This is a genomic window from Parasphingorhabdus sp. (assembly GCF_048267785.1).
In the GTDB taxonomy this organism is placed as follows: Bacteria; Pseudomonadota; Alphaproteobacteria; order Sphingomonadales; family Sphingomonadaceae; genus Parasphingorhabdus.
The window spans coordinates 1-54,805 of the sequence record NZ_JBLWWU010000020.1 but is presented as its reverse complement, the minus strand read 5'-3'; the positions used below and the strand labels follow the sequence as shown (position 1 = coordinate 54,805).

Here is a 54,805-nt window from a genome sequence, read left to right as displayed (position 1 = left end):
CGACAGATAGACCGCCATATCCTCATTGACGCCGCCGGAAGTCACTGCGCTGTCTGCGGCATTTACCGCCGCGTCACTCATGATTGCCGGAGAACCAGGAATACTGGCACCGCTCAACGAGGCCGAAGCCAATTGCAGCGGCTTACCGGTCACTGCGATCGTACCACCATTTGTGGAACGGTCGGCAAAGCTCATACGACTGTCATAGAAACGACCGATGTTAGTCAAAGAACCACGGGCCATATTCTGAACACCGGCCTCTGTCGTCGGCGCCCAACTGTCGAATGTAGCCTGAACTGTTTCTGCATCTGCAAAGTCAAGAAAATCGAACAGTCCGGAAACCGCTGCGTTTCCGCGATTGCGGTCCATTAAAGCTGCATAGCTGAACTGGAGAGGATTGTTTCCGTCAACAGCTGTTTGGTAGCTTTGAACGCTGACCGTCATGTCCACAGCATTTGCACTATACACAAACTCGGAAGTCAAAATCGCAGAAATCTGGGATGCGCTATCAAACTCATTGGTTACACCGCCGGTCGCCGTGAGAATGCGATAGGTGCTTTCGGTCGTTTCAAAACCGCCAACGGGCGAGAACACAACGTTGCCGCCGATGTCCGCAACACCATTGACCGCCAGCAGATCCGAGTCACCCGAAGCGCCGATATCGACCATCAATGTGGAACCCGAAGAGAGGATGACATTGCCGTTTACCGTCAATGTTCCAATCGTTCCAACCGTGCCCGGAACGATTCCGCCGGCAATGTTGGTCAGGAACGGAGCGTTGATTGTGCCCGAGCCCGAAAGCAGTCCTGAAAACAGGGAATAATCACCAACGCTGTTCAATGTACCATCGACAGCAATCCGACCTGCAGTCTGATTGACGTCAATCTGAGCCGAAAGGCTTGATCCGGAATTGATCATCAATCCAGCAGCACCGCCAACATTGAGGCGGTCGATCGTAACATCGCTGTTCAGCGACGTTGTACCTGACTGATCGAGTGTCACTTCGAAATAGCGAGCCTTTATGCCACCAGCTACATCCGCGTCTATATTGTCGGGTACGAAATCACTTGCGCCAGCCAATCCATTGCCGAGAGTCGGAGCCGGGAATGGGTCGCCTTCGGCCTGCGGCGCTTCTTCAGCGCCTTCCGGTGCCCCAGTGGCTTCCGCAACGAGGTCACCAACCGGGGTGGCGCCGTCAGAGATTGCAATATTTTCCACCAAAGTCGCGCTGCCGTTAATGGCAATATTTTCTACGATCATCGCTTCGCCACCGGCGGTGATATCTGATGAGACTTGTGCATCCAGAACGTCCGCAACGCCTATCGCGGATGTTGCCACGGCCGCAGGTGCAGGGCGTGATGGAGGTGTATCCGTTCCGGTTGCAAAATCAAAGCAGCCATCATCCACATTGTCGCCTTCTGGATCAAAGCAAACTTCACCGAATTGCGGTGTAGACTGGTCGACACCATCGGATTGCGCATCCGGGAACCCGTTCACGACATTTCCGTCGGCATCAATGATACGATAGGCCGGATCGAGATCAGTCTGCCAATGGGTTGCATCTTCCCATGCGCCGTCACCCGCTTTTGCACTGACATAACGATAGGGATTCACGGCCGCGATATAATCGGCGAAAAGGAACAACGGCTGATAAAAGCTTTCCGTGCCATAAGAACTGAAAACCTGTCCGCCGAAAAAGCGCGAACCGCCAGAAAGAACGCCGATCTGCAGATCTTCTGTCGACAGGCTGTTGTTCGCGGCATCAAGGATCAAAGGACCGCCAGAGTCACCGCCAGCCGTCGTGCCTTCAACTTCGAGCGGCTCATCTTTGTAAAGATTGAAATCGAACGGATTGGTTTTGTCAGGATCGTCAAAATCGAGCCGGTACAATACCTGCGGCAAATCACCGAACGGATCACCAAACAGGAAAATGTTTCTGTCGTCAAATGAGGTTAGCGCACCCAGCATGTTTTCCGCAGATTTCCGGCGCCAGTCAACGCCTGCGGTATCGCCTGCTGTACCACTGCCACTACGGCCATAGCCGGAAATTTTAACATGATAGCCGGTGCCATCGACATCATCAATTTCGCCCGGATCGGGGAGCGGGGAAAATAGCAGCGCCCAAGTGGGGATATTCGCGGCCGGATCGGATAGCGTTGCGACCGCAATGTCACCCTCGAGAAAACCAAACGATGCAGGATCTACCAAGGAATCCGGGTTATACGCAATCTGGCTGATATTATAGACAAACAGGTCTGGATTGGATGCAAATCCATTGTTGATCCAGTCCACGAAACCCGGGAGCGCATTACCGTTGAACGAGAAAGCGGATTGGATCACGCCATCGGTAGCATAATCACTTTCCGGGCGATCATTGACGCAGTGCGCAGCAAACAGAACGGCACGCGGATTGATCAGGGTACCCGTACAGACGAAACCGTCATTCCGGAAAAACTGACCGATACCGTTCACGCTGTCTTCCGGGTCAGTGATATCTGCAGGCGTATAATTGTCATTCGGTACAATCGCCTGAGCGGGTGTTGTCAGTGCGAGGGTAACAATGGCGCCGGCAGCTGCGCTGCGCAGAAGTACTGATCGCGTGGAATGTCCGAAATGCTGGATCATGAAAGAAAGTCCCCTTTAATATTCAGTCAGAATAGACTTAAACCATTGCCTTGCTTGATTTTTCTGTTCAAATCAAAGTGAAACTAGTTCACCGCACCAACGATTGGCGAATAGATGGCGGTTTTCGGGGATTTTCGTGAACGATAAAGTTACAATTTTGGCATATCTGTGGTGATATGGTCACAGATTTTGGCTGATTTCCGGCAAAATTATCCGGCGCCTGGTTCCATATACCTCCGGGCGACGGCAATTTGCGTGGGCTGGCCAATTCTACCCAATCCAGCAGAGATAGTTTAATCTTTCTGCGCAATCTCCAGCAAGAACCAGGCACGTTCTTCCGCCTGATCTGTCCAGTCATCGAGCATGCCATCGGTCGCATTGTCACCGGCCTCGGCGGCAAGCTCTTTCGTCTCCCGCAGTTTTGCCACGAGTTTCAGATTGTCCGAACGCAATTCGTCCAGCATATCCACCGCTGCAACCTTGGCGTCATCATTGTCCGAGATACTCTGCCGTCTGGAGATATCACCGATCGACGTCAGCGTGCGGTGACCATTTTTGCGCACACGTTCAGCAATCTGGTCAGTGATGGCGAGAATCTGGGCCGCATGCTCATCAAACATGAGATGATAATCGCGGAAATGGGGGCCCGATACATGCCAATGGAAGTTTTTGGTTTTTAGATAAAGCGCGAAACTGTCGGCCAACACCTCGTTGAGTGCTTCAGCTACGGCTTTTTTTGCATTGTCCCCAGTCGTCATTACCTTGCTCCTTTTCATTTTCTGATGCGATGAAAATATGATCATCGGGGAGATTCCGCCAATGGAAAAACTGGTTGTCACAGATCGATAACGTCGATCAATTCGGCCTGATTCGCGAATTTTCCGAATTAGTTAAATGATGCCCCACGCGCTGATCGCCAACAGGCTTCCGATCAGCAGAAAACCGGCAGCACCGAAAAACCGGACGGCACGCATCGGAATGTCATCCGCCAGCCGCTGTCGCAATAAAATGGCAGGTATACAGGCGATCATTATCCCTATCCATCCCCCGGCAGCGGCGAATATCCCCATATCCGTCCGCGCCGCCGTGGCCGCAAGGATGAATTGACCCTTGTCGCCAAACTGCAGGATGAAAAGACCCAGAAAAGATGTCCAGAAAGGCCCGAGACTCCAGCCTTCCAGCAAATCGGTCGGGCGGCGCCAAATAACCATGCCGATTCCGGCAAATATCAGGGACAGGGCATAAAAAAGCTGTAAAGGCTCTTCGCTGATCCACTGGTTGAGCGCAGACCCCGCCATCACGGAAATCGCGCAATTGCAAAGCGTTGCGAGGCTCAGTCCCCAGATGATTGGCGAAATGCGACCGTATCTCATGGCCAGAGCGGCACAAAGAATCTGCGGACGGTCGCCAAATTCTGCGAGCGCCAGGGCAAAAAGAGAAGTTAGAAACGCATCCACCGAGTTGTTCAGTTACGGCTGACCGCCAAGGCGCAACGCGACATTGGCCATTAGCGCTTCTGTCATGGATCCATTGATCTCGTGACAGTCCAGAGTCGCCCGCATCGCTTCAAGATAGTAACGTACGACAGTAGTGGCGCCGCCCTTTTCGATGACTGGTTGCAAGGCGGTTTCGAATGCGCAGCTGAGATCGTGAAGCGCGGACAGGTGATGCTGGGCAGCCTTTTGCCGGATATGATCGAGATGCATCAGAAACTGGACGGGGTGCCGGGTAACCAATTCTGCCGACAAATTGTCAAGCAAGGCCTGCATTTCCACCTGCACAAATAGATTCTGATCATGGTCCATTGCAATTGCCCTTGTTTCAGGACGACCATGCAAAAACATGGTTAACATGCCGTAAATTTCCCGAAATAATTGAACAGGTCGTGCATGCAGGCTTTTCCTTGACATTCCCCGGCACTTTCACCATTAGCGCGGAGAACGAATGCGGCGCCGGATAGCGTCGCTGTTTTTATTTCAGCTTCTGCCTTAAGGAATGCACCATGGCGAAACCAGCCAATGTAAAGATCAAACTCGTCAGCACGGCGGATACCGGCTTTTTCTATGTAACCCGCAAGAACCCCCGGAATCTCACCGAAAAAATGGTGCAGCGCAAATATGATCCGGTTGTCCGCAAGCATGTCGAATTCAAAGAAGCCAAAATCAAATAAGCAGCTTTTGGTAAAGCTTAACGGTGCAGAACTGTCTGCACCGATTCGATAAATTTCGCGACCGATATCGGCTTTGAAACATAGGCCTCTGCTCCGGCACTCAATATCCGGTCTTCATCACCTTTGCCGGCATAAGCGGTCACGGCCATGATCGGTATGATCTTGAGTTGAACATCTTTCTTGATCTGCTCGATCAGTTCCAGACCGCTGACATGAGGCAGCTGGATATCCATCACGATCAGATTCGGTACAAAGCTGCGCGCTTTTTCAAGAACCTCGCGACCGTCGCTGACCGGCTCGACCACAAAACCGTGGGCCCGCAGCAGGTCGCAAAATAGCTTGAGGTTCAATTCATTGTCCTCAACCACTAATACTCTTTTTGCCACGACCGGATTTGCCCTTTCAAACTTGCTGCCGACCCATTAGGCGAAAGCGGCAATGGAAACAAATCCCAATCTCGGGCAGGATGCCGATATCATCGCTTTGCAGGCGCTTGGATGGGTGCTGCAAGACAAAGACCGGGCAGAGCGGCTGCTCGCTCTAACCGGGCTGGATCCGCACGAACTAAGATCCGGCCTGGAAGATCCCGCCATGCTTGCCTCGCTGCTCGGATTTCTCGCCAATCACGAACCCGATCTTATCGCCTGTGCAGAGGCCATAGGTATTGCTCCAGCCAATCTGGCTGCTGCCGCAAATCATCTTAACACTCCCGGAGATTTTCATGAGTAACAAGCCGCTTCTGATCAGCGACTGCGACGAAGTTCTGCTCCATATGGTGGTGCCCTTCCAGCAATGGCTGGATAGCGACAAGCACGTCCATTTCGATCTCGAAAATGGCAGTGATTTTGCCAATGCCTTACGCCACAAACATGATGGCACCCAAGTGCTGCCAGAGCAAATCTGGCCGATGCTGAAAGAATTTTTCGACACGGAGATGCACCGACAGGGGGCGATTAAAGACGCGGTACAATCTATAAACAAGCTCAGTGAAGTTGCCGATGTCGTGATTTTGACCAACCTGCTGGATGATCGCCGCGAAGCGCGGGCAGATCAGCTCAAGGCTGTCGGCATCGACTTTCCCGTCTATACCAATCAGGGTGGCAAGGGCGAACTGCTCAACAATATCATCACCGAATTCGAACCGACCGTTACTGTTTTTGTCGACGATCTCGGCCACCAGCATGGCAGCGTCGCCAAACACGCTCCGGAGGCATGGCGACTACAACTGGTCGGAGAGCCGATTCTGGCAAAACATATCAAGACCAACCCTGCTGCCCACGCCCGTATTGATGTATGGAGCGAAGCACTGGTCTGGATATCAGACAAGTTTGACAATGCCGAACCGGCTCCGGCAATGGAACTGCCATCTCAGGAACTTGACCCTGCCAACCATGCGTGAGAGATTCGCCCTATGACCCATGATATTGAAACCGCCCTGACAGCCAAGGGCATAGAACTGCCCACACCCGCTGCTCCGGTGGCCTCTTACGTTCCTGCCGTGGAAATAAACGGCTTACTCCATATCAGCGGACAGGTCTCGATGCAGGACGGTAAGCTGATCACCGGGCGGCTGGGTGACGATATGTCGCTGGAAGACGGGCAACAGGCTGCCAAGGCCTGCGCCCTGATGATCGCGGCGCAGATCAAGAAAGCCGCGGGATCGCTCGACCGGGTAGACCGGATCGTGAAGCTCGGCGTATTCGTCAACAGCACGGCGGACTATAGCGATCATCCCAAGGTCGCAAACGGCTGTTCCGACATGATGGAAGTGATTTTCGGCGCCGCCGGGCAGCATGCCCGAAGCGCGGTCGGCGTGGCCTCGCTGCCGCTTGGTGTGGCGGTCGAGGTTGACGCCATCATCGCCCTGAAGCCCGAGTGATCGCGAAGCTGCTAGACAATGCGCTGGCACCGGCACCGGCGGCCGGTCGCGTAGCATTTCTGAAAGGCCAGCCCTATGCACATCGCGGTCTGCACGGCAGGGGCGTATTGGAAAATAGTCCCGCCGCCTTCGAAGCCGCGATCAAGCTGGGCCACGGAATTGAATGCGACGTCCAGGCCGCCGAAGATGGCCGCGCCTTTGTCTTTCATGACTATGAGCTGGACCGTCTGACGGATAAAACTGGCCCGATTGGCAAATTGCGCGCCGAGGATATCGACCAAATCCAGTTGAATGGCGGACATGGGAAGATTCCCCGCTTGCGCGAAACCCTGGCTCAGGTGGCCGGACGAGTACCGATCCTGATTGAAATCAAATCGCGCAACCTGCGGGTCGGACCGCTTTGTCTGTCAGTGCGCCGCGCGCTCGAAGGCTATGGCGGCAAGGCGGCGGTCATGTCCTTCAATCCGCTCGTCGGAGCCTGGTTTCGCAAGAATGCAGACCATGTCGTTCGCGGTTTGGTGGTCACCGAAGAGGACAGCAAGAACTGGCGCGGCCGGATCGCCCGCCACCGTAACCTGTGGACAGCACAGCCCGATTTTCTGGCTTACGACATCCGTGATCTTCCTTCACGTTTCGCCGCAGCCCAACGTGCGCGCGGCCTGCCGATCGTCACCTGGACGGTCCGCTCGGCCGATCAGGAGCAAATTGCCGCCCGATTTGCCGACGAACCGGTTTATGAGTTGCCGCAGAGCTGATAGCATTGATCCCGATGCCCGATTCCTCTGCTACCCCAACCGAAATACTCGCTCGCGTTGCCGATGATATTGCCAGCCTGCCCGCCAACCAGTGGGACGCCTGTGCCGGCTCGGCCAACCCCTTTGTCTCGCACGCCTTTCTTTCGGCGATGGAGTTATCAGGGAGCGTGGGCCCCGGAACCGGCTGGAAATCACTGCCGATCATCATTGAAGACAAGGCCGGGAAAATCGCTGCCTGCCTGCCCAGCTATCTCAAATCGCACAGCCAGGGCGAATATATTTTCGATCAGCAATGGGCGCACGCTTTTGAGAATGCGGGTGGCCAATATTATCCCAAAATCCAGATCGCATCACCCTTCTCGCCAGTGCCCGGTCCACGATTGCTGTTTCAGGACGAGTCCCTGGCCGTGCCGTTGCTGCAGGCAGCAGAACAATTGGCGCAGAATAATCAGATTTCGTCAGTTCACGCGACATTTGTCAGCGAAGATCAGCTCGACCATTTTCGCAATGCGGGCTGGCTGATCCGCACCGATAGCCAGTTCCACTGGCGTAATGATGACTATGACAGCTTCGAAAATTTTCTCGCAGCGCTGTCTTCCCGGAAACGCAAGGCAATCCGCCGCGAACGGGCGAAAGCGCAGGAAGCCGTCGATATCGTTCACTTGTCGGGAGATGAGATACAGCCCCATCATTGGGACTATTTCTGGGAATTTTATCAGGATACCGGAACACGAAAATGGGGACAGCCTTATCTGACCCGTAGCGCCTTTGATCTATTGCACCAAAAAATGGCCAGCCAGTTGCTGCTAATATTTGCGATGCAGGATGATATTCCGGTGGCAGGCGCGCTCAACGTCATCGGTAGCGAAACATTATACGGACGCTATTGGGGATGCACGCAGAATATCCCGTTTCTGCATTTCGAAATTTGCTATTATCAGGCTATCGAGGCCGCCATTGCGCGGGGATTGAAGACGGTCGAGGCTGGGGCGCAAGGGAGCCACAAGCTGGCGCGAGGCTATCAGCCGGTGCCGACCTGGTCAGCACATTATATCGTCGATCCGGGGTTTCGTGCGGCGATTGCCGACTATCTCGAACGCGAACGGCAGGCGGTCGCCGCCGATATTGAATTTCTGGCCGATATGGGGCCGTTTAAAAAGTCGGATTCTCTTTAGGCGGCGCGACGGGAATTTTCCTGCAGCCAGTTGCGTGCTTCCCGCTGTGCTTCGGCAATTTCACGGGCCGTCATTTCAAGCGAGATTTCCGCCCGGCAGACCTTGCTTTCGTCATGACCTGACAAGGCTGCCAGATTAAACCATTTATGGGCCTCGATCAAATCGACATCGATGCCCTCCGATCCGGTGGAATAGATTACACCCAGATCAAAATATGCATTGCTGCTACCCTGTCCCGCCTCGGCGAGGCGACTTTCGATCAGAAAGGCGGCGCTTTTCATGCTGTTGCCCATATTGTCAGTCCCTGTTTTTGTTGCCGCAATCATTGGCGACGGGACGACTTTCAACGCAATTTCATAAAGGAATGGTTAACGCGAATCTCGGAAAATGGATTCCATGGTGGAAAATTGCCCAGAATTCGGGCCATGTTACTGCACAACATAGTTAACAATAGAGCGGCGTAGCCTCAGGAAACGGGGATATTGTCGATGAGACGGGTGCGGCCAATATGCGCGGCAGCAAAAAGACGAGCCGGTTCTGTAAAATCGTTCAAAACCGCGAGCGTATTGGCATCGCGGAGTTCCAGATAATCAATTTTGTGGAAACCTGACGCCAGCAATCCCGTTGTGGCATCCGCCAATATGGCTGAAACTGCTTTGCCAGCCGCAATCGCCGTGGCCGCCTCTCGCATGATTTCGGGGAGCGCTGCGGCATTCTTTCTTTGCTCTGCTGTCAGATAGGCATTGCGGGACGATAAAGCGAGGCCATCGGGATCGCGAACCGTCGGAACCCCGACGATTTCATGGGTGAAATCGAGATCACGCGCCATCCTGCGGATGACGGCAAGCTGCTGATAGTCTTTTTCCCCAAAAAAGGCGGCGTCGGGGCGGATCTGATTAAAAAGCTTCGCTACCACGGTGGCGACACCATCAAAATGGCCGGGCCGCGCCGCGCCACATAGACCGTCGCTAATCCCGCTCACGCTGACATTGGTGGCAAAGCCTTCCGGATAGATCTCATCCGCCGTTGGTGCCCACAGCAATTGCACGCCTGCCTGCTCCAGCAGAGCCGCATCGGCAGCCTCCTGACGCGGATAGGCATCAAGATCCTCACCTTCGCCAAACTGGGTCGGATTGACGAAAATAGACGCAACCACCGCGTCACATTGTTCATTCGCCACTTCCACCAGCCGCATATGGCCGGCGTGCAACGCCCCCATGGTCGGGACAAGACCAATTTTCGATCCGGTCTTGCGAAATGCCGTCAAAGCGTCCCGCAACGGATCAAGCTGTCGAACAATTTGCATGGATCACTCTTTGCGTTTAGATTTTGCTGTAAAGCTCTTGTAAGCTATGCGACGGTGAACCGTCCTTCGCAAGGGCAAGAACAGGGGTATAGCTCAAAACGTGACAAACAATGCGCATCATATCGTTTTCGCCAATGAAAAGGGCGGGACCGGCAAGTCCACCACGGCAGTCCATGTTGCGGTTGCACTTGCCTATCAGGGGCATAAGGTCGCGATACTCGACCTCGATCCCCGCCAGCGCACGTCCTATCGCTACATGGAAAACCGCGAAGCGACGAGGAAGCGTCTGAATATTGATGTACCGCAACCCCTTTATGACGTCTTCGAAGACGATAATCTCGCAAGGCTTGAGCAGTTGATCGAACGAATGTCGCACGGGGTAGATTTTCTGCTCTATGATACGCCCGGTCGTGACGACAAATTCGCCCGCTTTGTGGCCACCTGGGCAAATACGCTGGTCACACCGATCAACGACAGCTTTGTCGATTTCGACCTGATTGGTCAGGTGGATCCAGAAACGTACAAGGTCCGAAAACTGAGTTTCTACGCCGAATTAATCTGGGAAGCACGCAAGGCGCGCGCCAAGGCAGACGGCGAAACCATAGACTGGGTGTTGCTGAGAAACCGGACGCAATATGTCGAAGCACATAATATGAAGCGGATCGTCGCCGCCTTGGCAGAACTGTCACAGCGTGTGGGATTTCGTATCATTCCCGGACTCAGCGAGCGGGTGATCTACCGCGAGCTTTTCCCGGCAGGTCTTACGATGCTTGACAAAAAATATCTTGGCCGCCTGGCGACAAGCCATCTCGCGGCACGTCAGGAGCTACGCGAACTGATCAAGCATCTGGCGCTGCCCCATTCCGCCCAGCGCACGCCCGACGGCAACAAGCCCGCTCTTGCCAAGCCCAAGCTGGTAGCCTGAACGATGATGCCCTTGCTCATCTTCGGCGGTGCCATTCTGGCCTGGCTGCTGTTGTCGGGCAAGGCAAAGACGATGACTCCCAATCAATGGCTGGCGCTGGTAATGGCGCTGGTAGGCGCGAATTTTCTGCGCGGCGGTGGATGGATCATGGGCGGAGCGATGATTGCCGGCGCGGCTTTTCTGAGCGGTTGGCGGATCTTGATACCGGCCCGTAATCCGGAAGAGCCGAAGCGCAAACCGCGCAATTTCGAACTTGATCGTGCGCGATCCCTGTTGGGGGTGGGCGACGATGCGGATTTTATCGAGATTAACGCCGCCTGGAAAGAACGATTGGCAGAACATCATCCCGACAATGGCGGGGACGAGCAACTGGCGAAGATGATCAACCGGGCACGGGACCTGTTATTGGAAGAGTTGGAAGCATCCCGCCACCGGTAGCCATGCTGTGCCATATCGACAATAATGCTGGATTTACAGGTATTTGGCGCTTACAAACCCGAAAATCCAACAATCCGGGACTTCCATCATGACTTCGCCTTCCTCGCATGATTTTCACCCCTCTACCCTGCGCGAATATGACATTCGCGGGATCATTGGCGAGACGCTGGGTGCGGACGATGCTTATGCGATTGGCCGCGGCTTCGGGACGCTGATCGCGCGCGATGGCGGGACGGCGGTGGCTACTGGCTTTGATGGCCGGACCAGTTCTCCGATGCTCGAGGAAGCGCTTGTTCGCGGTTTGAATGATGCCGGAGTCAATGCCATTTCTGTCGGAATAGGCCCCACTCCGATGCTATATTATGCCGAATCTGTACTAAAAACGGTCCAGGGCGGCATAATGATTACCGGAAGTCACAATCCGGCCCATTATAACGGCTTCAAGATGGTGTTTCAGGGCCGCCCCTTTTTCGGTGCGGACATTCTGAGACTTGGCACCATGGCTGCCAGCGGAGACTGGGACAGCGGAACGGGCACGTTCGAACGGATCGATATCGAGGATGAATATGTCGAGCGCCTGTTGAAGAGTTTCACCGGCAAGGCGTTCAGGATCGGATGGGATTGCGGCAATGGCGCGGCCGGACCGGTGATCGAGAAATTGACCAGGCTGCTCACCGAGCGCGGCGCGGGCGAGCATCATCTTCTCTACACCGATGTCGACGGGTCCTTCCCCAACCACCATCCCGATCCGACCGAGGAGAAGAATCTCGCGGATCTCAAAGCACTGGTTGCGGAGAGAGGCCTCGATTTCGGCGTAGCCTTCGATGGCGACGGCGACCGCATTGGCGCGATTGACGGTGAAGGCCGGGTGATCTGGGGCGACCAGTTGCTGCAAATCTATGCCGAGGATGTGCTGAAAAGCGAGCCCGGCACCACCATCATCGCCGACGTCAAAGCATCACAGGCATTGTACGACCGGATCGCGGAACTCGGCGGCAAGCCTTTGATGTGGAAAACCGGCCACAGTCTGATCAAATCCAAGATGAAGGAAACCGGTTCGCCGCTCGCCGGAGAAATGAGCGGCCATGTGTTTTTCAAACATGATTATTACGGCTTTGATGACGCGCCTTATGCCGCAATCCGGCTGATTCAGGCCGCGACCAATATCGGCAAGAGCGTGACCCGGTTGCGCAGCGATATGGTGGATATGATCAACACGCCGGAAATGCGCTTTCAGGTCGACGAGAGTCGCAAGTTCGCGGTGATCGACGAAATATTGGAGCGGCTTTCGGCCAGCGGCGCCGATGTCAACGATACCGACGGCGCGCGGGTCAATACCGAGGACGGCTGGTGGTTGCTGCGGGCAAGCAATACCCAGGATGTTCTGGTCGCCCGGGCCGAAGCCAAATCACAGGACGGGCTCGACCGGTTGATGGCACAAATTGACGAACAGCTGGCCTTGTCGGGACTGGAGCGCGGCGAGCAGGCGGGGCATTAGCCCCGTACAATCGACCGGCAAGATCGCACCGGTCGACTGCCATCAGATGAAGGTCGCGCCGTTTGTTGCCGGACCGACCGAAGAGATTACGAGAATGGCCGAGCAGAATAGGGCGGCGAAGCCGGCGGCGATTTCCTGACGTAATGTGAAGCGGGGCATGATATTTTCCTTCCTTCTGTATGGGGCTATGCGATCAGGGCAGCGGAATTCTGGACGGCGGGGCCGACGCTGGCGACAACAAAAACGGCTGCGGAGAAAAGAGCGGCAAAAGCGGCGGCTACCTGGTTCTGAATGTTTACGTTGGTCATTTTCAATTTCCTTTTGTTTAAACTGGTGCTTCGCGACTTGTGTTGCGAAGATGAACATAGCTTTGCACAGGGCGTGCCAGTTTAATAAAATCTCTATATATCAATAGTTTGATTGATTTCGGCCTTAGCGCGCAGATTAACCGTTGCTGAATAGTGGGGAAATTTCCCAATGGTTGGTTTCGTGCTTCGGCCTGATCGCCTGGAACGAGGGCCGCCAGGCCGCAAAACCTTCCCGGCACTGGCACCTTATCGAAATGCACTATGGTCAGGTCCGATCCCTTCGTTCAGGACAGTCTGAAAAAAGGATGGGGATTAGGGCATCATGGACCCGTATATTTATGTGGCGACTGTCAGCGCGCTGGCTCTGCTCGCTTATTATTTCACTTTGCTGATGGCCGGCCTGGCGCGCGGCCGGTTCAAGATCGTGCCGCCATCGCACAGCGGGCCGCCGGAATATGAGCGCCATGTCCGTGCGCATCAGAATACGCTGGAACATCTGGTCCTTTTCCTCCCCGGTCTCTGGCTGTTCGCTTATGTCGTCAGCCCCTATTGGGCCGCAGCTATCGGACTGATCTGGCCGTTCATGCGGGTCGGCTATGCGCTGGGCTATCACAGGGCGCCGGAAAAGCGGCTGCTTTGGCTCTACGCCAGCATGCCGCCCATCTATATATTCGTACTTGGCACCTTGATCGGTGGCATCGTTCAGCTTGTGAGAGGGTGAAACCAAATATGACCAAAATATATGATCTGGTAATTCGCGGCGGGACCATTGCCGATGGCAGCGGCGGTGATCTCTTTGACGGCGATATCGCGGTCAGCGACGGGAGGATCGCGGCAATCGGGCAGGTGCCGGGAACCGGCCGAGAAGAAATCGACGCGACGGGCAAGATCGTCACCCCCGGCTTTGTCGACGTCCACACCCATTATGACGGCCAGTGCATCTGGGCGGAAGAGCTCAGTCCCTCCTCCTCGCATGGCGTGACCACGGCGATCATGGGCAATTGCGGCGTCGGTTTCGCGCCCTGCCGCAAGGACGATCACGACATGCTGATCAATGTCATGGAAGGCGTCGAGGATATCCCCGGCGTGGTCATGGCCGATGGCCTGCCCTGGAACTGGGAGACGTTTCCCCAATATCTCGACGTGGTCGAGAAGGGCAAGCGCGACATTGATATCGCGGCCTATCTGCCCCACTCCCCCTTGCGCGTGTACGCCATGGGCGCGCGCGGCGCGTCCCGCGAACCGGCCAATGATGATGATCTGGCAATGATGCGCAGGTTGGCGCGGGAAGCGATGGAAGCCGGCGCGATTGGCTTTGCGACGTCGCGACTGTCGATCCACAAGACGGCCGATGGCGGGTCGATCCCGACATTCGAAGCCGATGTGGCCGAGTTGGAAGCGATCTGCGGCGGCATGAAGGATGCCGGCACCGGAACCTTTCAGGTGGTGCTCGACGCCTTTGTCGGCTGGGACAAGGAATATAAGGTGATCGAACGGGTGGTGGAAAGCTCCGGCCGGCCGGCCACTTTCACGCTGGCATCCGGCAATGATGGCCCGCCGCGCTGGCGCAAGGTCCTCGACATGATCGACCGCACCCATGCCAATGGCGGCAAGGCCACCGCCCAGATCATGCCGCGTCCGATCGGCCTGATCGCCGGGCTGGAACTGACCGTCCACCCCTTCATTCTCTGCCCGAGCTGGGCGAAGATTGCCGACCTGCCCATAGAGGAGCAGGTTGCCGCGATGCGCGATCCGGACTTGCGCGCAGCCTTGCTGAGCGAGGAATTCGAGCCCGGCCATCCGTTCAACGCGCTGGCCCGCGACTGGAACTGGCTGTTCCCGCTCGACAATCCACCGGATTATGCGCCGCCGAAAGAAATGAGCATAGCCGGACAGGCGGCGGCCAAGGGCTGCACGCCGCAGGAGATTGCCTATGACCGGCTGCTCGATACCGACGGCAAAGGCCTGTTCCTCGCCGCACTCGGCAATTACGAAAATGGCACGCTGGCCAGCGCGCACGAGATGCTGAGCCATCCGCACTGCATTCCCGGCCTTGGCGATGGCGGTGCCCATTATGGCGCGATTTGCGACGCCAGCTACTCGACCTATTTGCTCACCCAATATGTCCGCAATCCGGGAGCGGAAAGCTTTGAACTGGCCGAGGCGGTGCATATGCTGTCGCACAAGGCCGCCAAAGCGGTCGGACTGGACCAGCGCGGCCTGCTGAAGACTGGCGCAAAGGCGGATATCAATGTGATCGACCTCGACAAGCTGCAATTGCATCTGCCGGAAATCGTGCGCGATTTGCCTGCAGGTGGTCAAAGGCTGCACCAGCGCGCCACCGGCTATGATGCGACGATCGTGTCGGGCGAGATCATCCGGCGCTTCGACCAGTCCACGGGCGCAAGGCCTGGCCGATTGATACGGGGAGTGTGAACCAAGGCAACGGGCCGGATATGCGGCTGGCCGGCTATTCGATCGCCTTTTCCGGCTCTCCTTCACCCTGTTGCATATCGGAGAATATGCTCCAGAGCGCGATGAACAGCGCCGCCACCAGCGGGCCGATCACGATCCCGTTGATCCCGAACAACTGCAGCCCGCCGAGCGTCGAGATCAGCACGACATAGTCGGGCATCCGCGTGTCCCGGCCGACCAGAGTCGGGCGAACGAGATTGTCGACCATGCTGATCACGAATACGCCGCAGAGAACCAGCACCACGGCCTGCCAGACATCACCCGTAATGAACAGATAGAGGGCGACCGGGACCCAGACGAAACCTGTCCCGATCGCTGGAATCAGCGAGAATACCCCCATCATCACCGCCCATAGCAAGGCGCCGCGAATATCAAGCGCCCAGAACACCAGACCACCGAGACTGCCCTGGATGATCGCGATGATCAGGCTGCCCTTGATCGTCGCCCGGATGACAATCAGAAATTTTTCCCTGAGAATGCGGCGGTTTTTCATGCCCAATGGAACGATCTGTTCGATCCGTTCGGCCAGCGCCCGACCATCGCGTAGCAGGAAAAAGGTCAAATACATCATGACGCCAAGACTGAGTAAAAACTGAAATGCGCCCTGACCGACGCTCAGCGACCGGGTGACCAGAAATTCAAGAATGGCGGAAATAGACTGTTCGATCTCCGCCCTGATGCTGGCAAAATCACTATAACCATAAGCGGCGAGCTGGACCTGCATCCATTGGGGAAGCGATTGTTCAAAGGCCTCGAACACGTCACCAAAGTCTATTTCACCTTCCTGGACCCGGATATAGAGGCTCGCCGCCTCCTGAGCCAGCGCCATGCCGAGCAAGATCGCCGGTACCACGACCAGCAGCAATATCAGAATCAACGTGACCCCCGCGGCCAGATTGATCCGACCGGGCATAAAACCCAGCAAGCCCTTATAGACCGGACGAAACAGGACGGCGACGACAACACCCCAGACGATGGCACCAAAAAATGGCTCGATCAGCACCGCAAATGCGAGCGAGACAATTACCAGAAGCGTAATCAGAAAGCTCCATTCGACGCGTTGTCTCGATTTTTCTTGATTGTCCATTTTGTGTCGCTCTTATTGGGTTCGCTATCGCGACCATGTACCAATTGGTTTGTACCGCAGATACGGCAATATTTCAGGGTCGGCAAGGATTCGGCAAGGATCAGGCGCGCTGCCCCTCCCGCTCGCGTGAAAGATATCCCGCTCCCGCAACCAAAATATCGAGCAGCCTGCCCACGGCCCCTGTTCAAAACTTATCAAAGCTGCAACAATGACCCACCCATGCAATAAAAGGCGGAAGAGACGATGACCAAAGTCCCCTTTGAAAAAGGACTGGTTGAGACCGGCGACGGTCTTTACGCCTATCTGCAACCTGATGGTGGATGGGGCTGGTCCAATGCCGGCCTGATCAGCGATGGCGGGCAATCCCTGCTCGTCGATACATTGTTCGATGCCAGCCTGACCCGCGAGATGCTTGACGTCATGGCAGATGCAGCCGGAGTCGGTGCCGATGACATCGGTGTGATCGTCAACACCCATGCCAATGGTGACCATACCCACGGTAATGGCTGCTGTCACAAGGCCGAGGTGATTGCTTCAAAAGCCAGCGCGCTGGAAATGGCCGAGCTGCCGGCCAGTGCACTAGCCGCGATCATGGAACAAGCGCGCGCCATGGGGCCGGCCGGGCAGTATCTGGTCGATATTTTCGGCAGCTTCGACTTTACTGACGTGGCGGAAAAGGCACCAACCCAGACGTTCAGCGGTCGGCACAGTCTGAAAGTCGGAGACAAGGAGGTCGATCTGATCGAGGTTGGCCCGGCCCATACGGCGGGTGACATATTGGTCCACGTGCCGGGGGATAAGACTGTATTTACCGGCGACATATTGTTCATCGAAGGCACACCGATCATGTGGGCGGGACCGGTCGCCAACTGGATTGCCGCCTGTGACACGATCATCGATCTCAGGGCAGAGACCATCGTGCCCGGCCACGGTCCGATCACCGACGTTCACGGCGTCCGGCAGGTCCAGGACTATCTGCGCTATATCGATCAGGAAGCGCGCAAGCGTTTCGACGCGGGCCTGTCGGTCCGAGACGCGGCGCATGATATCCGGCTCGGCGACTTTTCCAGCTGGGGCGACAGCGAGCGGATCGCGGTCAATGTCGCGACGCTTTACCGGGAATATTCCGGCGATACGTCTGCGCCGGATGTGGTGCAGCTGTTCGGACTGATGGCCGAGTTGAAACAATAGCTTGAGTTTTTCACCAGGGTCGGCCTTTGTGTACCTGCGATGGCAGGTACCCATCTCCTGAAATCGCGTCCAGTAGCCACGGCAGGAGATGGGCTCCTGCCTCCGCAGGAGCACGCTGATCGCAAACAGCATTCCTTCAATCCTGACCGACTGGTTCACTTCGCGCGGCTGGAGCGTGCGGCCGCATCAGCTGGAGATGCTGGAGGCAGCGCAGGCGGGACGCCATGCCTTGCTGACGGCGCCGACGGGGGCGGGCAAGACATTGGCGGGGTTTTTACCGACGCTGGTGGATCTGGTTGAACTGACGGACAGAAAACCCGTTCGCCCTGAGCCTGTCGAACGGCCGGATGCGCCAAGCCCTGTGCTTCGACAAGCTCAGCACGAACGGACCGGGCCTGCCAGTACCAATAAAACCACTGTTCGTGCTGAGCCTGTCGAAACATCTGTCCAGACACAAGCCAGCCTTCCAAAGACTCAGGGCAAACAGCCCGATCTCCACACGCTCTATATCTCCCCGCTCAAGGCGCTCGCCGTGGACGTACAGCGCAACCTGCTGACGCCGATCGAGGAAATGGGTCTGCCGATCACAGTCGAGACCCGCAGCGGCGACACGCCGGCCAGTCGCAAGGCGCGGCAGCGGGTGAAGCCGCCACAAATCCTGCTGACCACGCCGGAGTCGCTCAACCTGCTGCTCAGCCAGCCGGAAAGCTTTGCCCTGTTCGCCGGTCTCCGGCGGGTGGTGATCGACGAGGTGCACGCCTTTGCCACCGGCAAGCGCGGTGACCTGCTGGCGCTCTCGCTGGCGCGGCTGCAGAAAATCGCACCGGAGATGCAGCGGGTCGCGCTGTCCGCAACGGTTGCCGAGCCCGATGATTTCCGCGCCTGGCTCGCGCCTTATGGCGATATCGACAGCGTCACCCATGTTCTGGGCGCGGAGGGCGCGCCGGCCGACGTATCGATCATGCTGCCCGAAACGCCCGAAGGCGACCCGGTGCGGGTGCCCTGGGCCGGTCATGCCGGGACTTATGCGATACCGCAGGTTATGGAGCAGATACGCAGCAACCGGATGACGCTGGTCTTCTGCAACACGCGCTTTCTCGCCGAATATACGTTCCAGAAGCTGTGGGACATCAACGAGGACAATCTCGCGATCGGCGTCCACCACGGCAGCCTGTCGCGGGAGGCGCGGCGCAAGGTCGAGAACGCCATGGCGTCAGGCATGATGCGGGCGCTGGTCTGCACCGCCTCGCTTGATCTCGGGGTCGACTGGGGCGATATCGATTGCGTCATCCAGATGGGCGCGCCGAAGGGCTCGTCGCGGCTATTACAGCGCATCGGCCGTGCAAACCATAGGCTCGATGTGTCGTCGAAGGCGTTGCTCGTGCCGGGCAACCGGTTCGAATATCTCGAGGCGCAGGCTGCGCTCGATGCGGTGAACGAGGGGCGCCGGGATGGTGAACCTTTTCGCGCCGGCGGGCTTGATGTGCTCGCCCAGCATGTGATGAGCTGCGCCTGCGCCGGGCCGTTTCAGGAGGATGATCTGCTTGACGAGGTACAGAGCGCCTTGCCCTATAGCGGGCTGTCCAAGGAGCAGTTCGAGCGGGTGCTGAATTTCACCCGCGACGGCGGCTATGCGCTCAAGGCCTATGACCAGTTCAAGCGGCTGCGCCGTGACGCCAGCGGAGTCTGGAGCCTGACTCATCCGAAATTCGCCGCCCAGCACCGGCTCAACGCCGGCATCATCGTCGACGCCGCGATGATGAATGTCCGCTTCAAGAATGGCCGCAATCTCGGCAAGGTCGAAGAAGGCTTTGCCGCCACACTGTCGGTCGGCGACACGTTTTTCTTCGCCGGGCTGAGTCTGGAGCTGATCAGGATGGATGCCAGCGATGTCATCGTCCGCGCGGCCAAGAAAGCCGCGATGATCCCGAGCTATGGCGGGGCGCGGCTGCCGCTGACCACGCATCTGTCCGACCGGGTGCGCGGCTTTCTGACCGATCGCGCCGGCTGGGCGCGCTTCCCCGACGATGTCCGCGAATGGCTGGAGATGCAGGACCATCGCTCGGTGATGCCCGAGCCGGGGCAATTGCTGGTCGAGACCTTTCCGCACAAGAAGCTCCATTATATGGTCTGCTACAGTTTCGAAGGCTGGAACGCGCACCAGTCGCTCGGCATGTTGCTGACCCGGCGGATGGAGGATCGCGGGCTCAAGCCGGTCGGTTTTGTCGCCAATGATTATGCGCTCGCCTGCTACAGCGTCGAACCGGTGACCGATCCCCGCCCACTGTTCAGCGCCGACATATTGGAAGAGGAATTTTTCGACTGGGTCGAAGGTTCGCACCTGCTCAAACGTGCTTTCCGCGAGGTCGCGGTGATCAGCGGGCTGGTCGAGCGCCAGCATCCCGGCAAGCGCAAGACCGGCAAGCAGGTCACTTTCTCGACCGACCTGATCTTCGACGTGTTGCGCAAGTACGAGCCCGACCATCTGCTGATGCAGGCGGCCTGGGCCGATGCGCGGGCACGGATGACCGATGTCGGCCGGCTCGGCGACCTGCTCGACCGGGCGGCGGACTCGATCATCCATGTCGAGCTGGAGCGGGTCAGCCCGCTGGCGGTGCCGGTGCTGGTGATGATCGGACGCGAACATGTCGCACAGGGGGCGACCGACGACGCGTTGCTGATCGAGGCGGAATCCTTGATCAACGAAGCGATGAAAGTCGACTAGCGCGGAGCACCGCCAGGGCCAGGATTTGGTTGAATGCCATTTCTGGCGTATGATGATAAAATGGCTTGTTCGACAATGCTATTTCCCATTTATGCCACATTATTTGCGGCCCAGTTAACAACGCCCATTCCGGCCGAACCCGAAACCGAAGCCTATATTGCAGATAATCTGCCCGAACAGTTTCTCGCGCCCGATTCCGAAAAGATTGCAATCGCGCAGGACCGGGTCGACCGGATGACCGTTTCCGTCAACATCGCGCAGGGCGGACCTTTTGAATTCATCATCGACACGGCCTCGCAGCGTACCATCCTCTCCAAGGAGATCGCCGGTGCACTGGCGCTCGATATCGAGGATGAGGTCACCATTGTCGCCCTTGCCGGTTCCACGGTCGTGCAAACCGTCTATGTTCCCAGCCTGACGCTGGGCAAACGCAGCTATGACAGCCTGATCTCACCGATATTCCGTTCTGCCAATATCGGGGCGGACGGTGTTCTCGGTCTCGACAGCCTGCAGGGTCAACGGATATTGTTCGATTTTGTCGGCAAGCATATCTCGGTCGAGGACACGGATAAAAAGCTGCGCAGCCGGTCCCGCCGGGAGATCGTGGTGACCGCCAGACGACGATCGGGGCAACTGATTTTCACCAATGCAACCATCGCCGGCGTCAAGACCAGCGTGATCATCGATACCGGCGGCGAACTTTCCATCGGTAACAAGGCGTTGCAAAGGCGGTTGCGTCTGAAATCGTCCGACATCGTGCAGACCAGCCTGATTGATGTCACCGGTCGCTCGATAATGGCCGACTATGGCATCGCCGAGGAACTGGTCATCGATCGCGCCCGCTTTGGCATCATCCCGATTGCCTTCGCCGATATTGCCCCGTTCAAGGCTTTGAAACTGCACAAGAAACCAGCCCTGTTTCTGGGCATGGACGCGCTGCGCCAATTTGACCGGCTGGCGATCGATTTTGCCAACCGGAAAATATACTTCCTGCTGCCGGAAGATGCCTAGTGTGGTTGTTGGTCGAGTCAGAACGATGTTTTGTGCTATATTATTAGCATATTGGATTCCCATGCCTAGGCTGTCACCGCCCGGAGCATAATGATCGGAGATATCATGTCAGCCTTTTTGACGAGTATAACACCCGCTTTTCTGGCATCCGCATTGTCAATGGCCTATCCGATTCCCTTTGGCCAGCCGGTAGCTCCCGGTAGTATAACAAATCCTGCGGGCGAAATTGTAGATATCGATCAGGATCGCGCAAAACGGATGACCGTACCGGTGAGCATTGAAGGCAACGGGCCATTTTCCTTTGTTATCGACACCGGCGCAGAACGGACCGTGATTTCGCGCAGGATCGCCGACAGATTGGCACTGGACGGCGAGGAGCCGGCCCAATTGATGAGCATTGCCGGCACCTCCATGGTCGACATGGTCTATGTGCCCCGCCTGACTCTGGGGCAAAAAAGTTATGACGGTCTGATTTCGCCGGTCCTCGCCGCCCATCATATCGGCGCAGATGGCATATTGGGCCTCGACGGTTTGCAGGACCAGCGCATATTATTCGATTTTGTCGCCAATCAGATCATTATCGAAGACGCTGAAAAAGCACGTAACCGGCCAAAGTCGCGAGAAATCGTGGTGACCGCCAAGCGGCGATCCGGCCAGCTGATTTTTACCGATGCGACGATTTCCGGTATCAAGGTCAACGTCATCATAGATAGCGGAGCACAGGTTTCGATCGGCAATATGGCCTTGCAGAAACGGCTGCTGCGCCGTTCCAAACAACTGGACGATGATTCGCTATTGATCGCAGTGACCGGCGAAACTGTCGGAGTGGATTTCGCTAAAGTGCGCGAATTTCGCATCGGCCGGGCCCGCTTTGCCAGCCTGCTGGTTGCCTTTGCCGATGCGCCACCGTTTGAACGGTTCGGATTGGCCGACAAGCCAACCCTGTTGCTGGGCATGGACGTGTTGCGCAAATTTGATCAGGTCGCGATCGATTTCCCCAAACGGAAAATCCATTTTTTCGCTCCCAGAAAAGCCAGACTGTATAGCGACGCATCGCGCAACATCGGGTTCTGATCCTGAGCGCCCAGCCATGCGACAGGCATCGCTAGCCCAATGCTTCAAGGAGCGGCAGCGCTCCCCAACCCAAACACCGGCTCTTCATCACCGCTTTTCCATTGCGGAAACTTCTGCATGGTGACGGCAAACAGCGGCGAGGAAAGATGGGTGCCTAGCCATTTCTGCAACGCAGGTAATGGCAGGGAATCGAACCACTCGCGATCATTATTGGCGAACTGGCGGACAAAGGGGAAGATTGCATGATCGGCCAGGCCAGGCTTCGCTCCCGTCAGCTGCCCCTCTGCTTGCAGCAGACCGTCAAGCTTTTCCAGAAAGACTAGCCCGCCCGCGCGGTGCTCGAGCGGATCGACATTTTCGTAGCGCGTGGGATATTTATAGCGGTCGAGATGGTCTTTGAACGGGCCATCGGCTTCCTTGATCAGCGCGGTTTGGCGATCATTGCCCCGTAGCCAATCCTGCGGATCATTGCGGTTCAGCGCCCAGTGCATGATCGCGAGGCTTTCATCGATGACCTGCCCGTCGGGCAGCACCAGCACCGGGACGGTCGCCTTGGCCGAAGCGGCGATCATCTCTTCGGGCTTTTCGCGCAGCACAACCTCACGCAAACAGACCGGAGTCTCGCTCACCAGCAACGCCATCCGCGCGCGCATTGCATAAGGGCAGCGCCGAAAACTGTAGAGAAGCGGCCGTTCGGTCACGCCGTGCCGAGATGTTGCCGGCCCTGTTTCGCGGCCTGTTCGACCTGACGCTGGCGTTCGCGATAGCGGGCGCGCTGTTCGTCGCTGCGCTGGTCGATACAATGGGGGCAGGCTTCGCCAGGAATATAGTCGGGCGAGGCGCGGTCGGCGGCGTTCAGCGGCATCCGGCACGCATAACATTGACCATAATCGGATTCCCGCAGCCCGTGGCCGACCGCAACGCGCTGGTCGAACAGGAAACAGTCGCCCTTCCACAGGCTTTCGGATTCCGGTACATGTTCGAGATATTTCAAAATTCCGCCCTTGAGATGGTGGACGTCATCAAAACCCTGAGCCTTGACATAGGCGGTCGCCTTTTCGCAGCGGATACCCCCGGTGCAGAACATCGCGATCTTGGGTTTCTTGCTTTCCTTTTGCCGAAGTTGCTCTGAAAATTCGTCGAACCATGCGGGGAAATCCCGAAAACTCCTGGTGTCGGGATTGATCGCACCGTCAAAGCTGCCGATCGCCACTTCATAACCATTGCGCGTGTCGATCACCACCGTGTCGGGATCTGCGATCAGATCATTCCACTGCTGCGGATCGACATAATTGCCCTTTTGGGTCGCCGCATCGACGCCTTCGACGCCCATCGAGACGATTTCCTTTTTCAGCCGGACCTTCATCCGCAGGAATGGCATCACGCTGGCCTCGGAATATTTGACGTCGAGTTCGCTAAAGCCCGGCAGCAACCGCAAACCGGCTATCACCGCACCGATCGCCTCGGGGGTTCCGGCAATTGTGCCGTTCATCCCCTCGCTGGCCAGCAGGATCGTACCCTTGAGGCCGTGTTCTTCGCATAACGGGAGCACCTGCAGCCGCAACGCGGCGGGATCATCGACCACTGCAAAATGATAGAGCGCGGCGACTTTTACGGGAGATGGCGATTCGGTCATGGCAGCGCATATAGGATGGTTGTCCGCGAAATTCCAATAGAGCGGCTTGCATCGCGCGAGCGTTCATCGCATAGCAGCTTCATGGTTCCCCTTCTGTTCGCCCATCTTCGCTTCGAGATTGTCGCACCGGCGGCGCTTTTCTGGCCGAAGAAAAATGCCCTGCTGGTCGCCGATCTCCATCTGGAAAAGGCAAGTTTCTATGCAAGACAGGGCCAGATGCTACCCCCTTATGACAGTCATGCGACACTGGCGGAGCTGGCCGGTCTGGTGAGCGTAACCGGCGCAACAACGGTTTTCTGCCTTGGCGACAATTATCATGACGACGAAGGCGAGGCACGGCTCGAACCGAAGGCGGCCAGACAACTCATCGAAATGACGAAGGCGCTGGAATGGATATGGATCGCCGGCAATCATGATCGGGATGTCACCGGTCTTTGGGGTGGGTCTGTGGTCGACGAATGGGTTGGCGAGGGGCTGGCGCTGCGCCACGAAGCGACAGCGGATAGCAGGCTGCCCGAAATATCGGGGCATTATCACCCGAAGTTCCGCATCGCGGTGCGCGGTCGCCATGTCGCCCGGCGCTGTTTTGTCAAAGGCCGCCATCATCTGATCCTGCCCGCTTTCGGCGCGCTGACCGGCGGCATGGCGGCACAGGATCCGGCGATCGAAGCCTGCGTTGGCGGTCCGGCGGAAGCAATTATCGGGATCGGGGACAAGCCGGTGCGATTCCCGCTACCATTCCGCGAGTCAGCAATGGACATGATCGATGCAGGGCAGCTTGCATTGCCTCTGGCCACCACCGGACCCTGACTGCTAACAGCCCGCCAATGGATCGATTCAAACCCTATCGTGACCAGCTCGCTACGCTGGAACAAGCCGGACGCAAACGACGGCTGCTGATTCCGGGCGGCAAGGATTTTTCGTCAAATGATTATCTCGGGCTGTCCGATAATGGCTATCTGAAAGAGATCGCGCAGACCGCCATTGCCAACGGCATCGCCCACGGATCGGGAGGGTCACGCCTTCTCGGCGGGAATCATCCCGAACATGAAACACTCGAAGCCTTTGCCGCCAGCCATTATGGCGCGGAGGCCAGCCTGTTCTTCGGCTCCGGTTTTGCGGCGAACACGGCACTGTTCGCAACCCTGCCGCAAACCGGCGATCTGGTCCTTTATGACGCGCTGGTCCACGCCAGTGTTCATGACGGGATGAAGCTGGGGAGAGCCGTTTTCAACCCGTTCCTGCATAATGACTGCAATGCGGTCGAGCAGGCCATTCGGACCTGGCGCGCAGAAGGTGGCTCGGGCACCATCTGGATCGCCGTCGAGAGTCTGTACAGCATGGACGGCGACCGGGCACCGCTGGCCGATCTCGCGAAAATCGCCGATGCCCATGCTGCGATGCTGGTGATTGACGAGGCTCATGCCGTCGGCGTTTTCGGCGAGCGCGGTACCGGTCTGGCCGGGGCCATCGGCAGGCAGGACAATGTGATCGCCTTGCGAACCTGCGGCAAGGCGCTGGGCGGTGAAGGCGGCATATTGACCATGCCGAAAATCCTGCGCGAATTTTTCATCAATCGCGCCCGGCCGTTTATCTTTTCCACGGCGCCGAGCCCGCTGACCGCGCATCTGGCCCAGCAAGCGATCCTCTATGTCGCGGACAATCCGTCGCTTCAGGCCGGTCTGGCCGGCCATATCGCGCTGGCCCGGGACTGTTTCTCCGGCCTGTCGCTTGGCGACCATCAGGACAGCCAGATTTTCCCGATCATCCTCGGCGAGGACCGGGTGGCGGTAGAAGTGGCGGCAAGACTGCAGGGCCAGGGATTTGATGTCCGCGCCATTCGTCCGCCGACGGTTCCGGCAGGAACCGCGCGTCTGCGTATTTCTCTGACCCTGAACGTGACGCAGGACGATATTCGGGACCTCTCCGCCGCATTGCATGAAGCGCTGGCATTGGCGGACGCGGCATGAGCCGGCAATTTGTCATCACCGGTACCGATACCGATATCGGCAAAAGCGTTTTTGCCGCTGCGCTGACGGCGGCCCTTGGCGCCAGCTACTGGAAACCGGTGCAGGCAGGACTCGCGGACGGCACAGACAGCGAAACCATAGCGCGGCTGGGCGGAATCGATCCTGCCCGGATATTGCCCGAACGCTACCGGCTCAAGATTCCCGCCTCGCCGCATTTTTCGGCGGCGCAGGAAGGCATTGTCATTGGTCTGGACGATCTCGTCGTCCCGCAAGCTGACGGGCCCTTGGTCATCGAAGGGGCCGGCGGCGCGCTGGTGCCGGTCAATCCGGAACTGCTGTTCGCCGATCTCTTTGCCCATTGGGCGCTGCCGGTGATCATCGTCGCCTCGACCAGTCTCGGTACAATCAACCACAGTCTGTTGACCATCGAGGCTTTGCGCAGCCGCGGCGTGCCCATCCATGGTATCGCGTTTATCGGCGACGAAAATGTCGATAGCGAGCAGACCATCTGCCGGATCGGCGCTGTGCCGCATCTCGGGCGCTTGCCGATTCTGGACGAACTCACGCCGGCATCATTGCGGGACGCCTTTTCCGCGCATTTTGATATCGGGGATTTTACATCATGAGTATCAATATCTGGCACCCCTTCACCCAGCACGGTCTTGGCGAACCGATCCCGGAAATCGCACGGGCCGAAGGTGCGTGCCTTTACCAGGCAGACGGCACCAGGATCATCGACGCCATATCGAGCTGGTGGGTACAGACGCACGGCCATTGCCATCCCAGGATCGTCAGTGCGATGCAGGAGCAAAGCGCCAGACTGGACCAGATGATCTTTGCAGGCTGGACTCACGAACCGGCCCGGGAACTGGCAGCGGGATTGTCTGATTTTCTGCCCGAATCACTCGAACATATATTCTTTTCCGACAGCGGATCGACGGCGGTCGAGGTCGCGCTCAAGATGGCGCTCGGCTATTGGCATAATCGCGGTAAATCGCGCCAGAAAATCCTCGTCATGGAACATAGCTATCATGGCGATACGATCGGCGCGATGTCGGTTGGTGCGCGCGGCGTGTTCAACCAGGCCTATGCGCCGCTGCTGTTTGATGTCGGCACCATCGCTTTTCCCGAAGCCGGAGCGGAACAGCAAACGCTCGACCAGCTTGAGACCTTCTGCAAGGAGAGCGAAAGCCCGCCGGCGGCCTTGATCGTCGAGCCATTGATCCTCGGCGCGGGCGGCATGAAAATCTATGGTCCCGAAATATTGGCGCAGATGGCGGCGATCTGCCGCGAACATGATGTGCTGTTCATTGCCGATGAGGTGATGACCGGATGGGGCCGCACCGGCACCGTCTTTGCCTGCGAACAGGCGGGCGTCGAACCGGATATATTGTGCATGGCCAAAGGCCTGACCGGCGGCGTCATCCCGCTGGCCGTTACTGCGGCCAGTGATCCCATCTTTCAGGCGCATTATTCCAAAGATCGCGCGCAGATGTTCTTCCACTCGAGCAGTTTCACCGCCAATCCGATTGCCTGCGCAGCGGCCAATGCCAATATCGCCATCTGGCGCGACGAGCCGGTGCAGCAGCGGATCGACGGCATTATCGCCTCGCATCGCGCCTTTGCAGAGCGGCTTGCGCAAAAATCAAACGTCAGCGGCCTGCGCCAGTGCGGCACCATATTGGCTTTCGAAATCGACGATGGTGCCGGCGACTATATGTCCAGCCTGGGGCCGCAACTGCTCGCGTTTTTCCGCGATCACAAGATTTTACTTCGGCCGCTGGGCAATACAATCTACATCATGCCACCTTATTGTATCAGCTCTGTGGAACTGGATGCTGTTTACGCCGTTATTGAGGAAGCAATTGACCATTTCCGTGATTGCTGATCCACAGGCGGCAGAAAGTTTTTTTGCATAAGGCCGAAAAACCCGCCAAGGATGGATGATGGAACTAGTTGACTCTCTCATGGTCAAGATCGCGCTGATCGGCCTCCTCGGCATCGGCGCGCAATGGATTGCCTGGCGCACCGGTCGTCCTGCCATTGCTCTCATGCTGATCGTCGGCATTATTGCGGGCCCCGTGCTCGGTATCATTGATCCCGAACGCGATTTCGGCGCACTACAGGAACCCATCATCAAACTGGCGGTTGCCGTGATCCTGTTTGAAGGCGGGCTCAGCCTGAACTTCCGCGAACTGCGACAGGCAGGCGGCGCGGTAACGGCGATGGTATTCATAGCCGGGCCAATCGCTTGGGTGCTCGGCACCGGAGCGGCGCATTATGGTGCCGGCCTGTCCTGGGAAATCTCAGCCTTGCTCGGAGGCATCATGATCGTCACCGGGCCGACCGTGATTGGTCCGATGTTGCGCACGCTGCGCGTCCCGGCGCGGGTCCGAAATATTTTGAAATGGGAAGGCATCGTCAACGATCCCATCGGCGCACTGCTCGCGGTCGGCATCTATGCCTATATCACCTATGAAGGCCCCAATGCCAATATCGCCGTCATCAGCATGGATGTTCTGGCGGCAAGCTTCATTGCCGGATTGATCGGCGCGGGCCTTGGCTTTGCGCTCACATGGCTGTTCCCGAGAGGGAAGGTGCCGGAATATCTGAAGGCTCCCTTTCTGCTGGTTACGGTGATCGCCGGTTTTGTCATCGCCGATCTGATCAAGCATGAGACCGGCCTGATCACGGTAACGGTGATGGGCATCGTCATGGCCAACCGGCAAATCTATTCGAGCCAGGCACTCTACCGCTTCAAAGAAGATCTGGCGGTGCTGCTGATTTCCGGCGTCTTCATCATCCTTTCCGCGACATTGGACTGGGAAACGGTGCAACAGTTCCGACCGCAATTTATCATTTTCCTGATTTTGCTGCTATTCGTCGTGCGACCGCTTTCGGTATTGCTCGCTCTGCTGTTCAGTTCCGTCCCGTGGCGCGAGCGTCTGTTTATCGCCTGGATCGCCCCGCGTGGTATCGTGGCGGTGGCGATCACCGGCCTGTTTGCCATCCGGCTTGTCGATTATGGACTGCCGGGAGCCGAAGCACTCGTCCCGCTCAGTTTTGCGGTCGTGATCGCGACAATTTTTGCGCATGGCTTTTCCGCGTCCTGGGTCGCCGAACGACTAGGTATTTCAGAAGGCAAGGGCGAAGGCATATTGATAGCTGGCGCCAATAGGTGGTCGATTGCGCTCGGTAAAATGCTTAAATCTCTCGATATCGATGTGCTGGTGACCGATGACAGCAAATTTTCCTTGCGGCGGGCGCGCAATGAAGGCCTTCCCGTCCGCCACGGCGACGTACTCGACGAAGCCCATAATGATAATATCGACATGGGTGAGTTCCAGCATCTCATCGCAGCCACTGATAATGATAGCCAGAACCAGTTGATCACCGCCGATCTTGGCCCGGAAATGGGCTATGAACAAATCAGCCGTCTGGCCAATGATAGCCAGAGCAAAAGCCGGGTCGGCCATGGCCGGCTGTTGTTCGAATCCGGTACCGATTTCGCGACATTGCTCGACCGGGATCTCGCAGGCTGGCGATTCAGCAAGACCAATATTACCGAGAAATTCACCGCCGAGGATTATCGCAGAAATCTGGAAAAGGACGAAGAACCACTCGCAGTTCTAAAGCCCGACCGGCGGCTGTTGTTTTTTGCCACCGATGCCCGGCCCGTCATCGAAGATGGTGATGTCGTTATCAGCTATGTTGCGCCCGATACGCCGGAAGAACGAAAAGCCGAACGCGCCGCCAAGGAACACGAGAAAAATGGCGACAACTGACTAGATCGCCTGGTTCACGCGCGGACCAAATAGTGCGGTACCCACCCGTATATGAGTAGCGCCGAGCTTGATCGCTTTTTCAAAGTCACCTGACATACCCATGCTGAGTCCCTCTAGTCCATGGTCCCGCGCAAGCTTTGCCAACAGTGCGAAATAGGGCACCGCATTGGCATTTTCCGGCGGAACCGCCATCAGCCCCGCAATGTTTATACCCGCAGTCTTCGCTTGCGCGAGCATTTGACCTACGGCCTTTATGTCGCAACCACCCTTTTGGGATTCTTCGCCGATATTGACCTGAAGAAAGCATGGAATGTGGCGGTCTTGCCGGTCCATTTCTTTGGCAAGCGCCTTGATGAGCGAACTGCGGTCTACCGAATGGATATAATCAAAAAGAGCAACCGCTTCTGCCGCCTTGTTGGATTGCAGCTGACCGATCATGTGCAGTTCAACATCAGGATATTGCTTTTTCAGAACTGGCCATTTTTCCATAGCTTCCTGCACCCGATTTTCCCCGAACCTGCGGTGGCCTGCCATCAAAAGTGGCAGGATTTCATCGCTGTTGCGGGTTTTTGACACTGCGATCAGCGCGATATCGGACGCTTCGCGGCCCGCTATCTTGGCTGATTTTTCGATCTTGCCACGGATGTCCTGAAGTGCCGGATTTGCCAAAGTCGTTTCTCTCTCAGTCATTCTCTTTCATCAAGCTAGCCGCTATAGGCCTCCTCATGTTGCGAGACCAGCCCCGCCAGACATCGCCTGACTCGACGGGCCCGGCCCTGCCCCGGATATGGTTGTTTACCGATCGGCGCAATGATTCCCGCCTGGCTCGGGCAATCATGCGGCTGCCGCGCGGCAGCGGAATTGTCTTTCGTCATTATCATTTGGGGGATGCAGCGCGAAAGAGGCGGTTTGAAACGATCAAAATGCTCGCGCGTCGCCATGGGCATAGGGTATTTCTGGCGGGAACACCTGCGCTGGCCAGACATTGGCGGGCAGAGGGCGTATACGGCTGCTTCGGTCGCCGGTCCGAAATTGGCGCGCTGCTACACGGCGCCCCGGTCCACAATGCCCGGGAGATCCAGAAAGCCAACCGCGCCGGTGCCGACATTTTTTTTCTGTCGCCGATATTTGCGACCCGGTCCCACCCCGGTCAACCACCGATGAATCCTGTACAGGTGCGCCGACTGTCTGCGTTATGCAATGGCGCGGTCATCGGTCTGGGCGGAATGAATCAGCATCGCTATCGATTCCACAAAAACCGCCTGACCCATGGCTGGGCGGCGATAGACGCTTTCAGCTAATGCGAATGTCTAGAAGCGGAACTGGGTTCCGACATAAACCGCCTGACTATCCTGACGATTGTCCGTCAGCGGTGCCATCCGATCACGCTCGTTATTGATCCGGACACCGGCGGTAACATCCAGATTGCGGGTCAGCGAGTAGCTGCCGCCGACATCAAGCGTATAATCTTTCTGGCTCGCATCAAGTGCACGTGGTGCGGCGTTGATCGGTGCAGAAGCATCGATCGACATGCGCGTGTTGAAACGGCTCTTCTTGCCATTGTCATCATCGCCACCGAGTCTTTCTGCGCCGATTTCCGAAAGATCCGGCACATTTCCAGCCAGTTTCCTAACCGGAATGGCAAAGCTCTTCAGGCCTTTCGCGGCACCGAGACTATAGGAGACGGGAGCAATTTTTGCAGCGGTCGCAATCCCCGATCCGGATGCACCCGCGAGGATATTTTCGCGGAAGGCGATCGCATCAGCATTTGATTTTTGTCGCACCACCACAGTGACCGAACGATCACCATCGCGCGTTCCGTCGGTTGGCGTGAATTTGAAACTTGCGTTGCCACGCAACGTGCTCAGCTTATATTTGGCTGCCAGATCCGGGTCAGCGCCAGCTACGGTAAAGGAACCGACGGATCCCAGCGTTTTGAGGGACACCATCCCGTCATCGCCGGAAATCACTCTCGCCAGAGCAGGGGTCATGGCAAGGCCAGATATAGCGATTCCCGTCGCTAACCAACCGAAATGACTACCCTTTTTCTTCATGACGAATGCGAATCCCCTTTAAGCACATGCTGAATATACCAGAAACGACCCGTCTGCACGAGTCATCTCGCTGATTTAACCGATTTTTCATAGCTGACCTATTTCTGTTGCAGATCGGTTACGCTTTTCTCCAGACATTTTCTGCCTCATTAACACCATGAAGATGAACCGCCGATGATTTTGCAGCCATTCAACTGCGGTTCAGTCCCCGCTGCACAAGAGCAAAACATGCGCTAATGCTTGCCCCTTGCGGCAAAGCATTTATAGAGAGCGCTGAAATGATATCATCTCCGGAACAAATTCTGTAAAATGAATTTCGTACCGGCGCAAAATGCAACCAGGAGCGCTTCATGTCCCGCCTCAAATCATCTCTATTCTTGCGATCTGCAACCGCTAGCCTGCTGGCAATATCTCTGCTTTCCGCTTGCGGTGGCAAAGAACGACCCAAGGCCGATCTGGCAGCGTCACAGATTACCACCATTGGCGTGAACAGCTATTTGTGGCGCGCGTCGCTCGACGCATTGTCGTTCATGCCGCTAACCCAGACCGACAGCAACGGCGGGGTGATCCTGACCGACTGGTATGTGAATCCGCAAAATCCGGGCGAGCGGATGAAAATCAATGTCTCGATCCTCGACCAGGATCTGCGCGCCGACGCCCTTCGGGTTGCAGCATCGCGACAGGTCGCGCAGAACGGCACCTGGGTGGATGCGCCGGTCAAGGCAGCGACCACCCAGAAGCTCGAACAGATCATTCTCACCAAGGCCCGCGATCTGCGGCGCGGTTCGATCATCAACTAATATTTCCTGCCACTGCATAGGGCCATAATGACCGATCAGCGATTCAATCCACTGGCGGCTGACAAACGCTGGCAAGAGCGCTGGGCATCAGCGGGTACTTTTGAAGCGGACGACGCAAGCGAGAAACCGCGCAGCTATGTGCTCGAGATGTTTCCCTATCCCTCGGGCCGCATCCACATGGGCCACGTCCGCAACTATACGATGGGCGACGTGCTCGCCCGTTTCCGGCGGATGCAGGGCTTTGAAGTGCTCCATCCGATGGGCTGGGACGCCTTCGGCATGCCGGCGGAAAATGCGGCGATGGAAAAGAAAGTCCATCCCGGCGAATGGACCCGCGCCAATATCGCCTCGATGCGCAGCCAGCTGAAGACGCTGGGCTTTGCCTTTGACTGGAGCCGCGAGCTGGCGACCTGTGATCCCGAATATTACGGCCAGGAACAGGCCTTGTTCATCGACCTGTTCGAGGGCGGTCTGGTCTATCGCAAGGAATCGGCGGTCAACTGGGATCCGGTCGACATGACCGTGCTCGCCAACGAGCAGGTTATCGACGGCAAGGGCTGGCGTTCGGGCGCGCAGGTCGAAAAGCGCAAGCTCAGCCAGTGGTTTCTCAAAATCACCGATTTTGCCGAAGATCTGCTGGCGGGTCTCGATGATCTCAAGGGCTGGCCCGACAAAGTCCGCCTGATGCAGGAGAACTGGATCGGCAAGTCGCAGGGCCTGCAATTCCATTTTCAGCTCGCCGAAGCGCAAGACGATATCGCCAGCGTGGAGGTGTTCTCGACCCGGCCCGACACGATTTTCGGGGCCAGCTTTGTCGCGCTGTCGGCCGATCATCCGCTGACCCAGAAACTTGCCGGCCAAAATGCCGCGCTCGCGGCCTTTGCCGAGGAATGCAAGGCTGGTGGCACCACCGCCGCCGAACTCGAGACAATGGAGAAAAAGGGCTTTGATACCGGCCTGACCGTCACCCATCCGCTCGATCCGGACTGGCAGCTGCCGGTCTATGTCGCCAATTTCGTGCTGATGGATTATGGCACCGGTGCGGTGTTCGGCGTGCCGGCGCATGACCAGCGTGATCTCGACTTCGCCCGCAAATATGACCTGCCGGTCAAGCGCGTGGTCTCCGATGGCGATGAAACCGATGCCGAATATATCGGGGACGAGGCCTATACCGGTCCCGGCAAAATCGTGAACAGCGCGTTTCTCGACGGCATGACCGTGGAAGCGGCGCAGCAAGCGATTATCGATCGCGCGGGGTCCGAAGGCTGGGGTAAGGCCCAGACCACCTGGCGGCTGCGCGACTGGGGTGTTTCGCGCCAGCGCTACTGGGGCACGCCAATTCCGATCATCCATTGCAATGACTGCGGCCCGGTACCGGTACCCAAGGACCAGCTGCCGATCGTGCTGCCCGAAGATATTGATTTCGAAACGCCGGGCAATCCGCTGGAACGCCACGCGACGTGGAAACATGTCGACTGTCCGAAATGCGGCAAGGCGGCGCGGCGCGAGACCGATACGCTCGACACATTTGTCGACAGCAGCTGGTATTTCCTGCGCTTTGCCAGCCAGCCCGACGACCGGCCCTTTGACCCCGAAGTGGTCAAACAATGGCTGCCGGTCACGCAATATATCGGCGGCGTCGAACATGCGATTCTGCACCTCCTCTATGCCCGCTTCTGGACGCGCGCTTTGGCGAGCATCGGCAAGCTGGATTTCGCCGAGCCGTTCGAGAGCCTGTTCACCCAGGGCATGGTGACGCACGAAACCTACAAACATGGGGATGGCAGCTGGCTGTCGCCCGACGAGGTCGAGAAAAACGGCAGCGACTGGGCCGTGATCGCCGACGGGTCGCCGGTCACCACCGGCCGGGTCGAGAAAATGTCGAAGTCGAAGAAAAATGTCGTCGACCCCGATCCGATCATCGAACAATATGGCGCCGATGCGGTGCGCTTCTTCATGCTGTCCGACAGCCCGCCGGAACGCGACCTGCCCTGGTCGGAAGCGGGTATCGAAGGCAGCTGGCGTTTCGTCCAGCGGCTGTGGCGGTTGTTTATCGCTGTCGTCGACAGCAGCGATGCGGGTGAAGACAAGGCGCTCCGCCGCAAGCTCCACCAGACCGTGGCCGGTGTCGCTGGTGACGTCGAGGCGCTTTCCTTCAACAAGGCGGTCGCGAAGGTCTTCGAACTGGTCAATCTGATCGAGAAATCCCAGCCGTCTGCAGACCGGACCATAGCGATTAAATCGCTCGCCCGGATCGTCGCGCCGATGGTGCCGCATATTGCCGAGGAAGCCTGGGCCTTGTTCGGCGAAAGCGGCCTGATCGCCGACGCGCCATGGCCGGAAGTGGACGAAAGCCTGCTGGTCGATGACGAAGTGACGATTGCGATTCAGGTGCGCGGAAAATTGCGCGATACGATCACCACAGCCAAAGGCAGCAGCAAGGATCAGCTCGAAGAGCTTGCCCTCGCTTCCGGGAAGGTGCAGCGTAGCCTCGACGGAGCGGAAATAAAGAAGGTGATTGTCGTGCCCGACCGACTGGTCAATATCGTCATATGAGTTCCATGATCGCCCGGATCGGCCTGGTCGCGGCATTGTCGGCGATGCTGGCCGGCTGCAACCTGCGGCCTCTCTACGCCGGCGGCACGAACGGCGTCGTTGCGCAGGAACTGGGCAATGTCGAAATTGAACCGATTGCCGGCAAGGCCGGATGGCTCACCCGCAACGCGCTGAAGGATCAACTCGGAGCATTTGAAGGCCAGCAGGCAAAATATCGCCTGACGGTTGCACTGGAAGACAAGATTGCCGGATTTGGCGTGCGCAGCGACGACCGGATCACGCGCGAGCGCAGAACGTTGCGCGCCCGCTATCAGCTGGTCCGCCTCTCCGACTCCGTTGTCGTGCTCGATGCCACTGCCGGATCGGACGCGGGTATCGACGTGGTCTCTTCGGAATATGCCACGCTTGCTGCGGAAGACACCGCTCTGGAAAATCTGGCGACCCGCGTGGCCAACCAGATTGTCACCCGGCTCTCTCTGTTCGCCCGGGAAGAGGCCAATGCGTCGCCGCAGCCATGAAGGCAAAGCCGGAAGACATTGTCAGGCGCTTTCATGCCAGTACCGATCAATTTCGCCTGATTCTTCTATGCGGCCCCAATGTCACCCGCTGCCAGGCGCTGGTCGAAGAACTGGTACAACCGCTCGCCCAGTCCGCCGAGCGGGTGGACATGACAATCTCCGATCTCAGCGACAGCCCCGCCCGACTGAACGACGAAGCCAATTCCGCTTCACTGTTCGGGGACAAGCGTTATATCATATTGCGGCTGAACAGCGGTGAAGCAGTACGGGCAACCAACGCAATCGAAACTTTACTGGCAGGTCCGTCCGGCGGCGACCCCGTCTTTGTCATTGCCCCCGGTATGGGTGACAAGACAGCATTGGCGAAATCGATAAGCGCCGCGCCAGACGCATTGATTGCGACCTGCTATGAAACCACGCCGGAACAGGCCGCGGCAGCCATTCAGACGATGGCAAAGACGGAAGGTCTCCGGCTCAGCCGGGAAATGGCGCAGGAAATCGCGGCCCTGACCAGCAATGATCTGGTCCTCGCCCGATTGGAAGTCGAGAAAATAGCACTTTATCTCGATGCAAGTCCCGACGACCCGAAGACGCCAGAATCCGATATTCTCCTCTTGCTCGGTGCCGAGAATGACGAAGAGGATATCAGCCTGCTGATCCACGCCGCGCTCAATGGCGATGCAGTCCGACTGGCTCAGGAAATAGCCGCATCGCGAGCGCAGGGTATCAGCGAAATCGGTCTGATACGAATTATGCTCCGCCATCTGACCAAGCTCGCGGAATTGCGTAGCAAGGTCGACAAAGGAGGCAATATCGATTCAGTCGCCGGGCATCCCAGCGTATTTTTCAAGGATCGGAAACATTTCAAACGACAACTGCATATATGGTCATCGCAACATATCGGCAGGTTGATCGATCGCATCCTGCGGCTGGAAATCGCCCTGAAAAGCAGCAATCAACCGGACCAGGTCCTGCTGGAGGATGAATTGCTGCTGATTGCCCGGAAAGCCGCGCGGAGCAGGTAGATCATTCGTAGTCGGCGGTAATCGCGATCCGCCCGCGAAACTGCCCGCTCGCATCTCCTCGCACCCTTAATTTACCGCCAAAGGCAAAGACCAGTCGTCCGGTCTGGTCCAGTCTGGCCATTGCCGGTAAATTAGTCTCAAGCTTTTCCAGCTCCGCCGTCGAACCATTGGCTGCGCTCAGTTGAATCCGTGCGGGCAGCGTTACCCTGACATTGCGGCCCGGTTCGCCCGTCAACCGGCCTTCGCCATGCAACGCCATGCCACCCAGACTGGTTATGCTTCCGCTGATTTGCCTGGCACCGGACACCGGATCTATGCTGACCTCACCGCCATTCCTTCCCAACAAGGCCATGCGAGAGAAATCCAGATTGGCGGTAATTTCGATCTGGAGCGGAATTTCGTTGTTTCTGACGACAGTGTCGGAAAGGCTATGTGTCACGGGACTAGCCGCACACAAACGGCATTGCGCCTGCGCTGGGGTTGGTGCGAATGGCAGACATGCGGTCATCATCGCCCCGAACAGCACCGATTTTTTGACCATCTTCATAGCCCATATTTTGGCCAAATATGCTGAATATTTGGTTAAGACCTGCGGTGATTCATGGCGATGCAAAACGCCAGATCCCTTGACCGACGGCCGCCAAGGCTCCATTTGACAAAAATGGAAAAAACAATCTTGAGCGATGAAGAATGGCGGCAGAAACTGTCGCCCGAACAATATCATGTGCTGCGCCAAGCGGGCACCGAACCACCCTTCACCGGAGCGCTCAACACGGAATATCGCGACGGTGCATTTTTCTGTGCCGGCTGCGGCAACAAATTGTTTGATTCACAAAGCAAGTTTGACAGCGGTTGCGGCTGGCCGAGCTTCTCCATACCTGCCGATTCCGAAGCCGTGACCGAGATTGAGGACAATAGCCTCGGCATGCGCCGTATCGAAGTGCGCTGCTCCACGTGCGACGGCCATCTCGGACATGTTTTCCCTGATGGTCCTACGGAAACCGGGCTGCGTTATTGCATGAACAGTGCCGCGATGGCGTTCGAACCCAAATCGGACTGAATTTTTTCTGTGCTTCCATGTTCAGCCTGCAGTAAGGCACTAATACGCTAGGAAACCTGAAATTCAGCGTTTGAGCGTATAGTGGGTGGAAAAATATGGCGCGTGCCAAAAATGACAGCAAGAAAAAAGGTCCCATACGCACATGGCTGTGGCGTCTGACCAAGACCGGTCTTGTCGTTGGTTTTATGGCCGCCATTGCACTGGTGGTTGCGGTACTGGTTGCCCGCTCCTCGCTTCCTGGTTTCGAAGATCTGAAATCTTCCCCCAATGGCCAGATGATCCGGGTGCTCGATGTTAACGGCAAGGAGCTGTTTTCCATGGGGCCGAGCTATGGCGAATGGCTGCGATATGACGATATTCCGGAAGTCATGAAGGCCGCGATGACCTCGGTTGAGGACCGGCGCTACGAGAGTCATTTCGGCGTTGACCCGATCGGGATAGCCCGTTCGCTGAAGGTACGGATGCAGCGCGGCTATTGGGCGCAGGGCGGATCAACCATTACCCAGCAGCTGGCGCGCAACATATTTCTGAACAACAACCGGACCTTTGGCCGGAAAGGACGGGAAATATTGCTCGCCCTGGCAATGGAACGGAAATTTTCCAAAGAACAGATTCTCGAACTTTATCTCAACAAGGTCTATTATGGCGGCGGTGCCTATGGAATTGATGCCGCTTCCCGCCGGTTTTTCGCCCATGGTGCCAGAAATCTTGATCTGGCTGAGGCCGCGATCATCGCCGGTCTTGTCAAAGCCCCTTCCCGCTATTCCCCCACCGCCGATGCCAAAGCCGCTATCGGCCGGGCAACCGTGGTTCTGGAAGTGATGCAGGATGCCGGAACGATCACCGCAAGCGAGGCGGCGAATGCCAAGCCTGCCTCGGTCAAGCTTGCACCGGAACCACGGCAGAATAGTGTTCGGTATTTTACCGACTGGGCGCTGCCGCAACTGGATTTGCTGATCGACGAAACGGTCGAACCGATCGAGGTCTGGACAACCCTTGACCTCGATATGCAGCGGGCGGCCGGAAGCGCCATTCAGTCACGGGTACCCGGTGGAGCCCAGGGCGCGCTGGTGGCGATCGACCGGGACGGTGCCGTCCGTGCGATGGTTGGCGGAACCGACTATGTGACGTCCAACTATAATCGCGCGACCCAGGCCGTCCGCCAACCCGGCTCTGCCTGGAAAGTGTTCGTCTATATGGCTGCACTGGAAGCGGGCTACACGCCCAATGACACAGTCACCGACGAGCCGATCACGATCGGCAACTGGACGCCCCGCAACAGCGGCAATCGCTATGCCGGAGATATTGATGTCCGCACCGCTTTCGCCTTTTCCAAAAACACCGTCGCAGCAGCGATAGGCAATGATATCGGGACAAGCACGATCGCAAATATGGCACGGCGATTTGGCATCTCCACGCCCATCGATACCAACCCCTCAATGGTGCTTGGCACCTCGGACGTGCGGCTGATCGACATGACGCGCGCCTTTGCATCGATCAGCGCAAAAGGCACCGCGATTACACCATTTGGGATTACCAAAGTGCAGACGATGAAGGGTGATATCCTCTATCAAAACAAATTTGACGGCAGCCGGGTGCTGGTAGACCCGTGGGTGGCAGCCGGTATTACCGATCTGATGCAGACCGCAGTAAACACCGGTACCGGTCGAGCGGCCCAGATCGGCAGACCGGTCGCAGGCAAGACCGGAACCACCAGCAGCAACAAGGATGGCTGGTTTCTGGGCTTCTCAAGCGGTCTCACCACCGGCGTCTGGATGGGTCGCGACGACGCAAAGCCGGTGAGTGGTCTCCAGGGCGGTCGGGCACCAGCCTCCGCTTTCGCACAATTTATGAAAATTGCCGTAGCCAACCGCAAGGTCGAGAAATTCGATACCGAACTGATCTTGCCCGAATGGCAATTGGAACCGGATGAGGATGCCCTGTTTGGAGCACCGGAAGATGGTATCTATGTCGACGAAAATGGCATGCCGATAGAGACCGGCGGCGGCATCGAATATGATTTGGAAAACGGAGAAGCCGCCGATAACCCTCGGCTTGATCAGGACTGGATCGATTCCGTGCTTGGACGCGAGGGAGATCCGGCCCCCCGCAAACCGGAACCGGCACCAGTCAAGAAACCAAAGCCGCTTCCTCCGCAAAGACAGCCCGAATCCCTGCTTCCTGATGCGATGCGCTCCGAAACGCAATAACGAAGACGTTCAATCGGTCGTCGGCGATTGTCGCTCCACGCCGACCATATGCAGGCCACGGCCATGATCCTTGAGCCAGCGATCAGCGATCCGCCGATCCGATTCGTAAATCCGGTCGAGCAGCGCGTAAAAGCGCGGGCTGTGGTCCATATGAACGAGATGCGCCACCTCATGGGCGACCACCGAGCGACGAACATGAGCCGGGGCCATGACCAGCCGCCAACTCAATCTGATCGACCGGTGACCGGAACAACTGCCCCAGCGCCGCCGCGCATCCCCGACCGCGAGTTTGGGTAGATCAACAGCGGCCTTGGTGCAGTAAAATTGCAGATCCTCTGTAAAAATGCTTCGCGCTTGTGCCTTGAGCCAGCGCAACATCCTGGATTCGAGATGTTCAGAGGGTCCGCCCAGTCGAATTTCGCCATCCACAATTAACGGCTTGCGCGCATATTCCGGGGACCAGCATATGATATGGGGTTCGCCCAAAAATGCTATCTGGCTGCCATTCTCTATCGGTACCGGGGGCAAAGCTTCCGCAAAACGCGCATTCAGCCAGTCGGCTTTGGACTGGGCAAAGCGGAGCGCCTGATTTTTCGATGCGGAGACCGGGACGGTGAGGCGGACAATTCCCTTCACCGTATCTGCCGAAACTATGATGGACCGGGCCTGTTTCGATCGCCGCAGCTCGATCGGATAGCTTATGCCGTCGAGACGAATGGCACGCGCTTCGGTACGTGTGCTGCTAAAGCGGAGCATCGAGAATGTGGAGTTCAAGCGGCCCCGCCTTCGTTTCGGGAATAACCTTTCCCCGGATCGATTGGCCGGCCGCGTGGATGGACTCGCGGTCACCGGAGATGAGATAGTGCCACGCCGGCAATGGCAGACCGCGGGCGCGCAATTTATAGGCGCAGCTATCAGGCAGCCAGTCGAATTGCTCCAGCTTGGAACGCGTCAACCGTACACAATCGGGGACATGAAACTTGCGGTGGCGATAGTCACTGCATTGGGCCTGCTGGACATCAAGCAATTTGCAGGCAATATTGGTCATATAGATCTGCCCGTCGTCCTCATCTTCGGCCTTTAGCAAACAGCATTTTCCGCAGCCGTCGCACAAGGCTTCCCATTGGGCACGATCGAGTGTTTCAAGCGGCTGCTCCCAAAAGGGCGGAACGGATTCTATTTCACCCATCGGGTAATTTCATCGGCGATATCCTCCGGCGTACCGTCAAAAGGCAGCAGCGCCAGCGGTTCACCTTCCGGTCCGAACAAATAGGCCTGACGGCTATGGTCGACGAGATATTCGCTCGATCCTTCATCTTTGCGGATATCATAAATGATCAGATATTTTTTTGCGACCGCTGCAATTTCCTCCGGTGCACCGGTGAGACCGATAAGCCGCGGATGAAAAGCCGAAACATATTGTTTCAAAACCGCCGGGGTATCGCGCTCGGGATCGACGGTTATGAAAATCGGCTGGACTTTTTCGGCGAGTGCAGGATCGCCTTTCTCCGCCAGCTTCAAGCCCAGCATGAGATTGGAGAGGTCGATCGGGCACACATCGGGGCAATAGCTGTAACCGAAATAGATGATCCGGTATTTGCCTTTGAACTCGTCCTCCGACATTTTGACGCCGTCCTGGTTGGTCAGCGTGAATGTCCCGCCGATCTGAGCCCCGGCGAGAGGCGGTTCCGCATCCGCCGCCCCATTTCCGTCGGACGGAGCGCTACACGCTACCAAGAAGGCCAGAAATCCTGCCGAGAGGATCATTTTTGCTTTGTTTGCGATATTGTTCATTACGCGGCCAGCAATGGTCTGCTACTTGATCAATTTCAACAGATAATTGATAGGCAGCAATTATAACGGATCGGTATAATGTCACCGGTTAACGAAATGGGGCGAAAAATGTTCAGTAAATATCCTTCGAGCCCAATATGGGCCGGTAAACTCATCCTTTTCCTGCGCTTTGCCGGGATTGCGGCGGCAAGCATTGTAATTTCAGTGCCGGCCTCCGCACAGTTTTCGGATAGCTATAATTTTCTGAAATCCGTCAAGGACCGTGATGGCGAGGAAGCGACCAAATTTCTCAGCCGGCCAGGATCGGTGATCGTCAATACGCGCGATCATTCCACCGGACAGACTGCTCTGCATATCGTGGTGGAACGACGCGACAATACGTGGCTCGCTTTCCTGCTGCAAAAAGGTGCCAATCCCAACCTTGCGGACAAGGAAGGCAATACACCGCTCATGCTGGCGACCCAGCTCAGATTCGTGGATGGCGCGAGAACCCTGTTGGCGAAAAAGGCGAAAGTGGATGAAACAAACAAACAGGGCGAAACCGCACTGATACTGGCGGTTCATATGCGTGATACGGAGCTGGTCCGGCTGCTTCTCAAAAATGGTGCGGACCCGGACCGCACCGATACGCTCGCGGGAAAGTCGGCGCGTGACTATGCGACGCAGGATCGTCGAACGGCGGCGATTCTGGCCGAAATCGAAAAAGCCGATGCCACCAAAAAACCGGAACCCGAGGGACGATTTTTCGGACCAGAAGGTTAATAGCTGCTTGGCTCCTGTGGGCTCGACGCGGGGCTTATCCAGCCATCAGAAATCGCTGCTCGCCGCATGGCACGGCGGGCCAGCCGCATGGTTTCGGTCTTGCGCCGTGCCGGAGCGAGCGCTTTGGTCGCGGCGGGACGTACCATTTCCGCATCATAAGCATCCGCAATGATCAGACCTGTGCGTTCGGGCATGAATTCTGCGCCATCGACCGGCGAAGCGTCAAAGCCGATCGGCAAGGCCCAGTAAAACCGGTCACAATAGTCTAGATACTCCGTCCATTTGCTGTCGCCTAACAGGTCGCTCCGGGCCACCTTGATCTCGACAATGACGATCTGCCCCTTGGCATCAATCCCCATCAGGTCAGCCCTTCGCCTGTTTCGCAAACTGACTTCGGGCAATACCAAAATATCATGTCTCAGAAACATCCGCGCAACACCGCGGGCAACCGCCTGTGCTCCGTTCAGTTCACCGGACGCCATCAATAGGTCGAGAGAATCGTCGATTATCGTCATGGAATCAGGCTAGAACATAAAAAGAACAAAATAAAGGCCCCCGTGAGGGAGCCTTTATGAATTTGATATGTGCGGATCGCCTAGCGATAGAAGATATGATTGTCGATTGTCGCCATGCGTTTGAGGCGCCACCCTGGAGAAACATAACGGGCGTGAAAGAAAAGCGCGCCTTCGACGGAGCTTTTCCAGCCATCATTCATGGCAATTTTGGCAATCGCTACCGCATTGCGCCAGTGTCGGCCGCCGGTTTTGATCGGAGGCATTTTACCGCCGCGAACAAAGGAAAACTGGCTGCGCTGAAAAACGACACCGCAGATGCTATCCGGAAAACGGGAAGAAGCGGCACGCGCGAGCACGACGCGGGCAACGGCGAGCTGACCTTGCAGGGATTCGCCTTTGGATTCAAAATAAACGGTCCCGGCAAGACATTGCATTTCGGGATCAAGCGCACCATCAACCGATTGCTGGCGCACAAGCTGGCGCAGGGATAGCGCACCATCATTGATAAAATCGGAGTCACCGTCGAAATTGACTTCAGCTTCGCCGTTGGCAATCTTGTCTGCCTCGACAACATCTTGGGGAATTTCAGCAACGATTTCCTGTTGCTCGCCAAATATGATGTCTTTGCTCGATTCATCCTCTTGTAAAAGAGCCGGATCGACGAAAATTTCGGATTCGGGAGTCTCATCGGTTGCTTCCAACGCGAAGGACACGTCGGTAACGGACAATGCCGCGACCGTAGTAAGAGCAAGCGACAAGGCGCTTGCGGCACGAAAAATTTTGCTCATAAACCTGTTTTTTTATGCGGTGAGACCAGAGCGATTCATGACTTTCCGCCATTGACGCCAAAAACAGACCCGAAATTCAAAGCGTGGATCTGTTTCTGTTCCCCCCGACTGCGTGTTTACCGCCTGTCGTTCCCGACAAACTTAACGGCAACCTGCGCATCAAAGTTGAGCGCCAAATATGTTTCTGGACGATAAAGTCAAGTTTACTGACCCATTTGGGCGATGAGCCGTTCCGCATCCGGGATGTCTAGTTCAATTAACCATATATCGGGGTCAAATCGAAATCTTTGGGCTATATAATCAGTTAATTTCTTATTATTATCAGTACCTTGTGGCCATATCTGCTGCCAGTTCGACGAGCCGTCAAGCGACGGCATACTCTCCAGAAGCTTAGGGTTTTCGCCCTTTTCTACGCATTGAATCAGGACTGATCCGGATATCCGGTCGCCTTTTTTCAGCACCGCACCAAATCCACCATTTTGATTCACGAGTCGAAGAAGGGTATTGACCTTCATTTCCGCAGAAAGTCGCGGTTCAATCATCTTTTTTATAGCCAGGAAGTGATGCTAGCGGAATATGCGAACGCATGAAGGTACCGGTGCCTCGGGCTATTTCGTCACCATCGCAATCGACCAGTCGTGCATCGGCCACAAACACCCGCCGTTTACCGCTAACCCAGCGGCCCTCGGCTATGACCGGTCCGTTCTTGAGCGGTTTGGTGAAGAGCAGGTTGAAGGCGGTGGTCAGGATGAAGCGGTCGGACACCAGACTATTGGAGGCATAAAAGGCGGCGTCGTCGAGCATCTTGAAATAAGCGGTCCCGTGTACGGCTCCGGCTGCGTGATAATATCGTTCATCGACGTCGAAAAATATCTTTGCCTTGCCCGCTTCCTCGATTTCCAGACGTGAATTGAACAGCCGGTTGATCGGCGCTTCGGCATAAAGCCGTTCCAGGGCGCGAAAATGTCCTTGTGCGCCGCCGCTTTCCAAATCAGTTTCAGGCTTGTCCGTCATAACGAATATCAGGCAGCCCGCCGCTCGCGCTGTTTGCTCAACAGAGCATATAGAGCGTCCTGACCAGAGGCACCGCGGAGCTTCGCAACCATATTGTCATCCCGTAAGAAACGGGAAATCTCGGCCAAGGCCTGCAAATGCTCGACTCCGCCTTTTGCCGGAGAGAGCAGCGCGAATATCAACCCGACCGGCTTTCCGTCTTGCGAATCGAACGCTACCGGTTCGGAAAGGCGGAGGAAAACACCTACGCAACGGTCAAGATCGTCCAATTTCGTATGCGGTATGGCAATTTCTCTTCCGAATCCGGTTGAACCCAGGGCTTCACGAGCTGCCAAGCCAGCGCGCACCGTTTCTGCATCAAGTTGATAGCATTCCTGCGCGATCGTGCCGATCGTGCGCAAAATTTCATCCTTGCCACCATCACCAGGGCAATCCCGGACGGCAGCGATATTCAGTCTAACGGACATGATCGTCATCATTCATTCCTTTTGTCCCGGCAATATTCGCGTAAATCCGCGAAAATTCCGGACTTTGGAAACCAGTGTGCTTTTGGGCCAGTCGACAGAAATGTCCAATTATCTGCCCGTGGACGACAGGGCCGCCCTATTAGCTATGCGGCTCCACCCATCCAATTGTACCATCGGGGCGGCGATAGACCATATTATGGGTACCAGTGCCAGAGTTTTTGAACAATAGCGCGCTGGTATTGCGCAAATCCATCATCATCACCGCGTTCGACACGCTGGCTTCAGGAATATCGGTGCTGGTTTCGGCAATGATCGGAGGGCTGTCACCATTCACTTCGCTCTCGTCGTCCTCGTCCACCGATTCAAACACCCGGTAGGCCGCTTCTTCCTGTTTCGCGGCATATTGCGCCTGGACATGATGGTCGTTGAGCCTACGCATGTAGCGCCTCAGCTGTTTTTCGATCTTGTCAGCGGCATTGTCAAAAGCCTGATGGGCGTCTCCCGCTTCAGCATCAGACTTCAAGGTCAATCCCTGCATCACATGAGTCACGATATCGCATTTGAACTGGGCGTGGGGCGCTTTACTGACGGTGACATTGGCCGAAATAGCCTTGGCAAAATATTTGCTGGCAATCGCGTTCATTCGATCCTCGGCATGGGTTTGCAGCGCATCACCGGTGTCGACCTGATGTCCCGAAACACGAACTTCCATAATATTCTCCTTTTCATTCTGCATCGCTACACAATTGACGATACTGTTTTGTCTCTTAAACCTCTGTCCAAAGAGGGTTTTTAATGCCCTCGATAAATAGCTTGTGCCGCTCCAACTCCTCGGCGGTCGCGCGATGTTCACGCGCCGCCATAAACGGCCTGCGTTCCACGCTCTGTGATCTGGGTTGCATCTGTGCCGAGTCTTTTCGCCGCTTGTCCTCCTCCGCCAGACCCAGACCGATTTGGCGGCCACCGGTCAATTCAATATAAAGCTGGGTCAGCAATTCCGCATCAAGCAAAGCGCCATGCTTCACCCGATGGCTGCGATCGATACCATAGCGCGAACATAAGGCATCAAGCGACAGTTTGGCACCAGGGTGCTTGGATTTCGCAATCGCCAGCGTGTCCACCATGCGAAAACGGGAAATTTCCTTGTATCCACACAGAAGCAGTTCGGCGTTGAGAAAATTAAAATCAAATTGTGCGTTATGGGCGACGAGTTTCGCGTCCCCGAGAAAATCCAGAAGTTCCTCAGCCCCCTCTGCGAACAGCTTTTTGTCGGACAGAAATACATCCGACAATCCGTGCACATTTTCGGCGGCCTTAGGCATCGCCCGTTCAGGATTATAATAGCAGTGGAATGTCTGGCCGGTTTCGACCCGGTCGATCATTTCAATACAACCGATTTCCACCATCCGGTCACCATTTTGTGGATCAAAGCCGGTGGTTTCAGTATCGAAAATTATTTCCCGCATATACTCAATATCGGACCGAACCTTGGGTTACGCAAGAGATGCTTTCAATTTTTGGACAAGTTTTTGGACCTGCCGACGTGTTTCGGCATGGGGCAGGGACGTATCGATCACGGAATCCGCTCTTTTCCGCTTTTCCGCATCCGGAATTTGAAGGGCCTTAATCTGTTCGAACCGCTCTTCGGTCATGCCCGGTCGAGCCAGAACACGGGCGCGCTGATCCTTATCACCGGCCGATACCACAACAATATGGTCGACCCCCTCGCCCCCGGATTTTTCGAATAATAGCGGAATATCGAACAGGATCATCGGCCGATCCTGATGCTTTTCGATAAATGCCAGTCGCATTTCCCCGACCGCAGGGTGAATCAGCCTTTCCAGCTGCTGCAACGCCGACGGATCGCCGAGCACCGCTGCTCCCAGTTTCTGACGGTCCACACCCTCGCTAGTCGTGCTTCCCGGAAACAGGGCTTCGATCGCATCGACCAGAGCACCGCCTGGCCCCTGTAGGTGATGGACCGCAGCATCCGCATCGAACAAGGGAACGCCTTCGTCGACAAACATTTGGGCCACCGTCGACTTTCCCATCCCGATCGAGCCCGTTAGTCCGATAATATAGGGTCGTTCGCGTGCCATCATGCAATCAACAGCTTTCTGAGCTCGATATCATCTTCCATCGGCGGGGTGGCGCCAAAAAACAGTTCAAAGGCAAGCGCCGCCTGACCGATTAACATATCGAGACCATCAACCACGGCCAGATCGTGCCGCTTGGCCGCTTTCAAAAGACCAGTCTCCAGCGGGGCATAGACGAGATCATATACCAGCGCATTGCTAGGCAAAGGACCAAGGTCCAACTCTAGCGGTTCCTTGCCCGTCATGCCGAGCGGACTGGCGTTAATCAGAAGATCAGCCTCCGGTAACCGCGCGTCCATCGGGAGTACGCCACCCTTCAAAGACGATTGCATCAGCAAGCCGCTCGCTTTCAGACCGCTACGCGCGACAAAGGTAACTTCCCCGATCCCTACTTGTTTCAGGGCAAACAGGACCGCGCGGGCCGCACCTCCCGCCCCGATGATAACAGCATGTTTTCCCGACCAGTCAGTGTCGGCAATCGGGGCCATGAAACCGGCCGCGTCGGTATTTGTACCGATGAGACTATTGTCGGCCTGGCGCACGATGGTATTCATCGCTCCGATATTGTCACGAACGCCGCCCGGATCGCTGACCAGATCCATAATCACTATTTTATGCGGCAAGGTCACATTGCAGCCCCGCCAGTCCGGATCGGCGCTACGCTGCCCGATATAATCGACCAGTTCAGCAGGTGCGACATGACAGGCGCGATAATCTGCCTCGATTCCGAGCCGGTCGAGCCAGAATTTGTGGATCAGCGGAGACTTGCTCTGTTTGATCGGATCACCGATGACTTCGGCGTAGGGAAGAGATGTGGTCATGACGTCAAAATACCCCGAATTCGAAGATAGTCCAGAAGATGCAATAACGGCAGGCCCATGATCGTGAATTGGCTACCGCTGATAGCCGAAAAAAGCTGAACACCCCTGCCCTCTATCTCGTAGCAACCGACACAGTGACGAATATTATCCCATTCGGATTCCACATAATGTTCGATGAAAGCATCGCTCAGCGAGCGGACGGAAAGCGTTGCAATATCAATATGACGCCATACCGCTATTCCCTGTTCGGCAATCACGGCGGCGCTGAACAGCTTGTGCTTCCGGCCGGACAGCAATTTCAGATGGGCGATGGCATCGGCAGGATTGGACGGCTTGTCGAGCATCCTGCCGTCTTCCAGCGCCAGAACCTGATCCGCTCCCAATACCATCCCGTCACCGATCCGCTGTGACAGCCGGACGGCCTTGGCTTCGGCGAGTGCATCGGCAAGATTGCGGGCGGTAACGCCTTCGCTCTTCAGCCCTTCTTTAAGGGCATCCTCGTCAACATTGGGCGCGATGGCCTCGACCCTGACGCCGGCAGCGGTCAGCATCGCACGCCGAGCCTGGCTTTTTGATGCCAGTATCAAGGGTATATCATTCACTGACAGGAGCCTTCACGCTGTCTCCAGCGGCTATATGCCGCTCGTTGTAGAGATTGATGATCGCCGCGGCCGATTCCTCGATCGATCGGCGCGTCACATCGATCATCGGCCAACCATTATCAGCAAACATCCGGCGGGCATATTGGGTTTCGGCCTTGACCTTCTCTTCATTGACATAATCGGTTTCGGGTGCCTGATTCAGTGACAACAAGCGGTTGCGCCTGACCTGCACCAGCCGCGAAGCACCGGTGATCAGACCTACAATCAGCGGATTCTTCAGATGAAATAGCGCATCAGGCGGAGGCGATTCCGGGACGATCGGAATATTGGCGGTCTTGAACCCACGATTGGCAAGATAAATGGATGTCGGTGTTTTTGAGGTTCGGGAAACGCCGGCCAGCACGATATCGGCCGCTTCCCAATTCTCCCAGCCGACACCGTCATCATGGGCGATGGTAAACTGGATTGCTTCAACCCGGGCAAAATAGGCTGCGTCCAATATATGCTGTCGACCTGGTCGCGCTTTGGCTTCCTGTCCCAACATATTGGACAAAGCATCGGTTACGGTATCAAGGGCCGGGACCGACGGTAGTCCCAGATGCCGGCATTCGCGTTCAAGCTTGGCCCTGATATCGCGGTTGACGATGGTGAATATGACCAGCCCGGGATTATCCGCTACTTCGGTCAATATCCGGTTGAGATGTTTCTCGGAACGGACCATCGGCCAGAAATGCTTGATAATCTCTACACCGTCGAACTGCGCAAGCGCCGCCTTGGCGATATTTTCCAGTGTCTCGCCGGTGGAATCCGATAGCAGATGAAGATGGAGCCTGTTCATGGTTTAAGCTTTGTGATTTCACGGTGGATAAAGCAAGGGATGAAGTCGGGGATAAATATCCCCTCTATATCTATCCCCGAATCCCGCAAATCTATCCACAGTGGACCAACATTGACAAATTCCATCCACAATCTGTGGATAGCGGGGATCAAAATTTGGAATCGGTTAAATTTTCATTAAGACCCGCCTGTCAATCTGTTTGTATTTGCGGCGCTGGCGGGTTACCGCCTTTTCCACGCTCTATCATCAACAACAATTTAATATAAATACTTAGATAATAATAATGGATGACCGTCTTCATATGCCGAACGGAACTGACTCCCAGAAAATTCTCCTCAAGACATTGCTCGGCAAGAAGACCGATCAAACGCCGGTCTGGCTCATGCGTCAGGCAGGCCGCTATTTGCCGGAATATCGCGAATTGCGCGCGCAAAAAGGCGGGTTTCTTGAACTTTGCTATGATCCGGAAGCGGCCGCGGAAGTGACGTTGCAACCGATCAAGCGTTTTGGCTTTGACGGTGCGATCCTGTTTTCAGACATATTGATCGTTCCCCATGCGATGGGTCAGAAACTGTGGTTTGAGAAGGGAGAAGGACCCCGGCTGGCACCAAGGCTGGTCGATGCCGCTTTGTCGTCTCTAGAGGGTGCTCCCGAGCATTTTGAAGCTATTTACGCCACCGTGCGCCGGGTCGCCGAACGGCTCGACGACCAAACAACCTTCATGGGCTTCGCCGGAAGTCCATGGACCGTCGCGACCTATATGGTTCACGGACAGGGCAGCAAGGATCAGGGTGTCGCCCGGCGCTATGCCTATCAGGATGAAGCGGCCTTTTCCGAACTGATCGACGCAATCATCAGGAATACCGTTGAATATCTGCTCGGCCAGATCGAGGCCGGCGTTGATGCGGTGCAACTGTTCGACAGCTGGGCCGGTTCGCTGTCCCCCATGCAATTTGAAAAATGGGTGATCGCGCCCAATGCCGAAATCATATCGCGACTGAAAGCGGTTCATCCCGATCTGCCGATTATCGGTTTTCCCAAGGGCGCCGGAGCGAAACTGGTCGCCTATGCGAATGAAACGGGTGCCAGCGCGATTGGTCTTGATGAAACGGTGGATCCTATCTGGGCCCATGAAAATATGCCAGCCGGTTTGCCGCTGCAAGGCAATCTCGATCCGCTGGCCCTGATTGCCGGCGGCGAAGCGCTTGAAAAATCGACGCGCCAGATCATGCAAGTCTTTGAAGATCGGCCGCATATTTTCAATCTCGGCCACGGGATTTTACCCGACACGCCCATTGAACATGTCGAAAATCTGCTTACACTTGTGAGGCAATGAATGAAATTCTCTCCATGCTCTATCTCTGGTTGAAAGCGGCCCATCTCATTTTCGTGATTTTCTGGATGGCGGGGCTGTTCATGATGCCGCGTTTCTTTGTCTATCATCAGGAAACCGCGGTCGGTTCGGAAGAAGATGGAAAATGGATCGAGCGCGAGGGCAAGCTCCGCAAGATCATTCTCAATCCGTCCCTGATCATCGTTTGGGTGGTCGGATTGGCGCTTGCCTATAATATCGGCGCGTTCAGCCAGGGCTGGTTTAACGCCAAATTGTTGATGGTGCTGGCGCTATCCGGCTATCATGGCTGGATGATTGCCTATTCCAAAAAACTGGCGCGCGGGGAACGGACGATGAGCGATAAAAGACTGCGTCTGGTCAATGAAGTGCCCGGTATCGCGGCGGCAATCATCGTGATATTGGTGATTATCAAACCGTTTTGATTCCCATTAGTTGACACTCAAATAACAAAGGCGTAAATATACGCCAAAGCCCGTCCGGGCCAAATTTTCATGTACATCGAATTTCGAAGTCAGCGAACAGCTGCTCACATGTAAAACATATTATGATTTCCCAAAATTATCTGGATAAAATTCCATGCATTTAAAAGAATTAAAAGAAAAGTCGCCCGCGGATCTCGTTTCGATGGCTGAAAAACTGGGCGTCGAGGGTGCCTCCACGTTGCGCAAGCAGGATCTGATGTTCGCTATTCTGAAAGAACTTGCGGATCAGAATGAACAGATCATGGGTGTTGGCACAATCGAAGTGCTGCCCGACGGATTCGGCTTTTTGCGTTCACCCGAAGCCAATTATCTCGCCGGTCCCGATGATATTTATGTCTCTCCCAACCAGGTCCGCAAATTTGGTCTGCGCACCGGCGACACGGTGGAAGGCGAAATCCGCGCACCCCGCGATGGCGAGCGTTATTTTGCGCTGACGAAGCTGACCTCGATCAATTTCGACGATCCGGACGCGGTCCGTCACCGGGTCAATTTCGACAATCTGACCCCGCTCTATCCGGATGAGAAGCTCAAGCTCGACAGTCTCGATCCGACGGAAAAAGACAAGTCCGCCCGGGTGATCGACATTATCTCCCCGCAGGGCAAGGGCCAGCGCGCCCTGATCGTGGCACCGCCACGGACCGGTAAAACCGTTCTGCTGCAGAATATCGCCAAGGCGATCACCGACAATCATCCGGAGGTCTATCTGCTGGTATTGCTGATCGACGAACGGCCGGAAGAAGTGACCGACATGCAGCGTTCGGTGAAGGGCGAAGTCATCAGTTCGACCTTTGACGAGCCAGCCACCCGTCACGTTCAGGTTGCCGAAATGGTGATCGAAAAGGCCAAGCGTCTGGTCGAGCACAAGCATGATGTTGTCATCCTGCTCGACTCCATCACCCGTCTCGGCCGTGCCTATAACACCGTCGTTCCCAGCTCCGGCAAGGTGCTGACCGGTGGTGTGGACGCCAATGCCCTGCAGCGCCCGAAACGCTTTTTCGGTGCGGCGCGGAATATCGAGGAAGGCGGTTCGCTGTCGATTATCGCGACCGCATTGATCGATACCGGCAGCCGGATGGACGAAGTGATCTTCGAAGAATTCAAGGGTACCGGCAACTCGGAAATCGTGCTCGACCGCAAGGTGGCCGACAAGCGTATCTTCCCGGCGCTGGATGTTGGCAAATCCGGTACGAGGAAGGAAGAATTGCTGGTCGAGGACGAGAAGCTCAAGAAAATGTGGGTCCTTCGCCGAATTCTCATGCAGATGGGCACGATCGACGCGATGGAATTCCTGCTCGACAAGATGAAGGATTCAAAATCCAACGACGATTTCTTCGACAGCATGAACCAGTAAAAATTCCGGTTTGCCCCGGTGATACTGGAACATGCCATATTGCAGGTTCGGCCGGGGCAATCGGAGAGTTTTGAAGCGGCGATGGCAAATGCCAGACCGCTTGTAGCCCGGCAACCGGGTTTTCAGTCTATCGAAATACGGCCGTCATCGGATGATCCTACCCGCTATTTGTTGTTGATAATTTGGGACAGGATTGAATCACATCGGGAACGATTTCGACAGTCAGACGATTATCAACAATGGCGCAGCTTGCTTCACCAATTCTATGACCCTATGCCGGTCGTTAACTATTACGGACCTTCTATTTTCCATGATTGAACTTCTCCCCTTTTTATCCGCTGTCGCGACCGGCCTTGGTTCTGTTTCAGATATATGGGCGGCGATTGTCCATGATTTCTCCAATATCGGATCGCCGGCAGCGCTGGCGGCCTTCGGGCAGGTGGTGCTGATCGATCTGGTGTTTGCTGCAGACAACGCCATCGTTGTCGGCGCATTGGCTGGCGGCTTGCCAGCAGAACAGCGGCGCAAGGTGATTCTCATCGGTATTGCCGCCGCGCTGATATTGCGCATCCTGTTTGCGCTCATCGTGGTGCAGCTGTTGCAGATCGTCGGTCTGGTGCTGGCTGGCGGCTTGTTGCTGCTCTGGGTCGGCTGGAGTTTTTACCGCGAGATTTTCCACGAAGGTGAATCTCCGGGATCGGAAGAGATTGAAGGCGACGAACGTAGCGGCGTAAAAGCGCAGAGAAGCTTCTGGGCGGCGGTATGGGCGGTAACCGCTGCTGACGTGTCGATGAGCCTCGACAATGTCCTTGGCGTCGCCGGTGCGGCGCGCGAACATCCCGGTATCCTGGTCATCGGCCTGTTGCTGTCGGTCGCATTGATGGGTCTTGCAGCCAATGTCATCGCCAAATATATCGAGCGTTATAAATGGATTGCCTATCTAGGGCTGGCGGTCATCGTCTATGTCGCCGGCAATATGATCTATTCCGGACTGGTGGGTGACGAGCAGACGATAGGTGTGCTGACGCTGTTCTGATAGTGAAAAGGCCGAGATCGCTCCCAGCCTTTCCTTTTAGATTTTGCGGGTATATATCCTACTAGCTCGTTTGGAGCGTCTTGACCGGTGTTACACTGGTTGTGCCTTTCACGAGATTGATCGCATGATTGCAGTCGGTCTCGTTCCAATAAGATTCGCCTGATGCGATTATCTCGTGATTGGCAGCTTTGAGGCGCCAACGCCACTGGCCGTTGGACTTGTATTTTTCAAAGTACATAACATTTCCTCCTTTCTAGTCCTTAATGGACCGCACATTTTTTGGCACAAGGTGTGGTATGCCGCAATAGAGAAGACAACTATATTTAGTTTATGAGGAGGAAATTTGCCATATTGTTAGGATTTTTACTATTCATCAATTATAGTTCTGAGCATGACTATTATTAAAACAGAGTTTTCGGCGAAGGAAGCGGTGGTCATTTGTGGGTTTAATTCAGTCTATATGTTGGATTATCTGCAAAGAACGGGAGTTTTTATTCCTCGGAAGAAAAAGGGGACGAGACGCGGCAAAGGGCGGCGCTACGAGTTCCGGGACCTGTTGGTCTTAAAGGCAATCAAGAAATTGCTCGATTCAGGAGCGTCGGTTTCAAATCTGAAGAGGTCGCTTGAGC

The 54,805-nt window shown here is 56.3% G+C and carries 63 protein-coding genes (1 of these 63 cut by a window edge); 34 read left to right on the top strand and 29 right to left on the bottom strand.

Annotation, left to right across the window (positions count from 1 at the left end):
* The 4 genes from ACN0VD_RS14695 to ACN0VD_RS14680 all read right to left on the bottom strand — a co-directional run.
* A protein-coding gene (locus ACN0VD_RS14695; RefSeq protein WP_417595566.1) for an autotransporter domain-containing protein crosses the window boundary here: on the bottom strand, window positions 1-2,625 show its 5' portion. Its footprint begins 813 nt before the window's first position; 2,625 of the gene's 3,438 nt are visible here — the first part of the coding sequence; the start codon lies at window positions 2,623-2,625; the stop codon falls past the left edge of the window.
* A 293-nt stretch (window positions 2,626-2,918) separates the two neighbouring features.
* Window positions 2,919-3,383, bottom strand: a complete 465-nt coding sequence (locus ACN0VD_RS14690) for a Dps family protein (RefSeq protein WP_417595564.1) — start codon at window positions 3,381-3,383, stop codon at window positions 2,919-2,921.
* Between the two features lie 132 nt (window positions 3,384-3,515).
* The gene (locus ACN0VD_RS14685) at window positions 3,516-4,082 is read right to left on the bottom strand and encodes a TMEM165/GDT1 family protein (RefSeq protein WP_417595562.1); all 567 of its coding nucleotides are present in this window, start codon (window positions 4,080-4,082) and stop codon (window positions 3,516-3,518) included.
* A gap of 12 nt (window positions 4,083-4,094) precedes the next feature.
* Entirely contained in the window at window positions 4,095-4,430 is a 336-nt protein-coding gene (locus ACN0VD_RS14680; RefSeq protein ID WP_417595560.1) for a hypothetical protein, read from the bottom strand.
* A 197-nt stretch (window positions 4,431-4,627) separates the two neighbouring features.
* On the opposite strand from ACN0VD_RS14680, the gene rpmG reads away from it, so the two are divergent.
* Window positions 4,628-4,795 (top strand): 50S ribosomal protein L33, encoded by a 168-nt coding sequence (gene rpmG, locus ACN0VD_RS14675; protein ID WP_066741431.1) that lies wholly within the window; start codon window positions 4,628-4,630, stop codon window positions 4,793-4,795.
* A 17-nt stretch (window positions 4,796-4,812) separates the two neighbouring features.
* Here rpmG and ACN0VD_RS14670 read toward each other — a convergent pair whose 3' ends face one another.
* Entirely contained in the window at window positions 4,813-5,181 is a 369-nt protein-coding gene (locus tag ACN0VD_RS14670) for a response regulator (protein ID WP_417595557.1), read from the bottom strand.
* Between the two features lie 52 nt (window positions 5,182-5,233).
* Between ACN0VD_RS14670 and ACN0VD_RS14665 the strand changes: the two genes are divergently transcribed.
* From ACN0VD_RS14665 to ACN0VD_RS14645, 5 genes are read left to right on the top strand one after another with little or no spacing between them, the layout of a single operon-like run.
* Window positions 5,234-5,524 (top strand): DUF3572 domain-containing protein, encoded by a 291-nt coding sequence (locus tag ACN0VD_RS14665; RefSeq protein ID WP_417595555.1) that lies wholly within the window; start codon window positions 5,234-5,236, stop codon window positions 5,522-5,524.
* Entirely contained in the window at window positions 5,517-6,194 is a 678-nt protein-coding gene (locus tag ACN0VD_RS14660) for an HAD family hydrolase (RefSeq protein WP_417595553.1), read from the top strand. Before ACN0VD_RS14665 ends, ACN0VD_RS14660 begins: the two co-directional genes overlap by 8 nt.
* A 12-nt stretch (window positions 6,195-6,206) precedes the next feature.
* Complete coding sequence (locus ACN0VD_RS14655; protein WP_417595551.1) at window positions 6,207-6,674, top strand: RidA family protein; 468 nt, start codon at window positions 6,207-6,209, stop codon at window positions 6,672-6,674.
* Window positions 6,671-7,429: a glycerophosphodiester phosphodiesterase family protein gene (locus ACN0VD_RS14650; protein ID WP_417595549.1), complete on the top strand. Its 759-nt coding sequence runs from the start codon at window positions 6,671-6,673 to the stop codon at window positions 7,427-7,429. The genes ACN0VD_RS14655 and ACN0VD_RS14650 overlap by 4 nt, the downstream gene beginning before the upstream one ends.
* A 14-nt stretch (window positions 7,430-7,443) precedes the next feature.
* Window positions 7,444-8,604, top strand: coding sequence for a GNAT family N-acetyltransferase (locus ACN0VD_RS14645; protein ID WP_417595547.1), 1,161 nt, complete (start codon window positions 7,444-7,446; stop codon window positions 8,602-8,604).
* Here the strand turns inward: ACN0VD_RS14645 and ACN0VD_RS14640 are convergent.
* Together ACN0VD_RS14640 and panC are read right to left on the bottom strand one after the other, a co-directional pair.
* Window positions 8,601-8,897: a hypothetical protein gene (locus ACN0VD_RS14640; protein ID WP_417595545.1), complete on the bottom strand. Its 297-nt coding sequence runs from the start codon at window positions 8,895-8,897 to the stop codon at window positions 8,601-8,603. The two genes, ACN0VD_RS14645 and ACN0VD_RS14640, sit on opposite strands and share 4 nt — an antisense overlap.
* 173 nt (window positions 8,898-9,070) lie before the next feature.
* Complete coding sequence (panC, locus tag ACN0VD_RS14635) at window positions 9,071-9,910, bottom strand: pantoate--beta-alanine ligase (protein ID WP_417595543.1); 840 nt, start codon at window positions 9,908-9,910, stop codon at window positions 9,071-9,073.
* Window positions 9,911-10,010: 100 nt separating this feature from the next.
* On the opposite strand from panC, the gene ACN0VD_RS14630 reads away from it, so the two are divergent.
* From ACN0VD_RS14630 to pgmG, 3 genes are all read left to right on the top strand, one after another.
* Window positions 10,011-10,835 (top strand): division plane positioning ATPase MipZ, encoded by an 825-nt coding sequence (locus ACN0VD_RS14630; protein ID WP_417595541.1) that lies wholly within the window; start codon window positions 10,011-10,013, stop codon window positions 10,833-10,835.
* A 3-nt stretch (window positions 10,836-10,838) separates the two neighbouring features.
* On the top strand, window positions 10,839-11,273 hold the full coding sequence (locus ACN0VD_RS14625; protein WP_417595539.1) for a J domain-containing protein: 435 nt from the start codon (window positions 10,839-10,841) through the stop codon (window positions 11,271-11,273).
* A gap of 88 nt (window positions 11,274-11,361) precedes the next feature.
* Window positions 11,362-12,771, top strand: a complete 1,410-nt coding sequence (pgmG, locus tag ACN0VD_RS14620; protein ID WP_417595537.1) for a phosphoglucomutase/phosphomannomutase PgmG — start codon at window positions 11,362-11,364, stop codon at window positions 12,769-12,771.
* A gap of 185 nt (window positions 12,772-12,956) precedes the next feature.
* On the opposite strand, the gene ACN0VD_RS14615 is transcribed toward pgmG, so the two are convergent.
* On the bottom strand, window positions 12,957-13,079 hold the full coding sequence (locus ACN0VD_RS14615) for a hypothetical protein (RefSeq protein WP_257721889.1): 123 nt from the start codon (window positions 13,077-13,079) through the stop codon (window positions 12,957-12,959).
* Window positions 13,080-13,401: 322 nt separating this feature from the next.
* Between ACN0VD_RS14615 and ACN0VD_RS14610 the strand changes: the two genes are divergently transcribed.
* Window positions 13,402-13,800, top strand: a complete 399-nt coding sequence (locus ACN0VD_RS14610) for an MAPEG family protein (protein WP_159646680.1) — start codon at window positions 13,402-13,404, stop codon at window positions 13,798-13,800.
* Between the two features lie 8 nt (window positions 13,801-13,808).
* Window positions 13,809-15,515, top strand: a complete 1,707-nt coding sequence (locus tag ACN0VD_RS14605; protein WP_417595535.1) for an N-acyl-D-amino-acid deacylase family protein — start codon at window positions 13,809-13,811, stop codon at window positions 15,513-15,515.
* A gap of 34 nt (window positions 15,516-15,549) precedes the next feature.
* On the opposite strand, the gene ACN0VD_RS14600 is transcribed toward ACN0VD_RS14605, so the two are convergent.
* A complete protein-coding gene (locus ACN0VD_RS14600) occupies window positions 15,550-16,641 on the bottom strand; it encodes an AI-2E family transporter (protein ID WP_417595533.1) in 1,092 nt (363 codons plus the stop codon).
* A gap of 243 nt (window positions 16,642-16,884) precedes the next feature.
* On the opposite strand from ACN0VD_RS14600, the gene ACN0VD_RS14595 reads away from it, so the two are divergent.
* The 4 genes from ACN0VD_RS14595 to ACN0VD_RS14580 all read left to right on the top strand — a co-directional run bounded on the left by ACN0VD_RS14595 (window position 16,885) and on the right by ACN0VD_RS14580 (window position 22,642).
* Window positions 16,885-17,832: an MBL fold metallo-hydrolase gene (locus ACN0VD_RS14595; RefSeq protein WP_417595532.1), complete on the top strand. Its 948-nt coding sequence runs from the start codon at window positions 16,885-16,887 to the stop codon at window positions 17,830-17,832.
* Window positions 17,833-17,920: 88 nt separating this feature from the next.
* On the top strand, window positions 17,921-20,557 hold the full coding sequence (locus tag ACN0VD_RS14590) for a ligase-associated DNA damage response DEXH box helicase (RefSeq protein ID WP_417595530.1): 2,637 nt from the start codon (window positions 17,921-17,923) through the stop codon (window positions 20,555-20,557).
* A 33-nt stretch (window positions 20,558-20,590) separates the two neighbouring features.
* Window positions 20,591-21,568, top strand: coding sequence for an aspartyl protease family protein (locus ACN0VD_RS14585; protein WP_417595528.1), 978 nt, complete (start codon window positions 20,591-20,593; stop codon window positions 21,566-21,568).
* Window positions 21,569-21,673: 105 nt separating this feature from the next.
* The gene (locus tag ACN0VD_RS14580; protein ID WP_417595526.1) at window positions 21,674-22,642 is read left to right on the top strand and encodes a retroviral-like aspartic protease family protein; all 969 of its coding nucleotides are present in this window, start codon (window positions 21,674-21,676) and stop codon (window positions 22,640-22,642) included.
* Window positions 22,643-22,686: 44 nt separating this feature from the next.
* Here the strand turns inward: ACN0VD_RS14580 and ACN0VD_RS14575 are convergent, their stop codons facing one another.
* Complete coding sequence (locus ACN0VD_RS14575) at window positions 22,687-23,343, bottom strand: glutathione S-transferase (RefSeq protein WP_417595524.1); 657 nt, start codon at window positions 23,341-23,343, stop codon at window positions 22,687-22,689.
* Window positions 23,340-24,278, bottom strand: a complete 939-nt coding sequence (locus ACN0VD_RS14570; RefSeq protein WP_417595522.1) for a rhodanese-related sulfurtransferase — start codon at window positions 24,276-24,278, stop codon at window positions 23,340-23,342. Before ACN0VD_RS14570 ends, ACN0VD_RS14575 begins: the two co-directional genes overlap by 4 nt.
* An 81-nt stretch (window positions 24,279-24,359) precedes the next feature.
* On the opposite strand from ACN0VD_RS14570, the gene pdeM reads away from it, so the two are divergent.
* Genes pdeM through ACN0VD_RS14545 form a run of 5 tightly spaced genes read left to right on the top strand, consistent with a single transcriptional unit; the run spans window position 24,360 to window position 30,033 of the window.
* Window positions 24,360-25,088 carry a ligase-associated DNA damage response endonuclease PdeM gene (gene pdeM, locus ACN0VD_RS14565; protein ID WP_417595597.1) on the top strand — a complete coding sequence of 243 codons (729 nt, stop codon included), beginning with the start codon at window positions 24,360-24,362 and terminating at the stop codon, window positions 25,086-25,088.
* Window positions 25,089-25,105: 17 nt separating this feature from the next.
* Entirely contained in the window at window positions 25,106-26,248 is a 1,143-nt protein-coding gene (locus ACN0VD_RS14560; RefSeq protein ID WP_417595520.1) for an 8-amino-7-oxononanoate synthase, read from the top strand.
* Entirely contained in the window at window positions 26,245-26,874 is a 630-nt protein-coding gene (bioD, locus tag ACN0VD_RS14555; RefSeq protein ID WP_417595518.1) for a dethiobiotin synthase, read from the top strand. Before ACN0VD_RS14560 ends, bioD begins: the two co-directional genes overlap by 4 nt.
* The gene (locus ACN0VD_RS14550; RefSeq protein WP_417595516.1) at window positions 26,871-28,136 is read left to right on the top strand and encodes an adenosylmethionine--8-amino-7-oxononanoate transaminase; all 1,266 of its coding nucleotides are present in this window, start codon (window positions 26,871-26,873) and stop codon (window positions 28,134-28,136) included. Before bioD ends, ACN0VD_RS14550 begins: the two co-directional genes overlap by 4 nt.
* Before the next feature lie 58 nt (window positions 28,137-28,194).
* Window positions 28,195-30,033 carry a cation:proton antiporter gene (locus ACN0VD_RS14545; protein ID WP_417595514.1) on the top strand — a complete coding sequence of 613 codons (1,839 nt, stop codon included), beginning with the start codon at window positions 28,195-28,197 and terminating at the stop codon, window positions 30,031-30,033.
* On the opposite strand, the gene ACN0VD_RS14540 is transcribed toward ACN0VD_RS14545, so the two are convergent.
* Window positions 30,034-30,723, bottom strand: coding sequence for a YggS family pyridoxal phosphate-dependent enzyme (locus tag ACN0VD_RS14540; protein WP_417595512.1), 690 nt, complete (start codon window positions 30,721-30,723; stop codon window positions 30,034-30,036).
* Between the two features lie 146 nt (window positions 30,724-30,869).
* On the opposite strand from ACN0VD_RS14540, the gene ACN0VD_RS14535 reads away from it, so the two are divergent.
* Window positions 30,870-31,334, top strand: a complete 465-nt coding sequence (locus ACN0VD_RS14535; protein WP_417595510.1) for a thiamine phosphate synthase — start codon at window positions 30,870-30,872, stop codon at window positions 31,332-31,334.
* Window positions 31,335-31,343: 9 nt separating this feature from the next.
* On the opposite strand, the gene ACN0VD_RS14530 is transcribed toward ACN0VD_RS14535, so the two are convergent.
* A complete protein-coding gene (locus ACN0VD_RS14530) occupies window positions 31,344-32,087 on the bottom strand; it encodes a hypothetical protein (RefSeq protein WP_417595508.1) in 744 nt (247 codons plus the stop codon).
* A 350-nt stretch (window positions 32,088-32,437) separates the two neighbouring features.
* Between ACN0VD_RS14530 and ACN0VD_RS14525 the strand changes: the two genes are divergently transcribed.
* Genes ACN0VD_RS14525 through holA form a run of 4 tightly spaced genes read left to right on the top strand, consistent with a single transcriptional unit; the run spans window position 32,438 to window position 36,986 of the window.
* Window positions 32,438-32,887 (top strand): DUF3576 domain-containing protein, encoded by a 450-nt coding sequence (locus ACN0VD_RS14525; RefSeq protein WP_417595506.1) that lies wholly within the window; start codon window positions 32,438-32,440, stop codon window positions 32,885-32,887.
* A gap of 27 nt (window positions 32,888-32,914) precedes the next feature.
* A complete protein-coding gene (gene leuS, locus ACN0VD_RS14520) occupies window positions 32,915-35,443 on the top strand; it encodes a leucine--tRNA ligase (RefSeq protein ID WP_417595504.1) in 2,529 nt (842 codons plus the stop codon).
* Window positions 35,440-35,961, top strand: coding sequence for an LPS assembly lipoprotein LptE (gene lptE / locus ACN0VD_RS14515; RefSeq protein ID WP_417595502.1), 522 nt, complete (start codon window positions 35,440-35,442; stop codon window positions 35,959-35,961). Before leuS ends, lptE begins: the two co-directional genes overlap by 4 nt.
* Window positions 35,958-36,986: a DNA polymerase III subunit delta gene (holA, locus tag ACN0VD_RS14510; RefSeq protein WP_417595500.1), complete on the top strand. Its 1,029-nt coding sequence runs from the start codon at window positions 35,958-35,960 to the stop codon at window positions 36,984-36,986. The genes lptE and holA overlap by 4 nt, the downstream gene beginning before the upstream one ends.
* A 1-nt stretch (window position 36,987) precedes the next feature.
* On the opposite strand, the gene ACN0VD_RS14505 is transcribed toward holA, so the two are convergent.
* The gene (locus tag ACN0VD_RS14505; protein WP_417595498.1) at window positions 36,988-37,527 is read right to left on the bottom strand and encodes a DUF4402 domain-containing protein; all 540 of its coding nucleotides are present in this window, start codon (window positions 37,525-37,527) and stop codon (window positions 36,988-36,990) included.
* A 120-nt stretch (window positions 37,528-37,647) separates the two neighbouring features.
* On the opposite strand from ACN0VD_RS14505, the gene msrB reads away from it, so the two are divergent.
* Together msrB and ACN0VD_RS14495 are read left to right on the top strand one after the other, a co-directional pair.
* Complete coding sequence (gene msrB / locus ACN0VD_RS14500) at window positions 37,648-38,046, top strand: peptide-methionine (R)-S-oxide reductase MsrB (RefSeq protein WP_417595496.1); 399 nt, start codon at window positions 37,648-37,650, stop codon at window positions 38,044-38,046.
* A 95-nt stretch (window positions 38,047-38,141) separates the two neighbouring features.
* Window positions 38,142-40,256 (top strand): transglycosylase domain-containing protein, encoded by a 2,115-nt coding sequence (locus ACN0VD_RS14495; RefSeq protein WP_417595494.1) that lies wholly within the window; start codon window positions 38,142-38,144, stop codon window positions 40,254-40,256.
* A 9-nt stretch (window positions 40,257-40,265) separates the two neighbouring features.
* On the opposite strand, the gene ACN0VD_RS14490 is transcribed toward ACN0VD_RS14495, so the two are convergent.
* From ACN0VD_RS14490 to ACN0VD_RS14480, 3 genes are read right to left on the bottom strand one after another with little or no spacing between them, the layout of a single operon-like run.
* Complete coding sequence (locus ACN0VD_RS14490) at window positions 40,266-41,030, bottom strand: M48 family metallopeptidase (RefSeq protein WP_417595492.1); 765 nt, start codon at window positions 41,028-41,030, stop codon at window positions 40,266-40,268.
* The gene (locus ACN0VD_RS14485) at window positions 40,999-41,445 is read right to left on the bottom strand and encodes a YcgN family cysteine cluster protein (RefSeq protein WP_417595490.1); all 447 of its coding nucleotides are present in this window, start codon (window positions 41,443-41,445) and stop codon (window positions 40,999-41,001) included. Before ACN0VD_RS14485 ends, ACN0VD_RS14490 begins: the two co-directional genes overlap by 32 nt.
* Complete coding sequence (locus ACN0VD_RS14480; RefSeq protein WP_417595488.1) at window positions 41,433-42,050, bottom strand: SCO family protein; 618 nt, start codon at window positions 42,048-42,050, stop codon at window positions 41,433-41,435. The genes ACN0VD_RS14485 and ACN0VD_RS14480 overlap by 13 nt, the downstream gene beginning before the upstream one ends.
* A gap of 108 nt (window positions 42,051-42,158) precedes the next feature.
* Between ACN0VD_RS14480 and ACN0VD_RS14475 the strand changes: the two genes are divergently transcribed.
* The gene (locus ACN0VD_RS14475) at window positions 42,159-42,812 is read left to right on the top strand and encodes an ankyrin repeat domain-containing protein (RefSeq protein ID WP_417595486.1); all 654 of its coding nucleotides are present in this window, start codon (window positions 42,159-42,161) and stop codon (window positions 42,810-42,812) included.
* On the opposite strand, the gene ACN0VD_RS14470 is transcribed toward ACN0VD_RS14475, so the two are convergent.
* The 11 genes from ACN0VD_RS14470 to ACN0VD_RS14420 form a co-directional block, all read right to left on the bottom strand.
* The gene (locus tag ACN0VD_RS14470) at window positions 42,809-43,327 is read right to left on the bottom strand and encodes an MmcB family DNA repair protein (protein WP_417595484.1); all 519 of its coding nucleotides are present in this window, start codon (window positions 43,325-43,327) and stop codon (window positions 42,809-42,811) included. The two genes, ACN0VD_RS14475 and ACN0VD_RS14470, sit on opposite strands and share 4 nt — an antisense overlap.
* A gap of 80 nt (window positions 43,328-43,407) precedes the next feature.
* Window positions 43,408-44,115 (bottom strand): cell wall hydrolase, encoded by a 708-nt coding sequence (locus ACN0VD_RS14465; RefSeq protein WP_417595482.1) that lies wholly within the window; start codon window positions 44,113-44,115, stop codon window positions 43,408-43,410.
* 203 nt (window positions 44,116-44,318) lie between these two features.
* Window positions 44,319-44,657, bottom strand: coding sequence for a DUF1491 family protein (locus tag ACN0VD_RS14460; RefSeq protein ID WP_417595480.1), 339 nt, complete (start codon window positions 44,655-44,657; stop codon window positions 44,319-44,321).
* Window positions 44,650-45,129 carry a PaaI family thioesterase gene (locus tag ACN0VD_RS14455; protein WP_417595478.1) on the bottom strand — a complete coding sequence of 160 codons (480 nt, stop codon included), beginning with the start codon at window positions 45,127-45,129 and terminating at the stop codon, window positions 44,650-44,652. The genes ACN0VD_RS14460 and ACN0VD_RS14455 overlap by 8 nt, the downstream gene beginning before the upstream one ends.
* 8 nt (window positions 45,130-45,137) lie before the next feature.
* Window positions 45,138-45,596 carry a PTS sugar transporter subunit IIA gene (locus ACN0VD_RS14450; RefSeq protein ID WP_417595476.1) on the bottom strand — a complete coding sequence of 153 codons (459 nt, stop codon included), beginning with the start codon at window positions 45,594-45,596 and terminating at the stop codon, window positions 45,138-45,140.
* A 139-nt stretch (window positions 45,597-45,735) separates the two neighbouring features.
* Entirely contained in the window at window positions 45,736-46,308 is a 573-nt protein-coding gene (gene hpf / locus ACN0VD_RS14445; RefSeq protein ID WP_417595474.1) for a ribosome hibernation-promoting factor, HPF/YfiA family, read from the bottom strand.
* A gap of 55 nt (window positions 46,309-46,363) precedes the next feature.
* On the bottom strand, window positions 46,364-47,062 hold the full coding sequence (dnaQ, locus tag ACN0VD_RS14440) for a DNA polymerase III subunit epsilon (protein ID WP_417595472.1): 699 nt from the start codon (window positions 47,060-47,062) through the stop codon (window positions 46,364-46,366).
* Window positions 47,063-47,089: 27 nt separating this feature from the next.
* On the bottom strand, window positions 47,090-47,695 hold the full coding sequence (coaE, locus tag ACN0VD_RS14435; RefSeq protein WP_417595595.1) for a dephospho-CoA kinase: 606 nt from the start codon (window positions 47,693-47,695) through the stop codon (window positions 47,090-47,092).
* Window positions 47,695-48,513 (bottom strand): shikimate dehydrogenase family protein, encoded by an 819-nt coding sequence (locus ACN0VD_RS14430; protein ID WP_417595470.1) that lies wholly within the window; start codon window positions 48,511-48,513, stop codon window positions 47,695-47,697. Before ACN0VD_RS14430 ends, coaE begins: the two co-directional genes overlap by 1 nt.
* Window positions 48,510-49,106 (bottom strand): Maf family protein, encoded by a 597-nt coding sequence (locus ACN0VD_RS14425; RefSeq protein WP_417595593.1) that lies wholly within the window; start codon window positions 49,104-49,106, stop codon window positions 48,510-48,512. The genes ACN0VD_RS14430 and ACN0VD_RS14425 overlap by 4 nt, the downstream gene beginning before the upstream one ends.
* 1 nt (window position 49,107) lies before the next feature.
* Window positions 49,108-49,953 carry a pyruvate, water dikinase regulatory protein gene (locus tag ACN0VD_RS14420; protein WP_417595468.1) on the bottom strand — a complete coding sequence of 282 codons (846 nt, stop codon included), beginning with the start codon at window positions 49,951-49,953 and terminating at the stop codon, window positions 49,108-49,110.
* Between the two features lie 301 nt (window positions 49,954-50,254).
* Here ACN0VD_RS14420 and hemE point away from each other — a divergent pair, with 301 nt between their 5' ends.
* From hemE to ACN0VD_RS14395, 5 genes are all read left to right on the top strand, one after another.
* The gene (gene hemE / locus ACN0VD_RS14415; protein WP_417595466.1) at window positions 50,255-51,289 is read left to right on the top strand and encodes a uroporphyrinogen decarboxylase; all 1,035 of its coding nucleotides are present in this window, start codon (window positions 50,255-50,257) and stop codon (window positions 51,287-51,289) included.
* Window positions 51,286-51,729 (top strand): CopD family protein, encoded by a 444-nt coding sequence (locus tag ACN0VD_RS14410; RefSeq protein ID WP_417595464.1) that lies wholly within the window; start codon window positions 51,286-51,288, stop codon window positions 51,727-51,729. The genes hemE and ACN0VD_RS14410 overlap by 4 nt, the downstream gene beginning before the upstream one ends.
* A 154-nt stretch (window positions 51,730-51,883) precedes the next feature.
* The gene (gene rho, locus ACN0VD_RS14405) at window positions 51,884-53,140 is read left to right on the top strand and encodes a transcription termination factor Rho (RefSeq protein WP_417595462.1); all 1,257 of its coding nucleotides are present in this window, start codon (window positions 51,884-51,886) and stop codon (window positions 53,138-53,140) included.
* Between the two features lie 18 nt (window positions 53,141-53,158).
* The gene (locus ACN0VD_RS14400) at window positions 53,159-53,458 is read left to right on the top strand and encodes an antibiotic biosynthesis monooxygenase family protein (RefSeq protein ID WP_417595460.1); all 300 of its coding nucleotides are present in this window, start codon (window positions 53,159-53,161) and stop codon (window positions 53,456-53,458) included.
* Window positions 53,451-54,176, top strand: a complete 726-nt coding sequence (locus ACN0VD_RS14395; protein WP_417595458.1) for a YjbE family putative metal transport protein — start codon at window positions 53,451-53,453, stop codon at window positions 54,174-54,176. Before ACN0VD_RS14400 ends, ACN0VD_RS14395 begins: the two co-directional genes overlap by 8 nt.
* A 61-nt stretch (window positions 54,177-54,237) precedes the next feature.
* Here ACN0VD_RS14395 and ACN0VD_RS14390 read toward each other — a convergent pair whose 3' ends face one another.
* Complete coding sequence (locus tag ACN0VD_RS14390) at window positions 54,238-54,414, bottom strand: YegP family protein (RefSeq protein WP_417595456.1); 177 nt, start codon at window positions 54,412-54,414, stop codon at window positions 54,238-54,240.
* Between the two features lie 153 nt (window positions 54,415-54,567).
* Here ACN0VD_RS14390 and ACN0VD_RS14385 point away from each other — a divergent pair.
* Window positions 54,568-54,805 (top strand): MerR family transcriptional regulator (locus ACN0VD_RS14385; RefSeq protein ID WP_417595454.1); only part of this gene is annotated, 238 nt, incomplete at its 3' end.

Excerpts from the sequence above, each read along its gene's own strand:
- ACN0VD_RS14690 (WP_417595564.1), bottom strand. The coding sequence starts at position 3,383 with ATGACGACTGGGGACAATGCAAAAAAAGCCGTAGCTGAAGCACTCAAC.
- ACN0VD_RS14680 (WP_417595560.1), bottom strand. The coding sequence starts at position 4,430 with ATGGACCATGATCAGAATCTATTTGTGCAGGTGGAAATGCAGGCCTTG.
- rpmG (WP_066741431.1), top strand. The coding sequence starts at position 4,628 with ATGGCGAAACCAGCCAATGTAAAGATCAAACTCGTCAGCACGGCGGAT.
- ACN0VD_RS14665 (WP_417595555.1), top strand. The coding sequence starts at position 5,234 with ATGGAAACAAATCCCAATCTCGGGCAGGATGCCGATATCATCGCTTTG.
- ACN0VD_RS14660 (WP_417595553.1), top strand. The coding sequence starts at position 5,517 with ATGAGTAACAAGCCGCTTCTGATCAGCGACTGCGACGAAGTTCTGCTC.
- ACN0VD_RS14655 (WP_417595551.1), top strand. The coding sequence starts at position 6,207 with ATGACCCATGATATTGAAACCGCCCTGACAGCCAAGGGCATAGAACTG.
- ACN0VD_RS14645 (WP_417595547.1), top strand. The coding sequence starts at position 7,444 with ATGCCCGATTCCTCTGCTACCCCAACCGAAATACTCGCTCGCGTTGCC.
- ACN0VD_RS14640 (WP_417595545.1), bottom strand. The coding sequence starts at position 8,897 with ATGGGCAACAGCATGAAAAGCGCCGCCTTTCTGATCGAAAGTCGCCTC.
- panC (WP_417595543.1), bottom strand. The coding sequence starts at position 9,910 with ATGCAAATTGTTCGACAGCTTGATCCGTTGCGGGACGCTTTGACGGCA.
- ACN0VD_RS14625 (WP_417595539.1), top strand. The coding sequence starts at position 10,839 with ATGATGCCCTTGCTCATCTTCGGCGGTGCCATTCTGGCCTGGCTGCTG.
- pgmG (WP_417595537.1), top strand. The coding sequence starts at position 11,362 with ATGACTTCGCCTTCCTCGCATGATTTTCACCCCTCTACCCTGCGCGAA.
- ACN0VD_RS14615 (WP_257721889.1), bottom strand. The coding sequence starts at position 13,079 with ATGACCAACGTAAACATTCAGAACCAGGTAGCCGCCGCTTTTGCCGCT.
- ACN0VD_RS14610 (WP_159646680.1), top strand. The coding sequence starts at position 13,402 with ATGGACCCGTATATTTATGTGGCGACTGTCAGCGCGCTGGCTCTGCTC.
- ACN0VD_RS14605 (WP_417595535.1), top strand. The coding sequence starts at position 13,809 with ATGACCAAAATATATGATCTGGTAATTCGCGGCGGGACCATTGCCGAT.
- ACN0VD_RS14600 (WP_417595533.1), bottom strand. The coding sequence starts at position 16,641 with ATGGACAATCAAGAAAAATCGAGACAACGCGTCGAATGGAGCTTTCTG.
- ACN0VD_RS14595 (WP_417595532.1), top strand. The coding sequence starts at position 16,885 with ATGACCAAAGTCCCCTTTGAAAAAGGACTGGTTGAGACCGGCGACGGT.
- ACN0VD_RS14590 (WP_417595530.1), top strand. The coding sequence starts at position 17,921 with ATGGGCTCCTGCCTCCGCAGGAGCACGCTGATCGCAAACAGCATTCCT.
- ACN0VD_RS14585 (WP_417595528.1), top strand. The coding sequence starts at position 20,591 with ATGCCATTTCTGGCGTATGATGATAAAATGGCTTGTTCGACAATGCTA.
- ACN0VD_RS14580 (WP_417595526.1), top strand. The coding sequence starts at position 21,674 with ATGTCAGCCTTTTTGACGAGTATAACACCCGCTTTTCTGGCATCCGCA.
- ACN0VD_RS14570 (WP_417595522.1), bottom strand. The coding sequence starts at position 24,278 with ATGACCGAATCGCCATCTCCCGTAAAAGTCGCCGCGCTCTATCATTTT.
- pdeM (WP_417595597.1), top strand. The coding sequence starts at position 24,360 with ATGGTTCCCCTTCTGTTCGCCCATCTTCGCTTCGAGATTGTCGCACCG.
- ACN0VD_RS14560 (WP_417595520.1), top strand. The coding sequence starts at position 25,106 with ATGGATCGATTCAAACCCTATCGTGACCAGCTCGCTACGCTGGAACAA.
- bioD (WP_417595518.1), top strand. The coding sequence starts at position 26,245 with ATGAGCCGGCAATTTGTCATCACCGGTACCGATACCGATATCGGCAAA.
- ACN0VD_RS14550 (WP_417595516.1), top strand. The coding sequence starts at position 26,871 with ATGAGTATCAATATCTGGCACCCCTTCACCCAGCACGGTCTTGGCGAA.
- ACN0VD_RS14545 (WP_417595514.1), top strand. The coding sequence starts at position 28,195 with ATGGAACTAGTTGACTCTCTCATGGTCAAGATCGCGCTGATCGGCCTC.
- ACN0VD_RS14540 (WP_417595512.1), bottom strand. The coding sequence starts at position 30,723 with ATGACTGAGAGAGAAACGACTTTGGCAAATCCGGCACTTCAGGACATC.
- ACN0VD_RS14535 (WP_417595510.1), top strand. The coding sequence starts at position 30,870 with ATGCGGCTGCCGCGCGGCAGCGGAATTGTCTTTCGTCATTATCATTTG.
- ACN0VD_RS14530 (WP_417595508.1), bottom strand. The coding sequence starts at position 32,087 with ATGAAGAAAAAGGGTAGTCATTTCGGTTGGTTAGCGACGGGAATCGCT.
- ACN0VD_RS14525 (WP_417595506.1), top strand. The coding sequence starts at position 32,438 with ATGTCCCGCCTCAAATCATCTCTATTCTTGCGATCTGCAACCGCTAGC.
- leuS (WP_417595504.1), top strand. The coding sequence starts at position 32,915 with ATGACCGATCAGCGATTCAATCCACTGGCGGCTGACAAACGCTGGCAA.
- lptE (WP_417595502.1), top strand. The coding sequence starts at position 35,440 with ATGAGTTCCATGATCGCCCGGATCGGCCTGGTCGCGGCATTGTCGGCG.
- holA (WP_417595500.1), top strand. The coding sequence starts at position 35,958 with ATGAAGGCAAAGCCGGAAGACATTGTCAGGCGCTTTCATGCCAGTACC.
- ACN0VD_RS14505 (WP_417595498.1), bottom strand. The coding sequence starts at position 37,527 with ATGGTCAAAAAATCGGTGCTGTTCGGGGCGATGATGACCGCATGTCTG.
- msrB (WP_417595496.1), top strand. The coding sequence starts at position 37,648 with ATGGAAAAAACAATCTTGAGCGATGAAGAATGGCGGCAGAAACTGTCG.
- ACN0VD_RS14495 (WP_417595494.1), top strand. The coding sequence starts at position 38,142 with ATGGCGCGTGCCAAAAATGACAGCAAGAAAAAAGGTCCCATACGCACA.
- ACN0VD_RS14485 (WP_417595490.1), bottom strand. The coding sequence starts at position 41,445 with ATGGGTGAAATAGAATCCGTTCCGCCCTTTTGGGAGCAGCCGCTTGAA.
- ACN0VD_RS14480 (WP_417595488.1), bottom strand. The coding sequence starts at position 42,050 with ATGAACAATATCGCAAACAAAGCAAAAATGATCCTCTCGGCAGGATTT.
- ACN0VD_RS14475 (WP_417595486.1), top strand. The coding sequence starts at position 42,159 with ATGTTCAGTAAATATCCTTCGAGCCCAATATGGGCCGGTAAACTCATC.
- ACN0VD_RS14470 (WP_417595484.1), bottom strand. The coding sequence starts at position 43,327 with ATGACGATAATCGACGATTCTCTCGACCTATTGATGGCGTCCGGTGAA.
- ACN0VD_RS14465 (WP_417595482.1), bottom strand. The coding sequence starts at position 44,115 with ATGAGCAAAATTTTTCGTGCCGCAAGCGCCTTGTCGCTTGCTCTTACT.
- ACN0VD_RS14460 (WP_417595480.1), bottom strand. The coding sequence starts at position 44,657 with ATGATTGAACCGCGACTTTCTGCGGAAATGAAGGTCAATACCCTTCTT.
- ACN0VD_RS14455 (WP_417595478.1), bottom strand. The coding sequence starts at position 45,129 with ATGACGGACAAGCCTGAAACTGATTTGGAAAGCGGCGGCGCACAAGGA.
- ACN0VD_RS14450 (WP_417595476.1), bottom strand. The coding sequence starts at position 45,596 with ATGTCCGTTAGACTGAATATCGCTGCCGTCCGGGATTGCCCTGGTGAT.
- hpf (WP_417595474.1), bottom strand. The coding sequence starts at position 46,308 with ATGGAAGTTCGTGTTTCGGGACATCAGGTCGACACCGGTGATGCGCTG.
- dnaQ (WP_417595472.1), bottom strand. The coding sequence starts at position 47,062 with ATGCGGGAAATAATTTTCGATACTGAAACCACCGGCTTTGATCCACAA.
- coaE (WP_417595595.1), bottom strand. The coding sequence starts at position 47,695 with ATGGCACGCGAACGACCCTATATTATCGGACTAACGGGCTCGATCGGG.
- ACN0VD_RS14430 (WP_417595470.1), bottom strand. The coding sequence starts at position 48,513 with ATGACCACATCTCTTCCCTACGCCGAAGTCATCGGTGATCCGATCAAA.
- ACN0VD_RS14420 (WP_417595468.1), bottom strand. The coding sequence starts at position 49,953 with ATGAACAGGCTCCATCTTCATCTGCTATCGGATTCCACCGGCGAGACA.
- hemE (WP_417595466.1), top strand. The coding sequence starts at position 50,255 with ATGCCGAACGGAACTGACTCCCAGAAAATTCTCCTCAAGACATTGCTC.
- ACN0VD_RS14410 (WP_417595464.1), top strand. The coding sequence starts at position 51,286 with ATGAATGAAATTCTCTCCATGCTCTATCTCTGGTTGAAAGCGGCCCAT.
- rho (WP_417595462.1), top strand. The coding sequence starts at position 51,884 with ATGCATTTAAAAGAATTAAAAGAAAAGTCGCCCGCGGATCTCGTTTCG.
- ACN0VD_RS14395 (WP_417595458.1), top strand. The coding sequence starts at position 53,451 with ATGATTGAACTTCTCCCCTTTTTATCCGCTGTCGCGACCGGCCTTGGT.
- ACN0VD_RS14390 (WP_417595456.1), bottom strand. The coding sequence starts at position 54,414 with ATGTACTTTGAAAAATACAAGTCCAACGGCCAGTGGCGTTGGCGCCTC.